Origin of the sequence: Marinobacterium sedimentorum, assembly GCF_024267675.1 — a bacterium.
Lineage (GTDB): Bacteria > Pseudomonadota > Gammaproteobacteria > Pseudomonadales > Balneatricaceae > Marinobacterium_A > Marinobacterium_A sedimentorum.
The window spans coordinates 54,826-112,496 of record NZ_JALDYX010000008.1 but is presented as its reverse complement, the minus strand read 5'-3'; the positions used below and the strand labels follow the sequence as shown (position 1 = coordinate 112,496).

Genomic DNA, 57,671 nt, shown 5'->3' with positions numbered 1-57,671 from the left:
AGTATGAGGCTGCGGCCGAACTGCTCTAGCCGCCACTCCGGCTAGCCAGGCGGCGGCTCCCTGGATGCGGCAACCGGCAGATTCGGAGCTATAGCCGGCTCAAACTGACCAAAACCTTCTTCCAGGGTCCAGAGCGTTAGTCCCTGCTCGACCCGCACCACACCGTCAAAGCGCTGGCGCAGATAAACCACCGCATCATCGAAGGCGTCGATGTCACACAGAATGACGCCGCCACGGCCATTCTCGGTACTGAACAAATAACTTTTCATTGCGCTCTCCTCGGGAGCCGAATCATCGCACAAAGCCGCACCCAGTTTAAGCCAAAGCGTGCTGGCAGGGCCTTTGAGCCTGCTGCAATGTCGCGACCCGGCGCAGAATGTAAAAAAATCACGAAAGTAATTTACATCCAGACTTAAGACTTTGGCCGCATACTGCTATTCTGAGCACCATTAAGCCACACTCGGTTGCCCCGCAAGCCCCCTGACACAGAGCGTGAAGGCTGCCCCGCGACCGGCACAGGCCAGATTTTTTAAAACTGTACGTCTGAGGTATGTCATGAAAAAGCAAGTCGTCATCATTGGCGGCGGGGCAGGCGGGCTCGAACTCGCTACCCGTCTGGGCCGCCGCTATGGCCGCAAGGGGATGTCGGTCACCCTGGTTGATTGCAACCAGACCCATCTGTGGAAGCCGCTGTTGCATGAAGTTGCCACAGGCTCGCTGGACGCAGGCATCGATGAGCTTAGCTACCGCGCCCAGGCCGCCAACAATCATTTCCGCTTTCGCATCGGCCGCCTGAATGGCCTCGATCGCAGCAACCGCACAGTGCACCTGGCCGCGGTGACCGATGAGGAGGGGCTGGAAATCCTGCCCCAGCGCTCGTTAAGCTACGACCTGCTGGTGCTGGCCATCGGCAGCATCACCAACGATTTTGGCACCCCCGGCGCCGCCGAGCACTGCGTCTTTCTCGACAGCCGAGAACAGGCCGAGCTGTTCCGGCACAACCTGCTCAATGCCTACCTGCGCACCAGCGCCGACCCCCATCCGCTGAAGATTGCCATCGTCGGCGCCGGCGCCACCGGCGTCGAACTCTCGGCCGAGCTGTTCAATACCGCGAAGGAGCTCACCAGTTACGGTTTCGAACAGGGTGACGCCCAACAGCTGGAGGTCAGTCTGGTGGAAGCAGGGCCCCGCATTTTGCCGGCGCTGCCGGAACGAATCTCCGCTGCCGCACACCAGGAGCTGGAAAAACTCGGCGTGCGTGTACGGGCATCGACGCCGGTGCGCGAAGTGACGGCAGAGGGGCTGATGACCGCCGCCGACGAACTGATCGAGGCCCACCTGATGGTGTGGGCGGCCGGCATCAAGGCGCCCCCGGTCACCCGGGATCTGGACGGGCTTGAAGTCAACGCGCGCAATCAGCTGCTGGTCAATGCCAGTCTGCAGACCACCCAGGATCCAAGCATCTTTGCGCTGGGCGACTGCGCCGCCTGTCCGATGCCGGATGGCAAGGGCCAGGTGCCGCCCCGGGCCCAGTCGGCCCACCAGATGGCCTCCCACCTGCACCGCCACATCCGCAAGATTCTGGACGGCCAGCCCATACCGCCCTATGTTTACCGCGACCACGGCTCGCTGGTCTCGCTGAGTCGCTTCAGCACCGTCGGCAACCTGATGGGCAATCTGCGCGGCAAGAGCCTGATGATTGAAGGGCGCCTGGCCAGACTGGTGTACATCTCGCTCTATCGCATGCACCAGGTGGCGCTCTACGGCGTGACCAAAACCATCCTGGTGACCCTGGTTGATCGCATCAACCGGGTGATACGCCCGCGCCTCAAACTGCACTAAGCACTTTTCACCAGACAAGCGCAGCTGACCAAGCAGGGCCGCCCGGCCCTGCTTGGTCCTTCCCATGCGCGCCTCGCCCGAGCCTGCACGGTGCTCACAATCAGTTATTAGCCCTGCAGGGGTAACTATGACGCAGGGATGCTGCAGCATTGGGCCTCCCTTGCAAACGCGGACCCAATGCGAACGCCACCTCTGTCCTCGGAAGAACCCAGCATGTCCAGGCACCTGCGCCCGCTTTTTTCCTGACGAGACAAAAGGGAGGGAACCTTTATGTTCGCCAGGTCAAATGTGACAGATTCGCCACAGAGGCCGCCGTACGGGCCTTGCGCTGCGTACCCACAATTGCGCCAGTGCGGCGCTTGTGCGAGTATCGAAGGCAAACTCACCCGTTTGCTCCCACACGGACAAGGATTTCGGAGTTCAACCTATGCTCCACTCCCTCTCGACGCTTACGTCGCTGGTACAGGACATATCCCGCGCCGAAAACGCTGTCGCCGCCATGCGTCAGATCGTCGTCAAGCTCACTGAACTGTTTTCAGTACCCGTTTGCAGCCTGTATTTAAAGTCATCGTCCGAACAGCGCCTGGTTCTGGCCGCCACCGCAGGTCTGGCCGATGTGGCCGTCGGCAAGGTCAGCCTGGCACTGAATGAAGGCCTGGTCGGCAAGATCGGTCGCACGCTGCACCCGCTGAACCTGGCCGATGCACCGACCCACGACAAGTTCGTTTTCATTCCCGAAACCCACGAAGCCCCCTACCATCAATTCATGGGGGTGCCGCTGATTCACCTGCGCGAGCTGATCGGCGTACTGGTTATTCAGGGCACAGAGCAGCAGCGCTTCAGCCAGGATGCCGAGGCCTTTATGGTCACCATCGCCAGCCAGCTGGCAGGTACCCTGCAGTCGATACAGCGCTCCGGCGCCTGGCTGCCGCAACAGCCCGTTACCCATGACATTGACCGCTACAGCGGCGTCAAGAGTGCGCCCGGCATTGGCTGCGGACGCCTGGAAGTACTGCACCTGAATCTAAGCCTGCAGGACATTACCCAGCAGCGCAGTACCGATATCGACGCCGAACTTGCCCGTTTTGAGACCGCCGTCGCACGGCTGACGGACGAGCTGAGCCTGGGGGCATCGCGCCTGGGCGACAGCCTGCCCTCCGATATCGCCAACCTCTTTTCTGTCTATCTGATGATGCTGCAGAGCCCGGAGCTGCACGAACGCACCGTGCTGCACATCCAGCAGGGCTTCAAGGCCAGCTGGGCGCTGCACGAAACCATTGATGAACTGGCCGGCGCCTTCGACCAGGCACAGGACCCCTACCTGCGCGCCCGGGGCGAGGACATTCGCAATATCGGCAACCGCCTGCTGCGCCACATGCTCAGCAAGACCCCGCTGGATACCGCCAGCGAACAGCGCGAACTGGTACTGGCCAGCGACCTGATCAGCATTGCCGACCTGTCGATCTACCGCCCCGAGCAGATCAAGGGCATCATCTGCACCGCAGGGTCCGCGCTGTCCCACACCGGCATTGTCGCCAACGCCCTGGGCATTCCGGCGGTCATGGGGGTTACCAGCCTCGATCTGAAAAAGTTCGATGGCGAAGAGGTTATTGTCGATGGCTATCGCGGCGAATGTATCCTGCATCCGCAGCCCGCGCTGCTGAAGGAATACCGTCGCCTGCAGCACGCCGATGCCCAGTTTATCGACCAGCTTGCCTGTCTGCGCGACCTTCCGGCCGAAACCCGCGACGGCGTGCGCGTGCAGCTGCTGACCAATACCGGCCTGCTGGCGGACGTAACCCCTGGCCGCAAGCACGGCGCCGAAGGCGTGGGGCTCTATCGCTCCGAAATTCCCTTTATGCTGCACGACAGCTTTCCGACAGAAGACGAGCAGTATGAAATCTACCGCCAGGTACTGAGCGCCTACTCGCCGCTACCGGTTTCCATGCGTACCCTGGATATCGGCGGCGACAAGCAGCTGCCCTACTTTGAGATTCGCGAGGACAACCCCTTCCTCGGCTGGCGCGGCATTCGCTTCACCCTGGACAACACCTCACTGCTGGTGACCCAGCTGCGCGCCATGCTGCGGGCCAATGTCGACAACGACAACCTGCGCCTGCTCATCCCCATGGTGAGTCGCCTCGACGAGCTGGAAAGCTTCGTGCGCATCGTCGATGACACCCTCGAAGAGTTGCAGTCCGAAGGCGTCGCCGTGGTACGCCCGCCCATCGGCATGATGGTGGAAGTCCCCTCCGCGGTACTGCTGTTGCCGCGCATGCTGAAATACGTGGATTACGTATCCATCGGCTCCAACGACCTGACCCAGTACCTGCTGGCGGTGGATCGCAACAACCCCAAGGTATCGGCGCTGTTCGACAACCTCAACCCGGTCATGCTGGTGGCGCTGGAGCAGATCGTCGCCCATACCCAGGCCGCCAATATCCCGCTGTCGCTGTGCGGCGAAATGGCGTCTGACCCCGCCGCGGTGCTGCTGCTGGGCATGGGACTGCGCACCCTGAGTCTGAACGCCCACAGCATTCCCAAGATCAAGTGGCTGATACGCTCGGTCAACTTTACCGATGCCCAGGCGCTGCTGCACAAGGCGCAGAACCTTGCCAGCGAGGTGGAAATACGCGCCCTGATGAGCGAGGAACTCAAGCGTCTGGGGCTCAAGAACCTCAGTGGTCCGGAGCCCGCGACCATCGTCTGACAGCGCCGATACCCACCTGCAGCACCCAGTATCGGGCCCGGCAGCTTTTTTGCTGTACATGGGCCCGAATACTGCACAGAATCTCATCGACTCAATACCCGTTCAGGTTAGGGATCGATGCAGACACTCACCGAAAATCAGATTCTCGAGCGCATTCAAAACCGCACCCCGTTCAATGCTCGTCTGCGTGACGGTTCGCTGCAGATTCGCGTGGACGAATACCTGCCCATCGTCTGCACCGCATTGCACGGCGGCAGCCGCCTGCACAGCGACAGCATTCAGCGCCTGGCGGTGGACGACAAGGCCCGCCTGCAGCTGGAGGATCGCGGCAGCGACTGGCTGATTGAGCTGATGCCCATCGCCCTGTGCGCCCAGGATTCGCGTATCGATTACGATCTGAGCCTGCCGGCCAACCGCTGCGTGCGCACTGAAATCAACGACACCGCGCTCTGGCGCAAGCCAGTGACCAAAGCCATGCGCCACCGCGGTCAGGAGCGCCACCAGCGCATTTATCGCATCCTGGACGCCCTGCTCTGGGCTATTGAAGAAGATCACAGCCACGCCGTGCTGTTTGATGTGCACAGCTGCCCATTCGAAGAAATGAAGGATGGCCACAGCAAGATTCATATCGCCACTGAAGATGTCGACAGCGAGCAGTGGAGCCCGCTGATCAAGCGCCTGCAGAACCGCCTCGGTGAAATCGAGCTGCCGAACCTGAACAACCGCGTCAGCCTGGGTGAGCGCAACCACGGTGGCGGCTACACCTCCAGCCACATTGCCGAGCATCACAGCAACACCCTCACCATACCGTTTGAAATCCAGAAGGTGTTTCTGGATCTGGACAGCGGCGCGCCCTTTCCGCTGGTCGTGGACGCGCTGCGCCACGGTCTGCATGACGCCCTGTTTGAAACCACCGCAGACGCCAGCCGTACACTGCCGGGCCCATCCCTGCACCGTAACGACCTGATGCCCACGGAGCTGCCGCCCGAAGTGCTGCTGGTCGACAGCGAGCTGAAGAAGCTCGCCCGGGGGCTGGAAACCCTGCTGTACATCAACCCGATCAACATGCCGGTTGAACAGCGCCGCTTCTTCAAGCACCAGGGACGCCAGGCACCGAACTTCCGCTACCGCCAGCTCAAGATCGACCCCTACGCTCACCGTGAAAAACTCTACCGACTGCCGGTGGACTCCATTCGCGAGCCGGCCCTGCGCCAGCTGTACCGACAGGTGATAGACGCTCTGGCCGAGCGTATCGACATGCTGGTGAGCATAGGCACCGACAGCTTTCTGTACAACTCGCTGCGCTATTACGGCGAGCCCACGGCGGGGGAGCTGGCCAACGCGCGCTTTTTGCTGCACGCCGCCGACCGTGCACAAGAGTTCAACGGCCAGCAACTGAGTTCGAAGGAGATGATTCCGCAGTTCCAGCAGCTGGCCAAGGAGTGGGGACTCAAGTGCAAGGTGGAACTGTCGGACCGCCTGATCGCCGCTGCGATGGTAAACAACGGCCGCAAGGCCCTGCTGGTACGCCGCTCGGCCAAAGTCAGCCCGGTGGAACTGCAGGCGCTGGCGCACCACGAACTGGGGGTGCACATGACCACCTCGCTCAACGCCAAGCAGCAGCCGCTGGAGGTCTTCTCCCTGGGCCTGCCCAACAACACCCACACCCAGGAGGGTTTGGCGATTTACAGCGAGTACCGCTCCGGCAACCTTACGCTAAAACGCCTGAAAAGCCTGGCGTTGCGGGTTATCGCGGTGGATCTGATGATTCGCTACGGCGACTTCTGCCGCACCTGGCGCACCATCGTCGAAGACTATGGCACAGAACCGGAAGAAGCCTTCCGCGTCTGCACCCGGGTACACCGTGGTGGCGGCTTTACCAAGGACCACCTATACCTGAGTGGCTTTCGCGATGCCTACCGGCTGCACAAGGCGCGAGACATCACCGGTCTCTTTATCGGCAAGACCAGCTTCGAATTCCTCGATCTGATCGACGACCTGCTGGCCCGCGGCCTGCTGACACCGCCAACCTATCTGCCGGTGTGCCTCAATACACCCGGTAATTCGGCCCCTGAAATCGACTATCTGGTGTCCTGCATTCGCTAGGCGGGGAAGCGAGGGGGAAGGTACCAGGGGCGAGGCAAAGAAAAACGGCGGGGCTAGCTGGTCAGTTCGGTGCCGTGCAGGAGACGCGCGGCGCCGGCCACCTGTGACTCTCAGCCTGGGCGCTGAACCCCGGGTCATTGCCTAAATGTTGCGGGCAATAAGATAGAGCACAATGCCGACAACAATCACACAAAAGATAACTTGCGATTGCAACGAACTCATTTTGCGCTTGCGACCCGACTTCGTTGCGGGGATGCCGGTGGAGTTTGCCACCTTTCTTTTCATGTTTTTCTTGTGTTTCTTCACAGTGTTCATGGCCCGTCCTTTGAATATTGTTCAGTCACACAGCTGACTCCAGAGCCTGAACGGGGCACAGCACTCGAGCACCTCGTGACCCTTTATCATCAGCACTTCGCCGGGCTCCAGCCCCTGCCAATCGGCCGTATCCAGTGCCTGGCCCGACACCCGAATCCCGCCGTCACTGCGGGCCAGAAAAAGACCGGGCCTGTCCGGATCATCGGCCTGCTGATGACCGTGTACAAACAAGAGTTCAGCGTCGGAATAAATAAAGTTGGCAAGCCCCAGTGGCCGCATGCGGGCAGCGAAATCCGACACCACCGCCAGGCGCACCTCGGGCAATGGCACATCCTCCTGCCAGAGTACCCGCAGGCGGGACATCAGCACGCAAAACGCCCGTTCGGCGGAGGTGTCACCTACAGGCGTAAAGACCCCGGTAGGAAAAGCCCGGCTATCTTCCAGCCCCTGTAGCTCGCCCTGCATGGCGAACAGGTGCACAGAGCCCATCAATTCACGGGCAAACGGCTGGCAATTCGCCAGCGCAGCGGGCGAGTCCGCAGCCCTCCCCTGGCAGGCCAGCAACAGGCCACAGGCTTGCGGGGAGCCATCGATAAAACCAGACACCAGCCCCGCCGCCGCGGGATCCCGTATCAGCTGGGCATCCGCCCCTTCATAACAAGCCAGCCCAAGGCTCGCCGCAGACGCCCTGGATCGCGCCATCAAGGCGGCAAGAGACTGATTCAACCGGGTTTCAACGCCTGAATAAGCAAACAAAAACGACAAGACACAACCTCCCTTTGAGTGATTCTACCCTAGGTAGCCTGTCGGACTTGACCGGTCGTAGCGAGGACATGGCCGTTTTGAGTCAGTTTTTGGGCTCTTTTAAGGCGAATAGTGGTTCTATTTAACGAAAAAGAGTACAGAAAATGGCCAAAATCGGATGTTCCGCAGTAGATCAGTGTTAAGTCCGACAGGCTGCTAGGCGCGGATATACAGGCCCAGAGCACAGCCGATACGGATTTAGCCGGGCAACGGCTTGCTGACCACCCGCAACTGACAGAACTGGTGAAAGCCTTCGGCCGAGCCATGAAAGCCATAACCGCTCTGGCGCGCCCCCACCCAGGGACACTCCACGGTGCCAAAGCAGCTTTTGTTGACGCCGATCATACCGGCTTCCAGATGCCGCGCCACCTGCCAGGCACGGTCTTCGTCTTCACCGAACACCACCGCGCCCAGACCATACTCGGTACTGTTGGCCAGAAGCAGCGCCTCCTCAAGATTGTCATAACCCTGAATACAGAGCACGGGCCCAAAGGTTTCCTGCTGCATGATCCACATATCGGAGCGACAATCGGTCAGTACTGTGGGGGTAATATAACGCGGCGGGTGATCCGTACCGCCATGGAGCAAACGCGCCCCCGAGGCCAGCGCCTGCTCGATTTGATCCAGTACATGCTGGCGCTGTCGGTCATGAATCATCGGGCCTAGCCTGGACTTCGCATCGTGCCAGGGGCCGGTAACATACTGTGCCGCCCCCGCCTGTACCCGCTGCTCGAAGCAGGCGAGCACCTGGCGATCAACATAGACCCGCTCGGTCGCAACACAGACCTGACCTGCATTCTCGAAGCTGTTGGCACAGGCAAACTCGGCGGCGGCATCGAGGTCGGCATCATCCAGCACCAGCAGCGGATCCTTGCCTCCCAGCTCCAGCATCAGCCGTTTGAGCCCAATGGCTGCGCGGCTCATGATGTCCTTGCCCGCGTCACGGGAACCGGTAAAGGCCACCATGTTGATATCGGCCTCCACCAGCGCCCGTCCCTGCTGATCGGGTCCCTGCACCACCTGCAGCACACCTGGTGGCAGGTGGCGATTGAGTACATCGGCATAGGCCTGACCAATCAGCGGCGTTTCCTCCGACGGCTTGAACAGCACCGTATTGCCGCACAGCAAAGCCGGCAGCAGCATCCATTGCGGCATGGACATGGGATAGTTCCAGGGGCTGATCACGGCGCATACGCCCAGTGGATCATAGTAGAGCGTCGACTCGGTATCGCCATCACTGCTGCGCCGCGACTGCAACGCCGCCACCGCCTGCTTGACCCGCGGCTCGATACTTTGGGCACAGAAGCGCACCTCGCTGATTCCCTTGCGCAGCGGCTTGCCCATTTCCTGGCTCAGCAGTTCACCGAGACGCTCAGACTCCTGTTGCAGATCCTCGGCGGCACGCAGCAGGCATTCACCCCGGGCCTCAATACTCAGATGACTCCAGTCCGACAACGCGTCCCTCGCCGCGCACACCAGCGCAGGCATGGCATCCAGCGACGTGGTCTGGATTTCACCCACAGGTTCTCCCGTGGCGGGATTCAGGGAGATCAGATAAGTCATGGCAACACCTCCTTCGGCCTGACCTTAGGATAGTTGCTGCCTGACCCAGTCGCGAGCCCGGCGCCCCTAAGACGCCTTTGCAGGGCTTCTGTGCCGCGGATTTCACACTGGACTCACAGGGGCGCTGCTAAGGTGCCCGGCAATAAATCGTACTCAGCACAGGGAACCACGCCACCGATGAACGCACTGGAAACCCTCAATCAGACACTGTTCCTGTGGATTAACGCCACTGACCCGCAGCCCTGGCAACTGATGCTGAGCCGGATAGCCGCGCGCGATCTGATCTGGCTGCTGCCAGCGGGCCTCACCCTGGGCTGGCTTTACGGCGGTCTGCGTACCCGGCTAGCGCTGCTCGGCGCCGCTCTGGCGGCGGGTATTGGGCTCGCCCTCAATCAGATCATCGCCCTGCTCTGGTACCACCCCAGGCCATTTGAAATACCCCTCGGCCAGACGCTACTGCCCCACGCCACCGAAAGCTCTTTCCCCAGCGATCATTTCACTCTGTTCATGGCGATCGCCTGCAGCCTGATACTGGGCCAACAACTGCGCACCTGGGGTCTGTGGCTGCTAAGGCTTTATCGCCTGCTGGCCGGGCCACTGATTCGCCGCGGCTGGGTGTTTGCATGAGCCGCTACGAGCCCCTTCACTCACCCCTGCAACTGCAACCGCTGCAGCCACTGCCGCGCCAGCCACTGCTGAAAACCGGTTACAGAACTCCAGCCACCAGCGCCCTGCAGGCGGGCACTGCGCCTGTGGGCTGGCGCCAGCTTGGGCTTTTGCCGCTGCTGCTGTTCATAGTCGCCGTGGCACTGCTGGAAGCCTACGGGCTGGATCTGAAACTGGGGGATCTGCTGTACCGGCTGGAAGGCCAGCAGTGGGCGCTGCGCGAACACTGGCTCACGGCCGGGGTTATCCACAACGGCGGCCGCCTGCTGAGCTTCGGGCTGCTGCTTGTCGCCCTGCTGGGCTGGACTCTGAGCTGGATTCGCCCGAGCCTGAGTCACTGGCGACCTAGCTTGAGTTATCTGATCAGCGCCGTGCTGTGCAGCCTGCTCATCGTTAATATCGCCAAGCATCTGACCGGTCTCGACTGCCCCTGGACACTGCAGCGCTATGGCGCCGATCACATCTACCACTCCCTGTTCAGCCTGGACCCGGCAACGACCAGCGGCGGCAGTTGTTTCCCCGCAGGGCACGCCAGCGCGGGTTATGCATGGGTCGCACTCTACTTCCTCGCCCTGCACCATCTCGGTGGCAGCTCGGCGCGGGCCCGCCGGTATAGACGCCTGGCGTTGCTGCCGGGGCTCGGGCTGGGGCTCATATTCGGCATTTCCCAGCAGCTGCGCGGCGCCCACTTTGTGTCCCACGACCTCTGGACCCTGGCGATTTGCTGGTTCAGCGCATTGATTCTTTACCGCTGGCGTTTGTGGCCCAGACCCGCCGGGCCCAAATTCTGCTACAGTCGCATTTACGCCGGGACCTCCGGCTCCTAATCATGCTGTGACAAAGCAGGAACCGTTGATGCTATGAACGTGCTGGTTGCCGACGATGATGCCGATATCCTGGCGGGCATTGTGGACTTCCTTCAGTGGCGCGGCATCGAAACCGACTGCGCCCGCCACGGCGCCCAGGTGCTCGAGCTGTGCCGTCGGAATCAATACGACGTACTGATACTCGATATCATGATGCCCAGGATCAGCGGGCTCTCGGCCTGCGAACAGCTGCGCGCGCTGGGGGTCACCACGCCCATCCTCTTTCTCACTGCGCTGGATACGCTGGACGACAAGGTGCGGGGCTTTCGGTCCGGCGCCGACGACTACCTGGTCAAGCCCTTTGCCATGGCAGAACTGGTGTGCCGGGTCGAGGCCCTGAGCAAGCGCGAATCCCGTCAGATGCTGCGCCGCTTGTCCTTTGGGCCCCTGACACTGGATGTCGAACAGGCCACCGCCAGCCGGGAAGGCCGCCCCCTGACCCTCACCGCCCAGTCGTTCAAGCTGCTCAAGCATCTGGTGGCCAAGGCGCCCCGGGCAGTGCCCCGGGAAGAGCTGGAACAGCTGCTCTGGGGCGACGACCTGCCCAACAGCGATGCCCTGCGTTCACTGCTGTATCAGCTGCGCATGCAGCTAGACAAACCCTTCAGCCAGCCCATGCTCACCACCGTGCGCGGCATCGGCTTTCAGCTGACACTCCCAGGGGACACCGAAGCGAATGAAACAGAGCTTTAGCCGCAAGATTCTGCTAACCGTCGGACTCTCGGCCTGCCTGATCATGAGCCTGTACTGGCTGCTGGGGTGGCAGATGATCGAGCGCATCGAATCCGAAAGCGTACAGCGTTTCAGCAACTATATAGGCGCCCAGGTCGATCGCGTACTGGCCAGCGAAGCGCCGTCCGAAACCCTCAAGTTTTTCGACATTCTGCATTTCTACGCCAGTAGGGATTTGCTGCCACAGGAGCTGCAAGCGTTCACGACAGTGGGCACCCACCCGCTGCCCAACGACAACCTGCTGGTGATTCGCCCGCACCCGATCAGTGGCGATTTCTACTACATGGTGCTGCAGCCGCTGGAAGAACTGCTCGAAAGTGAGGCTCAGGAAGCCGCCGAGGTCGGCCTGGTCATGGGCGGTATTGCCCTGATCACTTTTGGCGCCATGGGACTGACACTGCTGATTGCCTGGCATCTGACGGTACCCATCCGCCAGCTCAGCCTCCAGCTGGCCGATATAGACCCTACCAACCCGCACCTCGAGCCGCTGCAGCGCAACGACGAGATCGGCTTTATGAGCCGCCAGTTCGCATCCCTGCTCGAACGGGTGTCGGACTTCATCCAGCGCGAGCGGGACTTCACCCGATTTTCCAGCCATGAACTGCGCTCGCCGGTGATGGTCATCCGCAGCTCCGCCGACCTGCTGCGGGAAACCCTGCCCGCCGACAACCTCAGCCAGCGCGCCTTGAAACGCATCGACGATGCCACGACCCGCATGAGTCAGCTGATCGAGGCCTTTCTCTGGCTAGGCCGCGAGAACAAGACCCGCAGTACCGCACCGGTCAATCAGGCAGGACTGAAGGCCGTGATCGAAGAGCGCCTTGGCACCCATCCGGAGCTGCGAGCCCGCGTCACCTCACTGACCCTGGCGCCCTGCAGCTGGCCGGTGCCGTCTTTTATTCTGTCGGTGATTATCGACAACCTGCTGCGCAATGCCCTGGTACACGGCAGCGGCGATATCGCCATCAGCAACGACAGCGACAGCCTGCTGATACAGAACCCCATCGGCGATACTCCGCCGGACGAACGCGACAGCCATGGCTATGGTCTCATGATCGTGGAACAGCTCTGCGCCCAGGCCAACTGCCGATTCGAGCTGGAGCAGACAGCGGAACTGTTCAGCGCCAAGCTGATCTTCACGCCTGCCTGAGGCTGAACTCTGCAACAGTTATTGCCCTAAGATCGCCAAAGCCCCAGAGCACCCCGCGCCCGACAGGGCCGAGCCCCAAACGCAAGAGCCCCGGCCAGTCACCCGGCCGGGGCTCTTGCAACGCTCGTCTCTCGTAAAGCGCCTCGCATTAGCTCATGGATACAGCAGCTGTGGCCGTGATTTTCAGATCAGGCGTTGCAACTGAAACATTTCAGCTCAGGCCGGACCCTGCCCCTGGCGCGGATTCTCGAACTGGATGATGGCCGGCTGAGTCTGCTGCACGCTGCCTGTGGGCAGCGGCTGACGGCAATCGTCAAAGATATCCAGCCCAGGCTGATACACAGAGGTTGTGACTCCCATCAGCCCCAGCACCGAGTGCGCCAGGTTGTCGTGACTCAGAGCCTGCTCACGCTTTGCCCCCAGGCAACTGGAATCCAGCCCGGTGCGCAGCTGCATGCCATCGGACAGCCAGGCCATAAAGGGCACATGGGTCTGCTCTTTAGGCGCAAACATATAGGGCATGCCGTGCAGGTAGATATTGCCCTCCCCCAGAGACTCACCATGATCAGACATGTACAGCATGGCGGTGTCGTAACCCTGCTGTTCGCTTTTGAGGAAGCCGATCACGCGGCTGAGAAAGTAGTCGGTATAGAGAATGCTGTTGTCGTAGGCATTGAGAATCTCGCTCTGGCTGCATGACTGCAGCTGGGTACTGCGGCATACCGGGGTAAACGTCTCGAACTGTTGCGGATAGCGCAGATAATAGGCCGGGCCATGGCTACCCTTTTGATGCAGTACGATCACCGCATCCCCTGTCGTACTTTTCAGATATTCATCCAGCGCACTGAGCATGCCTTCGTCGTAACACTCCTCGGCCACACAGAACTCCGGCAGCTCAAACACGGCGGTTTCCTGGCTATCCACCCGATCACAGACGCCCTTGCAGCCCGAATTGTTGTCCCTCCAGAGCACCGTGACACCTGCATGCTGCAATACATCCAGCAGGTTTTCACGGTGACTTTCCGCCGCCTTGTCGTAGCCGTCACGACCGTTGAGAGAAAACATGCACGGCAGGGATTCCGCCGTACTGGTGCCGCAGGAGGCAGTCTCCCCGAAGCTCAGCACCGGCAGGGCATTGAGCTGCGGATTGGTATCACGCCCATAACCGTTGAGGCCAAAGTTCATCGCCCGAGCGGTTTCCCCTACCACCAGCACCAGCAGCTTGCGCTTGCCATCCTCGATCGGATCGGCCACTTGCCGGGCATCTTCCCCCAGGCGCTGCAACGGCACACTCACCGGATCATAGGCACCCATGAGGTAACGGATGCCGTAGTAGAGGTAATTGGAGGGCACCGCCAGATTGCGGATCTGGCGGTTATTGCGAAACAGCGATGAATAGTCCTTGTAGAAGAGCACGCCATTGGCACCGATCACCATCAGGCACAGAAACAGCACCGCCGCCCGCCCTCTGAGCTCGGCAAATACCGGCCGGTAACGAATGCGGATGCACATGACCAGCAGCACTGGCAGCACGCCGGACAGCAACAGATGCAGCATCAGGCCGGCATTGAGCAATTCGCCGGCTTCGGCGGTATCGGTTTCGAACAGGTTCTGCACCATGCTGCGATCCACCAGAATGCCGTAGCTGTGCATGAAATAGGACACCGCGCTGGCACTGAGCAGAATAAATATGGCCAGAGGCTTGAGGACCTGACGAAAGCCGACCAGGGTCAGGAAAAACTGCAGCACCGCCACCATGAAACTGAAAAAGGCCGCCATGAAGAGCCAGGCTGCAATCTCGCTTGATGCCGGTTGCGCCGATATCAGCTGCCACAGCGGACCGTTATAGAACAGTGCCAGTACGGCACAGAGCAACAGTCGAAACTGGCCACTGGACAGCGTCAACTGCAGGCCTTTCAGGCGGGATACTTGCAAAGCGGTCTTCATGGCAACACTTACTCATGGCAGCAGAACTATGCGGCCAAAGTGTAGACCCCGGTGTGTGAGTGCCATGTGAAATCCAAACGGCCGCGACTCCCTAATCCTTGCTCCTTGCGCCCTGTTTGCACCCGGCTCCCTATCAGAGCATCAGAGCGGCTGGCGTGCCTCTGCGGCCTGCCGGTAGCGCCTAAGGCAGGCGATCAGCGTCATGGCAGCGAATACCACCGGTAGCATCAGCCAGTTCATCATCACCCAGCCAAGGGATGCCTCCAGCCAGCCGGCCGCCAGGGCCGACAGCGCCACACTGCTGAACACCAGAAACTCGTTGGCCGCCTGGGTACGGGCCTTTTCGGCGGGCCTGTAGGCTCGGGTCAGGAAGGAGGTCGCGCTGATAAACATGAAACACCAGCCGGTCCCCAGCAGCACCAGTGCCAGCCAGAAGTGCCAGTGGCTCTGGCCCAGCAGGTTGACCAGGATACAGAGCAGCATCAAAGCACCACCGGCCTGCATCATGTGCGGCGCCCCAAAGCGCTCCACCAGGCGCCCGGTAAAGAAGGCCGGCACGAACATGCCCAGCACATGCCACTGAATGACGAGGGCCGAATCATCGAAGCTGAAACCGTGGCGAATCATGGCCAGGGGCGTGGCACTCATCAGCAGGTTCATCACCGCATAGCTGACCATGCCCGCCACCACCGCCATCACAAACACCGGCTGGCACAGGATCACTCCCAGCGGGCGCTGCGGCGCATCCGACGCAGCCGCCGAAGGCGCTGCCAGGCGCACCGCACGCAGCAACAGCAGCGCCAGTGCATAGAGCCCGAAAAGCCCGATAAAGGCCCCCAGAAAAGGGGTATCCGTAAACCAGCCGCGACTGTGAATGGCGAGGTTCGGTCCCAGCACCGCGGCCAGTACACCACCGGCCATGACCAGGGAAATGGCCCGACTCTGCTGCGCAGGCGGCGCCGCCTCGATGGCGGCAAAGCGGTACAGCATGCCAAAGCCGATACCGATACCCAGCAGGAAAGTGCCAAGATTAAAGCCCCAGAAGCTGGCCTGCAGCAGGGCCAAGCCGCTACAGGCCGCGCCCAGCAGACCGATAAGGTTGCCCAGGTAAAAGCCGTTCTTGCGGCCGATGCGCTGCATGATCAGCGATGCCGGAATCGTTGCCACCATCAGGCCGATAAACTGCATCGCCATGGGCAGGGTGATCAGGGCTACCGACGGCGCCAGTTCCTTGCCGATCAGCGCATTGACCGATACCAGCAGGATATTGCCGGTGTTGAGCAGCGCCTGGCACAACGACAGCAGGATAACATTGGCATTAAGGGCACTTGCCGGGCGTCCCAGCGTCATGAGAAAAATCCTTGTAGCTGTGAGGGCTGGACAGAAAAACGCTGCCGATATTCGGAGGGGCTGATACCCAGTCGCTTGATAAAAATGCACCGCATCCGGTCTGCGGAGCCGAAACCGCAGTGCTCGGCAATCGTCGACAGGGAGCCGTCAGCCTCCTCCAGCGCTCGCTGGGCGCGCTCGATACGCACGCGCTCGATGAAATCGCCAGCGCTGAGGTCCAGCTCTCGCCGGAACAGTCGAGAGAGGTGCCTTGGGCTCACCGCCGCCCGTTCAGCCAGGGACTCGAGGGTAAACCGACGGGCCGGCGCCTGCCGGATACCCTCAACCGCCCGGCGAAGTGGCGCCGACATCGGCGCCTGCTGTACCAGGCCCGTACTGAATTGGGACTGGCCGCCGGGGCGATGCATGAACATCACCAGTTCACGCGCCACGTCGGCCGCGAGGCGGTGTCCCTGGTCATCCCGCAGCAGCGCCAGCGCCAGATCGATACCGGCGGTCACCCCGGCCGAGCTGTAGATGTTATGGTCGCACAGATAGAGCGCATCGGGTTCGACCCGGATATCGGGATGCCGATCGGCCAACCGCCGGCAATGCTTCCAATGGGTCACGGCCCGCCGGCCGCGCAGCAGCCCCGCCTCGGCCAACAGGAAGGCGCCGGTGCAGACCGACCCCAGCCGCCGCACCTCGGTGGATCTTGCCACCAGCCAGTTCGTCAGCAAGCGGTCGCGACAGGCCGCCTCGACACCGTAACCACCGGCCACCAGCAGGGTGTCCAGGTCGCCGGTATCACAGAGACCGCGCTGCGCCAGCAGCACCATGCCGGAGTTGGTTACCACGGGGCCCGGATTGCGGGCGATAATCACCACCTCGTAACCCGGCGCGGGCAGCAGCTGATTGGCGGTGGCGAAGACCTGCAGCGGACCCGCCACATCGAGTAGCTGGCAGTCCGGATACGCGAGTACGGCGATAGTCTTCATCCTGTCGAGCTCCAAAGGTGAGACCTGCGTAGGAACGGCGCCCCGCCGTGAATGAATTCGGCACCGAGCGTATTCTTGCTGCCCAGTATGCTCAGCGGCGGGCATGTCCACAATGACAAGAACCCGTCAAATCCAGACATTCTAAAATTCGGCGCGCCGAACGGATCCGGGTTGCGCTTTGCGCCGTCCCCCCCATACTTGAACGTGCCATGCCAAACTCCCGAGCTTTTCCATTTCAGCGCCGCGACGGCCAGGTACGCGTACTGTCGCTGAATATCCAGGTCGGCCTGCAGACCTCAAGCTACATGCACTATGTAACCAGATCCTGGAAGCATCTGCTACCGACCCGGGGTGCACGCAACAATCTGGAGCGCATCGCGGAGCTGGCGGGCCACTTCGATGTGGTCGCACTGCAGGAGTGCGATGCTGGCAGCCTGCGCACGGCCCAGCTGAATCAGGTGGCTCACCTGGCAGAACGCGCCGGTTTCCCGTACTGGCACGCCGCCATTACCCGGGATCTGGCGCCCTTTGCCCGCCATTGCCTGGGCTGCCTGTCGCGCTGGCCGTTGCGTGAAATACAATTTCACCCCCTGCCCGGCCGTCTGCCGGGGCGTGGCGCCCTGGAAGTGGAGGTGCAGCCACCGGGCTACGCCCCCCTGCGCCTGATCATTGCTCACCTGGCCCTGGGCCGCCAGACCCGGGCCCGCCAGCTGCATTTTCTGGCCGAACTGATCGGCCGCGACAATGATACCCTGCTGCTGGGCGACCTCAATTGCGACCTGCAGGAACTCCATGCCCATCCCGGTATCCGCGATGCGGCCCTGCGCACGCTGCACGATGGCGAAACCTTCCCGAGCTGGCGCCCCAGGCGCTCACTCGATCATGTGCTGGCAACACCCAGGGTCGATGTCATCGATGCCAGGGTGCTGGATGAGCGCCTGTCGGACCACCTGCCCATTGCCACCCATATCCGCCTGCGGCTCGACCCTAGACCCGGCACTTAGCCCAGCCGCTACGCCTAAAGCCGCGCCAGCAGCACCTGGCGGATTTCGTTGTCGCTCAGCACCAATGGATTGGTTTTCATGCTGTTACCACCGCTGCCGGCTATCACCCTGGGCAGATCGGCTTCAGTCATGCCGAAGGCCGACAACCGGGGTAGCTCGCACTGTTCAACCCAGCTGTCGAGCAAACCGACCAGCGCATCACAGCCCGCCTCGATGCTTTCTTCTTCGGCGCCCAGCCAGCACGCCACCTGGGCGTATTTTTCCAGCGCAGGGCTTGCGGGCAAGCGCTGGCGCAGCGCCGCTATGTTCATCGCCGTGGCTATCGCCAGCAGAGTACCGCAGGCTACGCCATGGGGAATGGGAAAGTAGGCCCCCAGCGGCGACGCCATGCCGTGTACCGATCCCAGCCCTGCCTGAGCCAGACAGATACCGGACAGCATGGCGGCATAGGCCAGCTGGCTGTAGTCCTTTACCGGGGCAGCTGCCGCTGGATCAAAGCCCGCCACAAAAGCCTGGATACCGCTTCGTGCCAGTGCATCGGTAAATTCGCTGGCACGGGTAGATACATAGGACTCCAGCAACTGCGTGAAGGCATCCATGGCATTGGCCATCAATACCTGGGGCGGGCAGCTGTGCAGCAGGTCCGGGTCTAGCAGGGCGATACGCGGCAGCAGTTTTTCATCCCGGAAGGATTTCTTGAAGCCGCCGACGCCATGGCGCGTCAGCACCGCGTTCTTGGTCATTTCACTGCCGGTGCCGGCAGTTGTCGGCACCGCCACCAGCGGCAGGCCCGGGCCAGGATAGGGCAACTCTGGCCCGACGCCTTCCAGGTACTCCATCACCGAGTGCTGCACCGACAACAGGCCGGCGATGGCCTTGGCCGCATCCAGCGCGCTGCCGCCCCCAATCCCCAGCACCACATCGATGCCATAGTCGCCGTAGTGGCTGACCACCTCATCCACCTGTTCGGGGCTGGGTTCGCTGGCAATGGATACCTGCACCCATGCCAGGCCTGCAGCCTTTAACTGGCCCTGCAACTGCGCCCAGTGCTCGCTGCCGGTAAAGGACCGGCCACCGGTGACGATCAGCACCCGCGTACCCTGGCTCGCCAGCACAACCGCCAGCTGATCAAAGCTGCCGGCGCCAAAAATGATACGCGGCAGTGCCGCCACACCAAAGGGAGCGATACCCAAAGAGCCTGTGCCTGTCATGCTGAGCTCTGATTCCGTACTGCTCATGTTCCACTCCTCTGTCCTTACCGGCTACCCCGGCGGATTCGCTATGCACCATAGCCAAAAAAGCCGGCTGCCCCAAGGGGCAGCCGGCCGGATGCGCCAGTAATCAGTGCAAGGAATTATCCCTTGCGGCCCGCTTCCCAGCTTTTCAGCAGCTCTTCGTAGGGTACGGTTTCACCCTGGGGCTTCTCGTTGGCCAGTTTCGCCTTGGGCGCACCCGGCTGTTCCAGCCAGTAGCTGGCGTCGCGCGGCTCGTTCAGCTTGGGACCACAGTCGCCCTGAACACCGGCACGTTCAAGACGCTGCAGCACCTTGTCCTGGGCGGCGGCCAGGCCATCGAGAGATTCCTGCGGGGTCTTCTCGCCGCTGGCCGCTTCCGCAATGTACTGCCACCACAGCTGCGCCAGTTTCGGGTAATCCGGCACGTTGGTTCCGGTGGGTGTCCACTGGGTACGGGCCGGGCTGCGGTAGAACTCGACCAGGCCGCCGAGCATCGGTGCCGCTGCGGTCATGGCATCGGAGTTGATGTCAGACTCGCGGATCGGTGTCAGACCCACCAGGGTCTTTTTCAGCGACACGGTTTTGGACACCGTGAACTGCGCATACAGCCAGGCCGCCAGGCGCTGTTTTTCCGGGGTGGAGTTGAGGAAGGTCCAGGAACCGGTGTCCTGATAACCCAGCTTCATGCCCTCTTCCCAGTAAGGCCCCTTGGGAGAGGGCGCCATGCGCCACTTGGGCGTGCCATCTTCGTTCACCACCGGCAGACCCTTCTCGGTCATGCTGGAGGTAAAGGCGGTGTACCAGAAGATCTGCTGCGCCACGCCACCCTGCGCCGGCACCGGGCCGGCTTCAGAGAAGGTCATGCCCTGGGCTTCAGGCGGGGCATACTTGCGCAACCAGTCAACGTATTTGGTGGTGGCGTAAACCGCCGCCGGGCCATTGGTGGCACCGCCGCGTTCAACGCTGGACCCCACCGGGCTGCAGCCCTCGACACGGATGCCCCATTCGTCCACCGGCAGACCGTTGGGCAGACCCTTGTCGCCAGCACCGGCCATGGAGAACCAGGCATCGGTAAAGCGCCAGCCCAGGGACGGGTCCTTCTTGCCGTAATCCATGTGACCGTAGACACGCTCACCGTCGATTTCCTTGACCTTCTCGCTGAAGAACTCGGCGATATCTTCATAGGCGGACCAGTTTTTCGGCACACCCAGCTCGTAACCGTAGATGTCCTTGAACTTGGCTTTGAGGTCGTCACGGGCGAACCAGTCGGCACGGAACCAGTAGAGGTTGGCGAACTGCTGATCCGGCAGCTGATACAGCTTGCCATCGGGGCCTGTGGTGAAGTCCAGACCGATAAAGTCCGGCAGATCCAGCGTCGGCAGGGTGAAGTCCTTGCCATCGCCTGCGATCATGTCGGAAATGGGCACCACCTTGCCGTAGCGAAAGTGGGTGCCGATCAGGTCGGAGTCATTGATGTAGGCATCGTAGATATTGCGGTCGGACTGCATCTGGGTCTGCAGCTTTTCAACCACATCACCTTCCTGGATCAGGTCGTGATTGACCTTGATACCGGTAATTTCCTCAAACGCCTTGGCCAGCACCTTGGCTTCGTATTCATGGGTGGCAATGGTTTCAGATGCCACATTGATGGTCATGCCGCGGAACGGCTTGGCCGCTTCGGTAAACCACTGCATTTCGGTGATCTGCTGCTCAGGCGTCAGGGTCGAGGTGTCGAACTCCTCGGCGGCCCATTTGTTGGCAGCATCCAGATACTGATCCGCATAGGTTTGCACACTGACGCCCAGGGTCGCAGCGGCAATGGCAACACGCAGCAGCAGAGCCTGTGGCAATTTATTATTCTTGATCATCGTCAACCTCATTGGAGTTGATTGCATTTCAGGTGGCCGCAGCAACGCCGTGTCGCCTTGATCCAGCCTGTCTTTCTTATTACCGGCACGGCCTTGCGACCGTTGTCGGGGCTTGGGTTAAGCAGTCTTGCGTAAAACACCCTTGCAGGTTTGGTTTCAGCCCCAGCGCAGCACGATCGCCAGCCAGATGACCGAGATGCCCAGCGGCAGCCACAGCGACATGTCGGTCAGACCGACGTACGTCAGGTGGAAGTAGGCGCTTGCCAGCAAACCGATAAAGAGGCGGTCGCCGCGGGTGGTGGAGATCGGCAGAAAGCCCTTGCGCTCGACACAGGGCGAGTACAGTTCATAGGCCGTCATGCAGACCAGAATGATGCCAATGGTGGAAAAAAATATTGCGACCGGTAAGGTCCATGCCATCCAGCTAATCATGCGTCGTCTCCTTATACCCGGCCCAGGGCAAAGCCCTTGGCTACATGGTTGCGTACAAACCAGATCACCAGCAGACCCGGCAGGATAGTGAGCACACCGGCGGCGGCCAGCACACCCCAGTCCACCCCGGTGGCCCCGACGGTACGAGTCATGATGGCGGCGATGGGCTTGGCGTCCACCGACGTCAGGGTGCGTGCCAGCAGCAGCTCGACCCAGGAGAACATGAAGGCGAAGAAGGCCGTCACACCGATGCCCGAACGGATCATGGGCAGGAAGATGCGCACGAAGAAGCGCGGGAAGCTGTAGCCGTCGATATAGGCGGTTTCATCGATTTCCCGCGGCACACCGGACATGAAGCCTTCCAGAATCCAGACCGCCAGCGGCACGTTGAACAGGCAGTGGGCCAGGGCCACGGCGATATGGGTATCGAACAGCCCGACCGATGAGTACAGCTGAAAGAACGGCAGCAGGAAGACCGCAGGCGGTGCCATGCGATTGGTCAGCAGCCAGAAGAACAGGTGCTTGTCGCCGACAAAGCGGTAACGACTGAAGGCGTAGGCCGCAGGCAAGGCCACCAGCAGGGTAATCACTACATTCATCGAGACATAGATGATGGAATTGATATAGCCGGAGTACCAGGTCGGATCGGTGAAGATCACCATATAGTTGTCGAAGGTAACGTTGCTCGGCCACAGGCTCAGGGACCCCAGAATTTCTTCATTGGTCTTGAACGACATGTTGACGAGCCAGTAGATGGGCACCAGCAGAAACAGGATATAGAGCGTGATGCCGAAAGCTTTGCGTTTGGTCATGTTCATGATTCGAACCTCACTTCGCCTTGTCCATATAGGTGATGGTCGTGAAGAACAGCCAGGACACCAGCAACACGATCAGGAAGTAAATCAGCGAGAATGCCGCCGCCGGACCCAGGTCAAACTGGCCGATGGCCATCTTGGTCAGGGTCTGGCTGAGGAAGGTGGTCGAGTTGCCGGGACCACCACCTGTGAGTACAAAGGGCTCGGTATAGATCATGAAGCTGTCCATGAAGCGCAGCAGAATGCCGATCACCAGCACGCTCTTGAGGCGCGGCAGCTGGATATAGCGGAACACGGCCCACTTGGACGCCCGGTCAATCTCGGCCGCCTGGTAAAAGGCTTCCGGAATGGCCCGCAGACCCGAATAGCACAGCAGCGCCACCAGCGAGGTCCAGTGCCAGACATCCATCAGCAGCACCGTGGCCCAGGCATCGCCGGTGTTGGAGGCATAGTTGTAGTCAATCCCCAGGGCATTCAGCGCCCAGCCGAACAGGCCAATATCGGCTCGGCCAAAAATCTGCCAGATGGTGCCCACCACGTTCCAGGGAATCAGCAGCGGTATGGCCAGCAGAATCAGACAGAGCGAGCCCATGCGGCCCTTGGTGGGCATCATCAGCGCCACACCGATACCGAGCGGAATCTCGATGGCCAGCACCGAGAAGGAGTAGATAAACTGGCGCAATAATGAGTCATGCAGACGCGGGTCGCGCAGCACTTCGCGGTACCAGTCGGCACCTACAAAGTAGGCGTTGTTCTGATCAAAGATGTCCTGCACCGAGTAGTTCACTACGGTCATCAGCGGAATCACCGCCGAAAAGGCCACCAGCAGGAATACCGGCAGCACCAGCCACCAGGCTTTGTTATTTTCAGTCTTGATGATCATCGGGCTTGCTCCTCAACCAGGAACTCATCGACATAGAGTTTCAGCCATTGCTGCGGAAAGCTCACATAGGCGCGCCCGTTGGGCACTTCGCGGTCTTCATCCATGCGGGCCTTGAGCGTCTGTCCGCCCAGCTCGAAGGTGACGATCTTGTAGGTACCAAGATCTTCGGTATGCTTCACCTGGGCCTCAAAAGCATCATCGCTGGGGCCATCCCAGATATGCACAAACTCCGGGCGAATACCGACCTTGAGGTTGTCGCTGGGTACCAGCGCCAGGTGTTCGTTCAGCTCATCGCTCAACGCCACCTTGAAGCCATCAAAGGTGACCCCGCCCTCACAGCGACGTACTTCAATCAGGTTCATGCCGGGACTGCCAATGAAAAAGCCGACGAAGGTATGATTGGGCGACTCGAACAGTTCCCGCGGCGTGCCGAACTGCACGATCTGGCCGCCGTACATCACGGCGATCTTGTCGGCGAAGGTCGAGGCCTCCAGCTGATCGTGGGTCACATACACCATGGTGATATTGAACTGCTCGTGAATCTGCTTGAGCTTGCGGCGCAGCTTCCACTTCAGGTGCGGATCTATAACGGTGAGCGGCTCGTCAAACAGGATGGCCGAGACATCGTCGCGCACCAGGCCGCGGCCCATGGACACCTTCTGCTTTTCGTCGGCGGTCAGATTCTTGGCCTTGTTGTGCAGTACCGGATGCAGCTCCAGAATCTCGGCCACTTCATTCACCTTGGCACGCACCTTGGGCTCCGGCACCTTGGCGTTGCGCAACGGAAAGGCCAGGTTGTCGAACACCGTCATGGAGTCGTAGATTACCGGGAACTGGAACACTTGGGCGATATTGCGATCCTTGGGTGACAACTCGTTAACGCGCACATTATCGAACAGCACCTCGCCCTCGGACGGCGCCAGCAGACCGGAAATAATGTTCAGCAAAGTACTCTTGCCGCAGCCGGACGGCCCCAGCAAGGCATAGGCGCCGCCCTGGTGCCAGACATGATCCATTTCGCGGATAGCATAGTCCTCAGGGCCCGATGGATTGGCACTGTAGCTGTGTGCGAGTGATTTCAGATGTATCTCAGCCATGATGTACAACCCCCTGCAGCGCGCAGATAGCTGTGTCCGCACAGGATTTCAGATCTGTATCAAACATGGTTTGCAGCCCCCTGTACCAGACGTGTCGGTGCCTGCAACATGGCGCCGCTGCTGTCGAACACAAACAGCTTGTGGGTCGGCAGATACACCTTGATAGGCGCGTCGGTGCGGTACTCATGCACCCCCGACAGCTGCAATACCAGACTGAAATGGCGGTTCTTGACGTGCATAAAGGTTTCCGAGCCACTGATTTCAGCCAGCTCGACCTGCATCGACAGCTCCAGATCATCATCATTGCGCGGCACCAGACCTATATGACTCGGGCGCACACCAAAGCAGTAATCACCGGGTGTCAGATCACGCAGATCCTGATTCAGCGGAAAGTGGGCATATTCATCGAAGGTGACTTCCGACTCGGACACCCGTCCACCCAGCAGATTGATCGGTGGCTCACTGAACAGCGCCGCCGACGTCACGTTCACCGGCTGACGATAGACGACATTCACCGGGCCCGACTGAATAATACGCCCCTCATGCAACAGGGTGGTGGTGCCCCCCAGTGCCAGCGCTTCGTTGGGCTCGGTGGTGGCATAGATGGCGATGGAACGACGCTCCTTGAACAGCTCACGCAATTCAATGCGCAACTCTTCACGCAGCTTGTAATCCAGGTTCACCAGCGGCTCATCGAACAATATCAGGCTCGCATCCTTCACCAGCGCCCGCGCCATGGCGGTGCGCTGCTGCTGCCCGCCGGAGAGCTCCAGTGGCAGGCGATCCAAAAAGGGGTCGATGCGCAACATGGCCGCCGTTTCGTCAACGCGCTTTTTGATCTGGGATTCCGGCATTTTCGACAAACGCAGCGGCGAGGCGATATTTTCCCGTACCGTCAGGTTGGGATAGTTGATGAACTGCTGGTAGACCATGGAGACATTGCGCTGCTGTACTGGCATGCCGGTGACATCGGCACCGTCCATCAGCACTCGGCCCTGGGTCGGTTTATCGAGCCCGGCCATCAGTCGCATCAGAGAGGTTTTGCCGGCCAGGGTGTGGCCCAGCAAGACATTGAAAGATCCGGGTTCGAAGCTGATATTCGCATCGCTGATGAATGGCACGCCATCCACCACCCGCGTGATGTTTTCCAGTGTTAGCGACATAGTGTCGTCCCTTGTTCTTATTGTCATGGCCGCCTGTTCAGGCGGCCGGTGCACTGCAAACTCTGCGGCTCACAGCTTTTTCGAATACGAACAAAGGAAAGCGAACATCATGCCAAAACACAAAAAAACGCCTAAAAAAATACCAAATGTTTGTTTTGTAACGATTATTTAATAAATAACTTAAAATATCCCTGTGACATAAATGTTCGTAATCGAACATTTATGTTCAGAACACTGTTGACTGAGCAGTCAATTGAACAGATGATTGAACACTCAGCGCACTGTTCAACCCTGTAACAGGAGCAACAGTGCACAGGCAAACACGCACCTGAACAGCACTCCACACTATAAAAACAATAAAGAGCCAGCCCCATGAGCACTCCGAACAGCGACACCGAACATGACAGCCTGATCCTTGACTCCTGGGACCGCTGCCGCTCGTTCGGACTGGAACACGAAAGCCAGCCCGGGCTGCAGCAGCTGGGCAGCTCCGAGTGCAAGCTACTGCGCGAAGAACACAACTCGCTGGTGCACACCACAGGGCAGGAAGTACTGCCCTTCTATGAAAATATTCTCTCCAACAGCAAATGCATGATTCTGCTTACCGACTGCCGCGGCCAGGTACTCAATGGCTGGGGCGATCAGCGCTTTGTCGGCCAGCGTCAGAAGGCTTTTTTCCAACAGGGCACCAGCTGGCTCGAAAAGACCCACGGCACCAATGCCATAGGTACCGTCATCGCCTCCGGCCAGGCGGTGCAGGTACAGCGCGACGAACATTTCCTCAAAGCCAACCGCTTCATGATCGGCTCCGCTGCCCCCATCTTTGATGTCAATCGTGACCTGCTGGGTGTCCTGGATGTCTCCAGCGATGCCTACCTGCCCCAGGCCCATACGCTGGGCATGGTCAAACTGATGTCACAATCGGTGGAAAATCGCCTCATCATCAACACCTTCGGTGCTGAACACTTTTTGCTCACTTTCAACACCAATCTGGACAACCTCGACAGCCAATGGTCCGGCCTGCTGGTATTCAATGAGGAAGGCACCATTATTTCGGCCAACAGGCGGGCCGAGCTGCTACTCGGATACGACCTGGCACTGGCCAGCATCAGCCAGCTGTTCAGTTGCCCGCTGCGCGAGCTGAAAAACCAGCCCGAACTGCAGCCGCTGCAGCTCAGAACTCCCGGTCAGCATCATATGTACGGCGTGATCAAAAGGCCCATCGAACGGGTAATTCAGGCGGTGGATTTTCGCCAGCACAAGGCCGGCGGCGCCAGTATCGCAGCAAGCAGTGCCGCCCCGGCCACTCATCCTTCGAGCCCCGCTGCGACCAATGCAAGCACAGCGCCTGCTGCCAGTGATGGCGTTATCGGCCTGAACCGTATTGGTTACGGCGATGCCCGTGTCGATCGCTGCGTACGCCAGGCCGAGCGCATTATCGAGAAAGAGATTCCGATTCTGATCCACGGTGAGACCGGTGTCGGCAAAGAGGTCTTCGTCAAGGCGCTGCATCAGCACAGCGCGCGCCGCCGCTATTCGCTGGTGGCCGTCAACTGCGCCGCCATTCCGGGCGAGCTGGTGGAGTCGGAACTCTTCGGCTATGAAAAAGGTGCCTTTACCGGCGCCAGCAACAAGGGTGCCATAGGCCTGATCCGCAAGGCCCACAAAGGCACGCTCTTTCTCGATGAAATTGGTGAAATGCCACTCCAGGCCCAGGCCCGGCTGCTGCGCGTGCTGCAGGAACGCAAGGTCACCCCGCTGGGCTCAACCGAGTCCTATCCGGTGGATATAAAACTTGTTTCCGCCACCAACCGCTGCCTGCGCAGCCAGGTGCAGGATGGGCTCTTTCGCCAGGACCTGTACTACCGCGTGACCGGCCTGAACATCGAACTGCCGCCCTTGCGTGAACGTACCGACAGGCGTGAACTCTTCCAGCAGGTGCACCTGCTGCACCGCGAAGCCAACCAGCCCGCCCCCTTATCCGATGAAATCCTCAACCTGTTCGATCAGCACCCCTGGCCCGGCAACATTCGCCAGCTGATCAGCGTACTGCAGATCGCCCTGGCCATGGCGGACGAGGATGCTATCGAACCCTGGCATCTGCCCGATGACTTCTTTCAGGATATAGAACAACAGCGCAGCGCCCTGTCCGAGCCCAGGGACAATGCGCTGGATAACCCCGCAACAGCCGGCGGCGCCACCATGAGAGCGCCCAGACAGAAAGCCGACCCCTGGCCCGCAAGTGGTGTCGACGTCTTTCGCACAGCAGTGGCACCAGCCCAGGATACAGCCTCGACAGACGAGACCCTGGCGGCCTACAGCCTGCATGAGGGCAATATCTCCCGCACTGCCAAGGCGCTTGGCATCAGCCGCAACACCCTTTACAAGCGCCTGCGCGATCTAGGCCTGCGCCAAGGCTAAGCAGGCTGTGAACTAACCGATCACGCATAAAAAAGCCGCCGCTCCCTGGCGGCAGCGGCGGCGTTTAAGCATTCAGTATTAGTTGGTCTGTACCTTGGACACGGCCTTTTTCCAGCCATCGTAAAGGCTATCACGACGGGCCTTGTCCATCTTGGGCTCAAAGCGGCGATCGCACTGCCAGAGTTTTTCCAGCGACGCCAGCGAATCAAATACGCCGACTCTCAGACCCGCCAGATAGGCCACGCCCAGCGCCGTGGTTTCGATGATTTTGGGCCTATCGACGGTGGCGCCCAGAATATCGGCCAGATAGCTCAGCACCCAGTTGTTGACGACCATGCCGCCATCCGCCCGCAGCGCCACCGGGCGCACACCGTCGCTCTCCATGGCTTTTTGCAAATCCTTGGTCTGGTAACAGACCGACTGCAGGCCGGCGGTCACTATTTCCTTGATACCGGTATCCCGGGTCAGGCCAAAGATAGCGCCGCGGGCATTGGGGTCCCAGTGCGGTGCGCCCAGGCCCGTGAAGGCCGGCACCAGATAAACCCCGTGATCAAGGGACGTTTGCTCTGCCAGGGGTTCGGCGTCACTGGCACCGCGGATCAGCTGCAAGCCATCACGCAGCCACTGAATGGTGGCGCCGGCCACAAAGATACTGCCTTCCAGCGCATAGGTCGGCACGCCATTGAGGCGATAGGCCACGGTGGTCAACAGGCGATGCTCGGACTTGAGCGCCTTGAGGCCTGTATTGAGCATCAAAAAGCAGCCGGTGCCATAGGTGCTCTTGGCCATGCCTTCGCGAAAGCAGGTTTGCCCGAACAGCGCCGCCTGCTGGTCGCCGGCAACGCCACAGACCGGGATCGCTGCCCCCAGCAGCGCGGCATCCGCCTGCCCGAAGTCATCGGATGAGTCCATCACCTGGGGCAACATGCTGACCGGGATATCAAACAGGTCCAGCAGCTCCTTGTCCCACAGCTGCGTATGGATATTGAACAGAAGGGTGCGCGAGGCATTGGTGGCATCGGTGCGATGCTCTCGTCCGCCGGTCAGCTGCCACAGCAGATAGGTATCCACGGTGCCGAATGCCAGCTCCCCGCGCTCGGCACGTTCACGCGCGCCCGGCACCTGCTGCAGTATCCAGCGAACCTTGGTGGCGGAAAAATAGGGATCTATCAGCAGCCCGGTCTTTTCACTGATCAGGGGTTCGAGGCCCTGCTGCTTGAGCGACTCGCAGTATTTTGCCGTGCGTCTGTCCTGCCAGACGATGGCATTGTAAAGCGGCTCGCCGGTGACGCGATCCCATACCAGGGTGGTTTCACGCTGATTGGTAATCCCTATGGCGGCAATCTGCTGCGCCTCGATACCACACTTGGCTATAACATCGCGACAGGTCTGCAGCACCGTGCCCCAGATATCGCCCGGCGCATGCTCTACCCAGCCATCTTCTGGAAAGTGCTGCGCAAACTCCTGCTGGCTGGTGGCCAGAATCTGACCTTCGCCGGAAAAAATAATGGCCCTTGAGCTGGTGGTGCCCTGGTCGATGGCCAGTAGATACTTAGTCATGATTCGCCCCGCGGTTCACTAATGTTCTTTTTTGTTCGTATTCTTACCATTACGCCACTAAAAACCAAGCAGTATTTTCTTTTTCCATCACCATCACCCCGCTACAGCCCAGCCACAGGCGCCATTTTTGCGCTATAAGTCCTTAAATCTATGAGATAATCAGCGCAATTACAGGCATCCTGGCAGAATCGATGCAATCCGGTACCGCGCACGGCCTTGATTAGCGCCACCGGCATTGCCCTTGAAGGAAGACTACAAGCCATGACACAGCGGCGCAGACAGGACCTGATTCTCGAGAAGGTCCAGGCCACCGGATTTGTCACCATCGACGAGCTGGTCGAGCACTTTCAGGTGACGCCCCAAACCATCAGGCGCGACCTGAATCAGCTGGCACAGGATAACAAGCTGCGACGACACCATGGCGGCGCCGGCGTTGAATCCAGCACCGAAAACACCGCCTACCAGGCCCGCAAGATCATGGATCTGGACGCCAAGGAAAAGATTGCCCAGCAACTGGTCAAGATCATTCCGGATGGTGCCTCGCTGTTTATCAATATAGGCACGACCACCGAAACTATCGCCCGCGCCCTGCTCAACCACAACAATCTGCGCGTGGTGACCAACAACCTGCACGTCGCCTCGATTCTCTGCGCCAAGGAAGACTTTACCGTGATCGTCGCCGGCGGCGAGGTACGCAACCGTGACGGCGGCATCGTCGGCGAAGCCACGCGGGACTTTATCAACCAGTTTCAGATGGATTTTGGCATTATCGGCATCAGCGGCATCCACAGTGACGGCACCCTGCTGGACTTTGACTATCGCGAAGTACGGGTCGCCCAGACCATTATTGCCAATTCCCGCCAGGTGCTGCTGGCGGCGGACCACTCCAAGTTTGGTCGCAACGCCATGGTACGCCTGGGCAACATAGTGCAGGCTGACCATTTCTTCACCGACCAGGTCCCGCCGGCGGAGATTCGCCAGCAACTGATTGAGCATCAGGTGGAACTGCACATCGTCTGAGGGCTGCGCCCTCAGTCCCGACGATCCACCCCGCTACACGTGCCGCTTAGCCCCCCTTTCTACCGCCCTTTCTACCGCCCTTTTCTTGCGAGCAGGCGCCTGCGCCGATGCTCAGTCTCTTGTAACCACCAACTACAACTGCGCCTTTTCAACCAGGCCCTGGCTGCAATTTCTGCGCGCCAGCATTCGAATAGCCATAGTTCCAGTCACAACCCGAATATATTTCATCAAAATAATGTTCGTTTGTGATTGTTTATTTTCGTTATCGAATAGTATAGTTATATCCATCGTCTGATAACCCTGCGGGGTATCGGCTCAATTACAGGATTCAGGGAGGCCCGCGTCAGGCCGCCCTCCCGACGCGGAGACAGATACAGCATGACCTCTGAACAGACCGTCCAGGATCTCATCGTCATCGGTGGCGGCGTTAATGGTGCCGGTATCGCCATGGATGCAGCCGGTCGCGGCCTGCAGGTTTTGCTGTGTGAAATGGATGATCTGGCGTCAGCCACGTCCTCCAGCAGCAGCAAGCTGATTCACGGTGGCCTGCGCTATCTGGAGCACTACGAATTTCGCCTGGTGCGCGAAGCCCTGGCCGAACGCGAATGCCTGCTGCGCAATTCACCCCATATCATGTGGCCGTTGCGCTTTCGCCTGCCCCACCGGCCCCATCTGCGTCCGGCCTGGATGATTCGCGCCGGCCTGTTTCTGTACGACAACCTGGCCAAGCGCGAACTGCTGCCCGCCTCCAACGGCATCAAGTTTGCGCCCCAGGGCCCGCTCATCAACGAGATAACCCGCGGCTTTGAATACTCCGACGGCTGGGTCGACGATGCGCGCCTGGTGGTGCTGGTGGCCATGGCGGCACGGGAAAAAGGCGCCGACATCCGCACCCGCTCCCGCGCCATCAAGGCCGAACGCGAAGGCGAACTCTGGGCGGTTACCCTCAAGTGTCAGCGCAGCGGCAACGAAGAAGTGCATTACTGCCGCGCTCTGGTCAACGCCGCCGGCCCCTGGGTCAGCCGGCTGTTCAACGAAACCATGACCATCCCCGCGCCCAAGCAAATCCGCATGGTAAAAGGCAGCCATATCGTCGTGCCGCGCATTCACGACGAGCATCAGGCCTACATACTGCAGAACGAAGACAACCGTATCGTGTTTGTGATTCCCTACGAGGACAATTTCTCACTGGTGGGCACCACCGATGTCGACTATCAGGGTAACCCGCGGGATGTGGCCATTTCGGCGGAGGAAACCGACTACCTGATCTCGGTGGTGAACAGCCACTTCAAGCACAAGATCGCCGTCAGTGATGTGGTCTGGAGTTACTCCGGCGTACGCCCGCTGATGGACGATGAAGCCGGTTCCGCCCAGAAAGCCTCCCGCGACTATGCCTTTGAAACCGACGTCGCCCCCGGCAAGGCTCCGCTGCTGTCGGTGTTTGGCGGCAAGATCACGACCTACCGCAAGCTGGCGGAAGCCGCCACCAACAGCATTTGCGAACACTTCCCCAAGGCCCGTGGCGCCTGGACCCGCAACGCGGCTCTGCCCGGTGGTGACTTCGAAAACCAGCACAAGCTGCTGAGCCAGCTCGCGCGCCAGTACCCATGGCTGCCGGTGGCGCTGGCACGCCGCTTTGTGCGCACTTACGGCACCCTCAGCCACAGCATTCTTAAGGGGTGCACCTCAATCGAAGACCTGGGCACACACTTTGGCGCCACCCTTTATGCACGGGAAGTGCGCTATCTGGTCGAACAGGAATGGGCACTGGAGCTAGAAGACGTGCTGTGGCGACGCACCAAGCAGGGACTCTACCTGCAGGAAACCGAATGTGCTGCCGTAGCAACCTACCTGGAAGGGCTTCTGGGCGAGGCACCACTGACGCTGATCTCAAACCGCGGTTGAGATCGGCCGCCAAACCTGACCAGAGCAGGGTGCAAAGGCCCGCGCTCTGGTCAGTAGTGCCACTTTGAATCTATACCGCCAGGGTTGTAACAGCGGCCAAACCGATAGCTGGCCATCAGAGATACCCATTCCAGCGCCCTTCAACAGGCGCCCTGGCGGGCTATAATGTCTGGCCATTCCTGGCTGATACACTCCGATGAATCCTGCACGCCTCTTCCTCACCGGCGCCCGTGACACCCTGCCACTGATCCTCGCCGCCATCCCCTTTGGCATCGTCTATGGCGCGCTGGCCACCAGCAATGGCCTGTCCCAATGGGCAACCCTGGCCATTTCCCTGTTTGTCTATGCAGGCTCCGCCCAGTTTATCGCCGTGACCCTGCTGGCCAGCGCCGCCGCCCTGCCGGTGATTCTGCTCACCGTATTTGTCGTCAATCTGCGCCACATGCTCTATGCCGCCAGCCTGATGCCCTGGGTCAGTGCCCTGCCACAGCGCATCCGTGTACTGATGGCGTTCTGGCTCACCGACGAGACCTATGCCGTGGTCACCAACCGCATCGCCCGGGACCCGCAACTGCGTGGCCTGCCCTGGTATTACTGCGGCTCAGGCCTGGCCATGTACGGCAACTGGATTCTCTGTACCTGGCTTGGCATCGCCCTGGGGCAACGCATGCCGAACATCACCGGCTGGGGACTCGATGTCGCCATGGTGGTCGCCTTTATCGGCATAGTGGTGCCGGCACTGCAAAGCCGCGCCCAGTGGGCATGTGCGCTCAGTGCCAGCGTCTGCTCACTGCTGACCTGGGACTGGCCGCATCAGAGCGGCCTGCTGTTAACAGCGCTGGTGGCCATCACTGTGGGGGTGGTGCTGGAAAGACGCGATAACAGAGCATCGAAGATGCCGGCATACACAGCCGAGACGCCAACAGCAGCGCAGGGAGATGGATCAAAATGAATGAGTGGATTCTGATTGCCGGCATGGCTGCACTGACCTTCGGCCCGCGCTATCTGCCACTGGCGCTCGCCGGGCGGGTGCGCATACCACCGCTGATCGAACAGGCGCTGCGCTTCGTGCCCATCGCCGTACTCAGCGCGATCATCACCCAGACAACGCTTATTCGTGGGGGTTCGCTGGATTTCGGCCTGGGCAATGCGCATCTGCTGGCGGCGGTGGCTGCCTGTATCGTCGCCTGGCTCAGCCGCGGACTCTTCCTCACAGTCGCAGCCGGCATGCTGGCCTATGGCCTGGCGCTCTGGCTGATATGAGGCACCCCTGCAATTGAACGCAAAGGGCGCGGCTGTCAATGCAGTCGCAGCGTCAGGGTATCACCACGCTGCACCAGCTCCAGATCCTTCATGAAGCTCATGCCCAGCAAGACAACCTCCCCCGGCATGCCGGGGTTGATATTACCGGCCACATTACGCAGCACTATGGAGCCCAGGCGTACTTCGTCCAGCTGGGTGTCGTACACGGTGACCAGGCCGTTGGCGGTGGTGGCCTGGCTGGCATAGCCCTTCTTCAGACCCAGCCGAGTGGCCAGGGACAGCGGTATACTGATGCGTGTCGCGCCTGTATCCACCAGAAACTGCACCGCCTCGCCATTGATACGCCCGGGCGCTATATAGTGCCCGCTGCGGCTGCGCCGCAGCACGACCTCTACAGGCCCGTCGCCATCCACGACCATCAGGTCGGCATTGGGATTGTGCTGATCTTCCAGCCAGCTTTCAAAACCCAGCACCAGCACCGCCAGTAACGACAGCCAGGCGGCAAACCACATCAGACGACCGGCACGAGGTGCCCGGGGGTTGGAATCATTCATGCTTTTAAAGGCAGCCCGCAGCGCGTTAAGTTCATTATCGCCTCAAGGTTGAACCACCCTGACGCCGACTCGACCGAAGCATAACACGCCACACTGGCAATCAGACCGCCGTGCAGTACGCGCCTGGGCCCGGGGCCAGCATTGGGGTTTGGCGAGAAACCGGCGTAGCACCGAGGCCCATCCATCGAACCGATAAAAAGTGAATGAATTTAACAGATATGATGTTGTTACAGGGGGTACCAGAAAAATCATAATTTGCGCCAAGCACCTGTATTAAAAGCCCTTAGCTGAGGCCACGACCAGGAATCGTCCAACCGGCGATAACAAATAGGTGAATATTTATCATCATTAAGCTGAAAAAGCGTCGTTTGAGTCAATATCGCCGACTGCGTACTATGGCGCCATCAAATGATTGCAGTGCTCTACGGAGCCAATGGTTTGGGGACCGGCAATTACTTGCAACCGTGACAAAGGTAAACGCGATGAACACGACCGAACAGACTCAGCAATACACCGATATCAGCAATGTTGATGTGCAGGCCATCATGGAACAGGCTCGCATCGAGCGCGCCAGAATGATGCGCGAGCTCCTTGCCAAGCTGAGTCGCCGTCAGGTTCTGCCGGTATGGAACCAGACGTTCAAAATGCTGTTCGCGCGCTTCAGCCACTGAGTTACCGCTTTTCCTGTGTTACCTGTTTGATTTACTTGTTGTTCTTGTTTTTCGGTCGGCCCCGGTAACCCGGGTCCGGCCTTTTTTATGTTTAAGACGAACGGCAAACTATTGCTCCCTGCAGAGCCTGCATTCCCGCCGTCCCTGGCGGCCTCATGCCAAGAGCGTAGCCAGGAGCTACACCCGCAAACCACCATCCATCTCGACGATACGCCCGGTAAAGAAATCATTCTCGATAATATATTGCAACGTATGGGCCATTTCCGACACTTCGCCCAGGCGTTTTAACGGCACGGCCTGCAGCATGCGCTCGATGGCTTCAGGCTTCATCTGCGCCGTCATTTCAGTGGCAATCACACCCGGTGCTATGCCGCCCACCCGGATCTTGTAGCGCGCCAGCTCACCGGCCCAGCTGGTTACCAGGGTGGCGACACCCGCCTTGGTGGCCGAATAATTGGTCTGGCCCACGTTGCCTGCACGGGACACCGATGAAATATTCACGATAACCCCGCCCTCGCCCTGCTCCGCCATGATGCCCGCCGCCTCGCGACCACAGAGAAAGCTGCCGGTCAGGTTTACATTCACCACCGAAGACCACTGCTCAAAGCTCATCTTGCCGACCAGCTTGCCCTCCTTGAGCTTGATCAGCAGGCCATCGCGCATCAGGCCGGCATTGTTCACCAGGCCATGAATCGAACCAAAATCACCCTTGATGGCGCCAAAAACAGCTTCCACCTGGTCTTCGCGGCTAATGTCACAGACATAACCGCGCGCGTGCGCACCGGTCTGTTCAAGGCCCTGTACAGCCGCATCCAGGCTGGCCTGATCCAGATCGATCAGTGCCAGCTGGCCGCCACGTGCCGCCAGATGCTGCGCCATGCCCAACCCAAGGCCGCGAGCGCCACCGGTAATTACAAATACTTTGCCGTCAATCTGCATGGGAGGCTCCTGTCTCTTGATTCTTGTCTTTTGCTTCTTGAAGAACACGGTTGAACTTAAAGTTTACGTTAACGTAAAGACTACCGCGACCCTGTACCTAAGGCGAGAGAAAATAGGTAATTACCCCTAATTTATTGGTCACCAGCTCAAAAGCTGCCAATCAAAAAAAACGGCGGACTTTTGTCCGCCGTTTTTTATGCTTACAAGGCGTAAAAGCACGCAATAATGCAGGCGCGCTATACCAGCCCGGCCTGCTTCATGACGCTGCTGATTTCCGGCAGTATGCTTTCATCATCAATGGTCGAGGGGGTCTTGTAGCTCTCGCCCACGGCAATCTTGCGCAAAATGGCACGCAGGATCTTGCCCGAACGGGTTTTGGGCAACCGCTGCACCACCAGCACGCGGCGAAAACAGGCCAGCGCACCGACCTGGTCACGCACACGCTCTACCAGTTCGGCCTCCAGTGCGGCCGCAACAATATCTTCGCCGGACTTGAGCACCACCAGCCCCACAGGCAGCTGCCCCTTGAGTGCATCCTGCACGCCGATGACCGCACACTCGGCCACCGCCGGGTGCCCGGAAACGACCTCCTCCATTTCGCCGGTGGACAGCCGATGCCCCGACACATTGATCACGTCGTCGGTGCGCCCAGTGATAAAGACATAGCCATCGTCATCCACGTAGCCACCATCGCCGGTATGGTAGTAGCCCGGGAACAGGCTGAGATAAGCCTCGGCAAAACGCTGGGGCTGATTCCAGATGCTCCAGGTCACCCCCGGCGGCATTGGCAGCTTGACGCATATATTGCCGGACTCGCCCGCCGGCAGTTCATTGCCATCACCATCCAGTACGCGAATATCGTAGCCGGGAATGGGTTTGTTGGTGGAGCCCAGACGCGACTCCGAGGGGTTGTCCCAGCCCATCATGGCGGATGTCATGGGCCAGCCGGTTTCGGTCTGCCACCAGTGATCCATGACCGGCACCCTGAGCAGGCCCGCAAGCCAGTCGTGAGTGGAGGAATCCAGCTTTTCACCGGCAACGAACAGGCGCTTGAGGCTGGACAGGTCATAGTGGCGGGACAGCGCACCTTCCGGGTCTTCCTTGCGCACCGCACGAAACGCCGTGGGGGCACAGAACATGGCATTGACGCCATATTCGGCAATGACCCGCCAGTAGGCGCCGGCATCCGGTGTGCGAATGGGTTTGCCTTCGTAGAACACTGCACTGCAGCCACCCATCAGGGGGCCATAGACGATAAAGGAATGCCCCACCACCCAGCCGATATCGGACGCCCCCCACCAGACATCCCCCGGCCGCATGCCATAGACATTGCGCAGTGCATACAGCAGTGCCACCGCGTGACCGCCGTTGTCACGCACGATGCCCTTGGGCTGGCCGGTGGTGCCCGAGGTATAGAGAATATAGAGCGGGTCGGCTCCACGAACCGGCACACAGCCGGCAGGCTCGACCCCGGCCTGGGCCTCATGCCAGTCCAGATCCTGGCCCGGTGTCATGCTGGCCTGCAGCATGGGCCGCTGCAGCACCAGGGTATGGGCCGGCTTGTGCGTCGCGAGCCCAATGGCCTTGTCCACCAGCGGCTTGTAGGCAATGGTCTTGTCCATTTCAATGCCGCAGGAGGCGGTGAGTATCAGCGTTGGCTTGGCATCGTCGATGCGCACCGCCAGCTCGTTGGCCGCGAAACCGCCAAATACCACCGAGTGCACCGCCCCGAGCCTTGCGCAGGCCAGCATGGCCACCGCCGCCTCGGGCACCATCGGCATATAGATCACCACCCGGTCACCCTTGTCGACGCCGAGTTTACGCAGCGCCCCGGCAAAGCGGGCCACCTTGATCAATAGCTCCCTATAACTGATGGCCTGCTTGACGCCGCTGACCGGGGAGTCGTAATAGAGCGCGACCTGATCACCCCGCCCCTGCTCAATCTGCCAGTCCAGCGCCAGATAGCAGCTGTTGAGCTCGCCATCTGCAAACCAGCAATGGCTGCCCTGGGGTCTCTGTTGCAGTATGGTTTCCGGCTTTTTGAACCAGGCGATCAGTTCGGCCTGCTGCGCCCAGTAGGCCTGCGGATCTGCCAGAGACTGACGATAGACATTGCTGTAGTCCATTGCGCTACCTCGTATTATTGTTGTTCTGAAGAATCGGGCGGGTGAACCGTAGGAGCCTCACTCGCTGTCGCGATAGAGGTTCAGCACGCTGGAAAAATCCAGTGTGCCTTGGCCCTTGGCCTTGTGCAGGCTGAACAGCGAACGGGCGGCGGAGCCCATGGGGATTGGCGAGGCACTCTGCTGGCTCAGCTCCATGGCCAGCCCCAGGTCCTTGAACATCAGGTTGGTCTGAAAGCCCCCCTGGTAACCCTTGGAGGCCGGCGCCGTCTCCATCACGCCGGGCCAGGGGTTGTAGACGTTGAGCGCCCAGTTGCCGCCGGAGCTCTGCTTCATGATCTCGGACAGAACGGCCGGATCCAGACCGTTCTTGACCCCCATGTTGAGCGCCTCACAGGTGCCGGCCATCAGGATCGCCAGCATCATGTTGTTGCAGGCCTTGGCGATCTGGCCGGCACCATGATCACCGGCATGGAAGATGTTCTTGCCCATCACATCCAGCACCGGTTTGGCCCGTGCGAACTGGCTGTCGGAGGCGCCGACCATGAAACTCAGGGTACCGGCCTGGGCACCACCGACACCGCCGGAGACCGGCGCATCGATAAAGTCGCGCCCGCGTTCAGCCGCGATAGCGGACACCCGCTTGGCCACGTCGGCCTCGATGGTGGAGCAGTCGATGATCAGGCTGCTGGCGTTGATATGATCCAGCAGCGGCTCGGGCCCGGTGACATAGAGCCCTTCGACATGACGTCCGGCCGGCAGCATGGAGATAACGATCTCGGCATCCCGCACGGCGTCCACTGCGCTGGCTGCCTGCAGGCAGCCCTCGGCCACGGCATGGGCCAGCGCCTCGGCGGACAGATCAAACGCCTGTACCCGATGGCCGGCCGCCGCCAGATTATGGGCCATGGGACCACCCATGTTACCCAGCCCGATAAATGCGATCGTTGCCATGATTCTTATCCTTTTTGTTGGGGCGAACGGCCAGAGTGGCAGGCCGGTCGCCAATTGCTCGGTATCGGCTGGCGGTGCTCAGAGATCCGCCAGCGGGTGTTGCGCCCAGGGACTTTCGAACAGTTCGGCCAGAAAGCTCGCATTGACCTCGCCGACTGACTTGAACAGCCAGTCCGGCTGGTTGTCCTTGTCGATCAGCAGTGCCCGCACGCCTTCCGGCAGTTCGCGGTGGCGACAGCACTGCACCGACAGCACCAGTTCCTGCTGAAACACCTCGCGCAGCGACAGATGCCGGCTGCGCTTTAACTGCTCGGCAATCAGCCGCAGCGACAGCGGGCTGCCGTTGCGCACGGCTTTCTGCGCCCGCCGCACCCATTTGTCATCGGTTTCAAGGCCCAGCAGCGCCCCCACGATAGCCTCGACGCTGTCGTGATCGGTCAGGCTGCGGATCAGGTCGACATGTTCTCGGATCGGCGCCGGCATCTCGCTGAACGCCGGGCGGGATTCGCTTTCCAGTTCGCGCAGCACCCGACTGACGGTGCCGCCGGCATCGCCACCCCAGGCTTCGCTGGCCAGCCGGCTCAGCAGACCCTCGCGCAGACCCGCATCAATCGCGCGGTCCGCCAGACCCAGGAAGATGGCATCGCGGGCGTTGATCGGATTGCCGGTGAGCCCCAGAAACAAACCGGTGCCGCCCGGCATGCGGTTCAGGAACCAGCTGCCGCCCACATCCGGATACAGGCCAATGCTGACCTCGGGCATGGCCAGGTGCGAGGTCTGGGTAACCACGCGGTGACTGCAGCCGTTCATCAGGCCCATGCCGCCGCCCATGACGATGCCGCTGCCCCAGCAGATGATCGGCTTGGAGCTGGTATGAATGGCGTAGTCCAGACGATATTCACGGGTGAAGAACGCCTGCGGGAAATCCGCATCGGCCGCGCCGGTCATGGCCTTGTACAGATTGACAATATCGCCGCCGGCACAGAAGGCCTTGTCGCCGGTGCTGTCCAGCAGTATCGCCACAACACGCTCGTCGGCCTGCCAGCGATTGAGTTGCGGCTGGATCAGGTCGATCATCTCCAGCGTCAGGGCATTGAGCGTGCGTTCGGCATTGAGGCGGATTTCGCCGATCAGGTGACCGTCGGCGGTGGCATGTTCGGTAAAGAGTACGGCGCTCATCGGGGGCTCCTCAGCGGTTTTTCCATTCGGGTTTACGCTTCTCGAGGAAGGCATTAACGCCCTCGCGCTGATCTTCGCTGTGGAACAGATCCACAAACAGCTCGCGCTCCAGGATATAGCCCTGATCGAGTGGCCGGCTGCGGCTGGACTGCACCAGCGTCTTGCAGGCACTGACTGCCACCGGGCTTTGCTGCGCCACCTGCTCGGCGAGTTCAAGCGCGCGCTCCAGCGCCTGCCCCCTGGCCACGACCTCCTCGACCAGGCCGATTTTCTCGGCACGTGCGGCATCAATGCGCTCGCCGCAGAGGATCATGCGCTTGGCCCAGCCTTCACCCACCAGCAACGCCAGGTTCTGGGTACCGCCGGCGCAGGGCAGCAAGCCCACTTTGGCCTCCGGCAGCGCCATCTGCGCCTGTTCTTCGGCAATGCGGATATCGCAGGCCAGCGCCACTTCGAGGCCGCCGCCCATGGCAAAGCCGTTGATGGCGGCAATCGACACGCCGCGAAAACGGCTCAACGTCTCGAAGGCCTCGCCGAAGTCGCGGGCCATGTCGCGGGCCACCGAGCGGTCTCCGTCGGCGAACAGTTTGAGGTCGGCGCCGGCAGAGAAAAACTTCTCGCCCTGGCCGGTCAGCACCAGGGCATAGATATCCCGATCCTGATTGAGCTCTTCCACCAGTACCTTGAGGCCCTTGAGGCTGTCGGCGGTCCAGGTATTGGCCGGCGGGTTGTTCATGGTGACCAGTGCCACATGGCCACGGCGTTCACAAATAAGACTGTCGTTCATCCTGTGCTCCCTGTTAGGCGCGCCTTGTCACTACTGAAAAAATCAAAGCAGGTCGGCGGCGTTTTCACTTAGCAGCCGGCGCGAAATAATCAGCCGCATGACTTCGTTTGTCCCTTCCAGAATGCGGTGCACCCGGCTGTCACGCAGGTACCGCTCCAGCGGATACTCCTTGATATAGCCATTGCCACCGTGCAGCTGCAGTGCCTCGTCACAGACGCGGTAACCGGCATCGGTGGCAAAACGCTTGGCCATGGCGCAGTAAGCCGAAGCATCGACATGGCCCTGATCCAGCTTGCTGGCGGCAAGACGCACCAGCTGACGCGCAGCGACCAGTTCGGTCGCCATGTCGGCCAGCTTGAACTGCAGCGCCTGGAAATCCGCCAGCCGCTTGCCGAACTGGCGCCGCTCCAGCATATAGGCCCGGGCCTCGTTCAGCGCCTGCTGGGCCGTGCCCAGCGAACAGGTGGCAATGTTGATGCGCCCGCCATCCAGCCCCTTCATGGCCAGCTTGAAGCCCTCACCTTCGGCGGCCAGCAGGTTGGCCTGTGGTACTTTCACATCGTCGAAGGTGATCATGCGGGTGGGCTGGCTGTTCCAGCCCAGCTTGTCTTCCTTGCGGCCATAGCTGACGCCATCACTGTTGGCATCGATCACCAGGGCCGATATCCCGGAGGCGCCGGCACCACCGGTTCGAGCCATGACCACCAGCACATCGGTACTGCCTGCGCCGGAGATAAAGCATTTGCTGCCGTTGACGATGTAGTGGTCGCCCTCAAGGCGCGCCGTGGTTTTCAGCGAGGCGGCATCGGAGCCTGCGTTGGCTTCGGTCAGGCAGTAGGAGCCAAGCTTCACGCCGCTGATCAGGTCATCGGCGTAGGTTTCCCGGGCGCTCGCGCTGCCAAAGCTCGCCACCATCCAGGTCACCATGTTGTGAATGGTGAGGTAGGCCGTGGTGGATGTGCAGCCCATGGACAGCTGCTCGAAAATAATATGCGAGTCCAGCCGGCTCAGCCCCATGCCACCCTGTTCCTCGGCGGTATAGAGGCCACAGAAGCCAAGCTCACCGGCCTTTCTGAGCACATCCACCGGGAAGTGTGCTTTCTCGTCCCACTCGGCAGCATGGGGCGCGAGTTCATTTTCGGCAAAGGCGCGGGCCATATCGGCAAACGCCTGCTGCTCTTCGTTCAATTCAAAATCCATGCATGTGCCTCCGCAAAGGTCCCGGGGCCCTGCAGCGCCCCGGGTGTCGCCTGTTACTGCTGCTGTTATTTCAACTGAATGGTCATGTTGGGGCCGCCGGCAATGTCATCCTCGAACCAGCGTGCCGTTACGGTCTTGGTTTCAGTGTAGAAACGCACCGCCTGTTTGCCGTAGGCATGCTGATCACCGTAGAAGGATTTTCTCCAGCCGGTGAAGGAGAAGAACGGCAAGGGCACCGGCACCGGGACGTTGATGCCGACCTGGCCGACCTGGATCTCGTGCTGGTACTTGCGTGCCGCCGCGCCTGAAGCCGTGAACAGCGAGGTGCCGTTGCCGTAGGGGTTGGCATTGATCAGGCTGATGGCCTCATCCAGCGAATCCACTTCCATGACCACCAGCACGGGGCCAAATATTTCTTCACGGTAGATCGACATCCCGGGGGTGACACCGGTGAACAGCGTAGGTCCTACCCAGTTGCCATCCGGTGCGCCTTCCACCACGCAGTCGCTGCCATCGAGCACACAGTTGGCGCCCGCATCCTTGCCTTCCTGAATAAAGCGCAGCACGCGTTCCTTGGCCTGGGGATTGATCAGCGGGCCGTAACCGGCCTTGGGATCATCCCAGCGCCCCGGGCGCACCTGGGCCAGGGCTTCACGCAGTTCCGGAATCCAGTTGCGGGATTCACCGACAAACACCGCCACCGAAATCGCCATGCAACGCTGACCACCGGCACCGACCGAGGCGCCGACCAGGTTGTTGATGACATGCTGCTTCTGCGCATCCGGCATGATCACCATATGGTTCTTGGCGCCGGCAAAAGCCTGCACACGTTTCATGTTGGCGGTACCGGTACGGTAAATATGCTCGCCCACGGCCACGGAGCCGACAAAGGAAATGGCCGGCACATCGGGGTGGTTCAGAAGCTGGTCAACCTGGTCCTTGCCACCGTGAATCACCTGCAGCAGACCATCCGGCGCACCGGCTTGCTGAAACAGCTCGGCCAGGCGCATGGGCGTCAGCGGGTCCTGCTCTGAAGGTTTCAGCACAAAGGTGTTACCGCAGGCGATGGCCATGGGGAACATCCACAACGGAATCATGGCCGGAAAATTGAACGGTGTAATGCCGGCGCACACACCCAGCGGCTGGGTATAGCTGTAGCAGTCAATCTTGCGGGCCACATTTTCCACGGTTTCCCCCATGGACAGGGACGCGATGTTGCAAGCGTGCTCGACCACCTCGATACCGCGCCAGACATCCCCCTTGGCATCGTCGAAAGTCTTGCCGGTTTCCTTGGCCAGAATGGTGGCGATCTCGTCGTGATGCTGCTTGAGCAGATCCTGATAACGCAGCATCAGGCGGGCGCGCTCGGACACCGGTGTTTCCTTCCAGGTTTCAAATGCCTTTTTGGCCGTTGCCACAGCCAGATCCACTTCCTCCACCGTGGCACAGGGCACCTGCGCTATCACTTCCTGGGTGGCGGGGTCCGTCACCGGAATCCACTGCTGTGTCGCACTGCGGAGCATTTCACCGCCAATTAGAAGAGGAACCTGCTGAGTCATAGCTATCACCTGTTTATGGTTACTGTTATCGGGTGTCACCGGACTGACGACCTGGGCCTTCAGTGCACAATAGACTCTTTGTACCATGCGTCTGCATATTGCCGGATTGATAATCTTGCGCACTTGATGGACTATATTGTCATTCTATACATAGATTCCCCAGGTCAGGGTTACCGCCATGAGCACCCCCTCCAGCTGGCCACTGTCGACCGACAGCATTCGCTTCGTGATCCCCAGGCGAACTGTCGCCGCCCTGGCGGAGCATCCACTCAGTTGCCAGCTGTATCCGCTGGGCATCGGCTATTACCAGCACGCCCGGGGTCATCACATGCAGCGGCCGCGGCACGACGACAACCTGCTGATTTACTGCCTCGAAGGGCGCGGGCGGCTGACCATCGACGCCAGGTCGCGCACCGTCAAACCCGGAGATCTGCTGATCCTGCCCCGTGGCCTCAGTCACAGCTATGAGACCCGCGACCGGGACCCCTGGAGCATTCTGTGGGTCCATTTCGATGGCACACTCGCACAGGACTTTATCGACCAGCTGGATAGGGACGGCACGGCACTGCTGCCACTGGGCATTCACTCTCGCCTGGTGGCCGATTTTGAAGCCCTGCTCGATGCCCGCCAGGCCAGCCACAACCTGTCCGCCTTTGTTCACTGCGCCAACCAGCTGCGACAGCTGCTGACACATATTGCGCTGCTAAAACCCCTGGCGACCCGCCTGGCCAGCGACAGCATGGACCTGGAAACGGTGCACAGCCTGATGCAGGCCCGCCTGCACGAACAGCTGGATATCGATACCCTGGCCCAGGCCGTGAGCCTGTCCCGGTTTCATTTCATCAAGAAATACAAGGCACTGACCGGCACCACGCCGATCAATCACTTTATCCATCTGAAGATCGAGCGGGCCTGTCATTTGCTGGACGTCACCAGCAAGGGCGTGAACGAGGTGGCCTGGGCCCTGGGGTACGAGGATGCCTACTACTTTTCCCGGATATTCAAGAAAACCATGGGCATATCACCCAGCCAGTACCGCCGTATCCGGGTCGGAGATTTCGGCTACAAAAGCTGAGCGCACTGTCCCTGGGCTCAGGCCTGAAGAACCGGTGGCGGCACCGGATTGCAGAGGCTGCCTGCCATCCGACTGCCCGATGCACCGGACTGTGCGTCCAGCCAACGGGCAGATCCCGAAGGCCCTCAGATCAGCTCGATTGCCACCGCCGTGGCTTCGCCCCCCCCGATGCACAAAGACGCGACACCCTTCTTCAGGCCGCGCTGCTGCAGGGCGTGCAGCAGCGTTACCAGTATGCGCGAACCGCTGGAGCCAATCGGATGACCCAGGGCACAGGCGCCGCCGTGCACATTGACCCTGGCAGGATCCAGCCCCAGTTCGCGTACCGCCAGCATGGTCACGACAGCGAAGGCTTCATTGATCTCGAACAGATCCACCTCGTCCGCCTTCCAGCCCGCCTTTTGCAGCACTTTTTCAATGGCGCCGATGGGCGCAATGGTGAACTCTTCCGGCAACTGGGCGTGGGTCGAATGGGCCACTATGCGCGCCATGGGTTCCAGGCCACGCTGCTGCGCCTCGGAAGCCGCCATTAGCACCAGCGCGGAGGCGCCGTCGGAGATTGAGCTGGAGTTGGCCGCCGTGACCGAGCCATCCTTCGCAAAGGCAGGCTTCAGGCCCCGGATCTTGTCGGGCCTGGCATTGCCGGGCTGCTCGTCGGTATCAACCAGAACATCGGCGCCGCGCCCCGCCACGGCAACGGCGGCAATTTCGTCCCTGAAAGCGCCGGATTCGATGGCCGCCAGCGCCTTTTCCAGCGAGGCGATAGCAAAGTCATCCATGGCTTCACGACCGACATCAAAACAATCCGCCGCCTGCTGGGCAAAGGCACCCATGAGTCCCCCCTTGTAGGCATCCTCAAGACCGTCACAGAACATGTGATCGATTACCTGACCGTGCCCCATGCGCAAGCCCTGACGGGCCTTGGGCAACAGGTACGGCGCCAGACTCATGTTCTCCATGCCACCGGCGACCATGGTTACGGCAGAGCCCGCCAGTATCTGGTCATGGGCCTGCATCACGGCCTTCATGCCGGAGCCGCACATCTTGTTTATCGTGGTGCAGCCCGTTGCTACCGGAATTCCAGCCGCCAGGGATGCCTGACGTGCCGGCGCCTGACCCAGGCCCGCCGGCAGCACACAGCCCATGAGCACTTCGTCGATATCCTCGGGAGCGAGACCCGCTCGAGCTACCGCCGCCGCGATGGCGGTCCCGCCGAGCTTGGGTGCCGGCACCGTCGACAACCCGCCCATCATGCCGCCCATCGGGGTACGGGCCGCACCCAGAATAACCACTGATTCCCGCTTCATAGACACCTCGCAGTTTACGTAAACGTCAATATAAATAGGTACCGAAGGTTGCCAAATAGTCGCTGCAAACCCTCAGATCCGCCGCTGCCGTTCGGGCTGCAGGCGTGATAGATAGCTGTACTGTCGCCTGTTTGGGGCGCCTGGGTCAATCTCCAAAACCCAAAGATAAGGGTTATCTCGTACTACTTTAGTCTAGTATTTAATTTTATAACTGCATCGACCAGGCAATTACTTCCCTTAAAATTCAGGCAGTTATCAATACACCACAGACTGCGCTAAGCTTTGAACCATCGCAAAAGAATGTTTACGTTAACGTAAACTTGATTTACTCTCGAACCCAACTCAAGAGTCAGACATGAACACACAGACCCGTTATTCCATCAGTGATCTTGCCCGGGAGTTCGACATTACGACCCGCAGCATCCGCTTCTATGAGGATCAGGGACTGCTGTCACCCGAGCGCCGCGGCCAGACCCGCATTTACAGTCGCCAGGACCGGGTACGCCTGAAACTGATTCTGCGCGGCAAGCGCCTGGGGTTTTCGCTCACCGAGTGCGGCGAGCTGTTCGAACTCTGGGATCACAGCAACAGCGGCAGCGAACTGCAGCTGCGCCTGATGCTGACGCGGATTACGGAGAAAAGACAGGCGCTGGAGCAGCAGCTGCGCGATATCGCCATGATGCAACAGGAACTCGACGGCGCCGAAGCCCGCTGCAGCGAAGCGCTGAACGCCCTGGTACCTACGGACACTGCCGCCAAGCCAGCACAGGAGTAAGCGCCGCTCTCCGCTCTTCAGACGACGGACAGCAAATGGCGGGCGGCACCCACATTAACCAGGCCGGCACCAGAGCGCCGGCCCCAACAATGCCGGAGCTTATGCCTGGCAGGGAAAGACGCCTCCATGCCGCAGAACAAGACAAACAGCCAGGCACAGACGCGACAACCGGCACAGCAGAACCCGGTAACCGCGCTGGACCTGCCCATACCCGCGCACAAAGACCTGCCGGAGCCTGTCGCACAATACTTTTCCAAGTGCCAGGAAAAGCTCGGCCTGGTGCCCAATGTCCTCAGCGCCTACAGCCACAACCTCGAACAGCTCGATGCCTTCAGCCGCCTCTACAACGAACTGATGTTTGGCGATAGTGGCCTCAGCACACTGGAGCGGGAAATGATCGCCGTGGTGGTCTCGGCCCACAACCGCTGCTTTTACTGCCTCAGCGCCCACGGTGCCGCTGTGCGGCAATACTCCGGCAATCCGCTGCTAGGGGAACAGCTGGTGATGAACTACCGGGTGGCCGATATTTCTGCGCGCCAGCGGGCCATGCTGGATTTCGCCCAGCGCCTGACCGCACAGCCGGAAACCATTGAAGAGACGGATCGCCAGCTATTGCGCGCGCAGGGCTTTAGCGATACCGAAATCTGGGATATTGCCAGCCTTACAGGCTTCTACAATATGACCAACCGCCTCGCCGGCGCCGTCGAGATGCAGCCCAACCCCGAATATCACGCCAGCTACCGCAGCGCTGACGAGCCAGCCTGAATATCGGGTCTGAGCAGCCAACGGCCATGCTCAGGCCCACCCGTTTCGATTGAATGAGCCAAAACAACAAGAGGTTCACACCCCATGAGCAACGCGCTCCCCAGCTACAGCAGCGGCACCTCCGATCAGCCCCTGATCGGCATGACCATCGGTGACAAATTCGACCAGACTGTCGCCACCTTCCCGGACAACGACGCACTGATCGTGCGCCATCAGGCCATACGCTGGAGCTATCGCGAGCTGCAGCAGCAGGTCAACCGCTGCGCCCGCGCCCTGCTGGCCATTGGCCTCAGCAAGGGTGATCGCGTCGCGATCTGGTCTCCCAACAATGCCCAGTGGACCACGCTGCAGTTTGCCACGGCCAAGATCGGCGCCATCCTGGTGAACATCAACCCGGCCTACCGACTGCATGAGCTGGACTACGCGCTGAATCACTCCAGCCCCCGCCTGCTGGTAATTGCCGAAAACTTCAAAAGCTCGGACTACACCCAGATGCTGTATGAGCTGGCGCCCGAACTGAAAGACTGCGCCGCCGGCAAGCTGCAGGCCGCCCGTGTACCGCAGCTGGAGATGGTGGTCAACCTGGCCGAGCAGTCACATGCCGGCATGTGGAGCTGGGGCGAGCTGATCGCGAACGCCGATGGCATCGACGAGGCCACCCTGGCCCAGGCCCAGTCCGAACTGCAGTTCGATGATGCAATCAATATCCAGTACACCTCGGGCACCACCGGCTTTCCCAAGGGCGCCACCCTGTCGCACCACAACATTCTGAACAACGGTTTCTCCGTTGCCCGCAGCATGGGCTTTACCGACAAGGACCGACTGGTTATTCCGGTGCCGCTGTACCACTGTTTCGGTATGGTGATGGGTAACCTGGGCTGCATTACCCACGGCGCCACCATGATCTATCCGGGCGAGGGCTTCGACCCCAAGACCGTGCTCGATACCGTGGCCGAAGAACGGGCCACCGCCCTGTACGGTGTACCTACCATGTTTATCGCCGAGCTGGAGCACCCCGACTTCGCAGGCTACGACCTCAGCTCGCTGCGTACCGGGATAATGGCGGGCTCCATCTGCCCGGCCGAAGTGATGAAAGCGGTGAATTCCAAAATGCACATGGAGGAGGTGCAGATCGCCTACGGCATGACCGAAACCAGCCCGGTATCCACCCAGACCGCCGCCAATGACCCCTTCGACAAGCGCGTGACCACCGTGGGCCGCACCCAGCCGCACCTGGAATCCAAGATCGTTGATCCTGCGACCGGCCAGATAGTCCCGCGCGGCACCATAGGTGAGCTTTGCACCCGCGGCTACAGCGTTATGCTGAAGTACTGGAATAATGAAGAAGCCACTAAAAGCGCCATAGATGCCAACGGCTGGATGCACACCGAGGACCTTGCCACCATGGATGACGAGGGCTATATCCAGATCGTGGGCCGTATCAAGGACATGGTGATTCGTGGCGGCGAGAACGTCTATCCCAAGGAAGTGGAAGAGTTTCTCTATACTCACCCGTCCATTTCCGATGTCCAGGTCACAGGCGTGCCGGACAAGAAGTTTGGCGAAGAGCTGATCGCCTGGGTCAAGCTGCAACCCGGTGCCACCAGCGTGAGTGCCGATGAGCTGCGGGCCTTCTGCAAGGGCCAGATTACGCACTTCAAGATCCCGCGCTACTTCAAGTTTGTCGATGAATTCCCGATGACAGTGACCGGCAAGATTCAGAAGTTCAAGATGCGCGAAATCTCAATCGATGAACTGGGACTGGGTCAGGACTGAGCCGGGCGGACAAGGACCAAAAAGGACTGACAATGTCCATCGACAGCCACTACGGCGATAACCTGCAACAGCAGCAGGCGCTGCTGTCGCAGCTGCGCAGTGCCTGCCCCGATGGCGCTGATGCCTGGCAGCTCGCGCCTATTGATCAGCTACATAGCGGTGGCCTGCAGGCCTCCTTGCACCTGCGCGATACATTGGCGGCCTGCCTGGCGCCACAGCCAGCACCGCGTATTCTGGATGCAGGCTCGGGCGCCGGCGGCCTGCTGCGCCTGCTGGCACAGCTGCCAGGGGCTGATGTCACCGGGCTGGACCTGTGTCACAACCTCAACCGGCTGAGCCTGGCACTGTGCCAGCTGTATCAGCCACCCTGCTGTCTGACACAGGTCTCGGGCGACGCCCAATGCATGCCCTTTGCCAGCGATCATTTCGATGCCATAGTGCTGCAACACAGCCTGCTGAACATGCCCAAGCCAGACCAGGCGCTGGATGAATGCCTGCGTGTGCTGAAACCTGGCGGCCACCTGGTGCTGCACGAACTGGTTCAGGGGCCTGCCCCCTCGCAGATGCAGTTTCCGGTTCCCTGGGCGCGCGGACAGGAGCAATCCCACCTGCACAGCCACGCCACGCTGAGCGCACTGCTGCAGGCCCGCGGCTTTCAGATTTGCACGGCCACCGACCTGACGGCCGCCACCCTGGCCTGGCGCCAGCGACAGGACAGCCGTACCGAAGCCCAGACTCTCAGACTAACACCGGCACTGATTCTGGGGCCGGACTTCCCCCTCATGTTTGCCAACCTGCTGCACAACCTTCGCCATGGCGCTATAGGCGTGATGCAATACCTGGCCAAGCCTGCATAAGAGCTGCGTTTTCAATAGCAGTCTCCAGCGCCCTTTCCCGCCAGTTACAGCTTTGCGTCCAGCCAATCCGGCACCGGTAATCCAAACAAACGCAGGATAATTAAGGTGCCTTCGTTTAAGATGATGTTCGGAACAGTCTGTTGTGCTGGCGACAGGCGTGAAAGTGCCATTGCGCCTGGAGCAGGTGGAAAGGTATCCGCCGCCCGCCGCCAGGCATGCGCTTGCGTCAGGCGCGAGGCCTGACCTACAGTGGACGTTGTGAACCCTGTCAGCCGTGCTACGACAATGGGCTCATTCTAATGGAATAGGTAGATTGCCATGTTTTTAGCCAGGATAACCCGTCTTTTGTCACCAGGCCCGAACCAGGGATACGGTCTGGCACTGCTTGTGTTGCTGCTATTACCGCAGCTGGCCTTCAGCATTGAAGACTACACTCCACTGGATGACTACCTGCAGCAACACCCCGAGCAGGTCGAACGCATGGCAACCTTTGCCGGCATCGTCAGCGGCCCTGCCGTTGCACTGACTGCACCCCAGAGTCGCCCCGTGCGCATCGCCATTATTTACCCGGCCCTTCAGACATCAGATTACTGGCGCCTCAGCATTCTGGCATTCGAGGCTCGCCTGAAGGAACTGAACATCCGCTACGAGCTGCAGACACACCTTTCCGGGCTCGACGACGATCCCTCGGTTCTGGCGACTCAGCTGCAAAGGTCGCTGGAGTGGAAGCCGGACTATCTCGTCTTCACTCTTGGTGCGCTGATCCATCGCCAGCTGATCGAAAAAATTCTGGCACAGAAAACACCCAGGCTCATCCTGCAGAATGTCACCACGCCACTGCACGGCTGGTCTACACGCCCGCCGTTCCTGTATGTCGGATTCGATCATCAGGCCGGCACCCGCTTGCTGGCGCAGACCTTGCTGGCCGACAGCAGCACCCCGAAGCAATACGCCATGCTGTACTCCTCCCACGGCTACATCAGCCGCCTGCGCGGAGACACCTTTATTCGCATTGCCAACGAAAACCCGGTAACCCGCCAACTCGGCAGCTACTACACCAACAATGAACCCGACCTGGCGCGGGATGCAACGCTACAGGAGCTGGATCGCCACCCTGACCTGAACATGCTGTTTGCCTGCACCACCGATACCGCTCTGGGTGCCATCGAAGCACTGCGCATGCGTGGCAAGCTGGAGCAGGTTACGGTGAATGGCTGGGGCGGCGGCAAGGCGGAGCTTGAGGCGCTTCGGCGCGGCGAACTGGATCTTACCGTCATGCGCATCAACGACGACAACGGCGTCGCCATGGCAGAAGCCATAAAGGCAGAGCTGGAGCAGCACTCCGATCGGGTGCCACAGGTTTTTTCCGGCGAAATGGTCCTGGTTACGCGGGATATACCGGCAAGTGAACTGAAGACTCTCACAGACAAGGCATTTCGTTACAGTGCAGCGCAATGATACTGAAAGCAAATTCAGCAGGGAGGCGGCACTTGCGTAAGCTGAGCTTTACCAACACCGTACTTGCCATCGTTATTGCTGCGACACTTACACTGTCACTGCTGATACTGATACCCGCCTACCAGAGTTCGATGCAGGTACTCGAGCAGGAGCAGGCATTGTCCCATCGTCGTCATGCGGCGCTCATCGACCAGCTGTTCGAGAGCCATCTGCAGGGCATTGCACGCTCGTCCGCCACCCTGGCCCAAAGCCCGCAACTCATTCAGGAAGCCAGCAGCGCCAACCTCGCCGGCATCAGGACACTGCTGCAAAAAACCATTAACAGTCGCGGCGGCGAACATATTCAGGCCTTTGCTGTCCAGCTGAAAGACGGCCCTCTCACCCTGGTACCGGGTGCTGCACTCTTTAATGTCTACCTTCCGCTGGCAGAGCTTGTATCGCGCCGCATTGTACCTGATACCTGGGCCACCCTGACGACCCGGCAAAAACAGCAGGACTACCAGCTGCTGCGCCTAAGCTTGCCGATTATTGCCGCCCCCTTCGGTGAAGTTGTCGGTTACCTGCATTCTTTTGTCATTCTCAATGACAACTTCTGGATTCTCAACCAGATACAGTCGATTTCCGAAGCCCGCGCTATCGCACTTTATACCGACAACAAACGTATTGGCGCCCTGAGCGAGACACCGGATCAGCTGCAGATACTGGATGCCAGCTATGCGGCCGGCGAAACCGGCACAAGCGCCGATGCCGGTACGGATGCCCGCGCCAGCCAGGCAGCGATCCCCGATGACAGCATTGTGCAACGACACAGCCTGTTTATTGAGCCTGATAACCGCTTCGAAGTTCGCCTGCTGCTGCCTGATCACGCCGGCATCCTTATGCGCCAGGCTTTTGCCGGCAAGATCGGCTACGGCCTGCTCGGCGCCCTGGTGATCGGTGCATTACTGGTGCTGGTGCTTTGCCGACTGGCGCAGCGGCCGATACGCCAGCTCAGCCACTATCTCGACGCGGTGCCCGGGAAAAAACCTGAATTCAGGGCCCCTTCACCCGAAATGAAGCCGCTGGCCAATGCCGTACAAGGCATGCTGCAGCGCCTGCAAGAGAATGAACATCGGGTCACATCCATTCTATCCCATACATCCAGTCTCATCTTTCTCAAGGACAGCAATCTGCGCTATCGCATGATCAACCCGGCCTGCGCCCGCGCCATTGGCCTGAGCGCAGATCAGATCATAGGCCTGCGCGATGCCGACCTGCACCCCGATGCCCTGGCGCAGCAGCTCAATCAGGCCGACCAGCAGGTTCTGTGCAAGCGCTGCGACCTACGCATCGAATACAGCATAGAGACGGCGGATCGCGGCAGGCGTGAATTTCTTGGCACCCTGTTCCCGATCCTGAACAGCGAGGATCAAGTCGAGGGCATTGGCGGCGTCATTCTGGATGTTACCGAATACAGGCTCGATGCCGATCACCTGAAACTCACCGACCAGGTATTCAACAGCACCCACGAAGCCATTCTGGTGCTCGATCGACGCGGCAATATCATCACCGCCAATGCAGCCTACCTGCACCTTAGCGGCTTTAGCCTGCTGCAGGTCTGCGGTCAGCCTTTCAGCCCGCTCGTGCAACAACCGCAACAGTTTGAGCAGCTTGAGCACCTAGGCCAGCTGCAAAGCGAAGCCGTGCTGCAACAGGCCAACGGCGCATTGATGCCCATCTGGCTGTCTGTCTCATGCCTGCAGGGCGATGCCACAAACAGCCACGACGAAGATCGCTACGTCGCCCTATTCTCCGATATCAGCCGGGCTCCCGGCACCGAGCAGCAGCTTGAGCTGACCTCGCGCTACGACAGCCTCACCGGCCTGCCTAATCGGCAGCAGTTCTGTGTGCGGCTGGACCAGATACTGCACAAGGCCGCGAAAAACCAGGACACAGTGGCGGTACTCTTCGTCGATATCGATGGTTTCAAGAGTATTAACGAAAGCCTGGGCCCGACTGTGGGTGACCAGCTGCTGCGCGAAACAGCCAGACGCATCGAAGGATGCCTGGAGTCGGGCGAAACCCTGGCGCGCCTGGGCGGCGACGAGTTCAGCATTATTCTGGACGACATTCCCGATGCCAGCAGCAGCCATACTGTTGCGCGTTCCATTCAGCAGGCCTTTCAGCGGCCATTTGTTCTCGCCGACTCGGAGACCCTGGTGACCTGCAGCATCGGCATTTCGCTGTTCCCTGATGACGCCAGTGACGCCCATTCCCTGCTGGCCAAGGCCGATACCACGGCACATCACGTCAAGCAGCAGGGCCGCAACGCCATCCTCTTTTTCGACAGCGGCGTGAATCAGCAGGCTCAGCAGCACCAGCAACTGAACGACGGCCTCAGACGCGCCCAGTCCAACGGTGAACTCTTTCTGCAGTATCAACCACGCTTTGATATAGACGGCCAACGCATCCTCGGCGCCGAAGCCCTGCTGCGCTGGCGGCACCCCGAACAGGGCCTGATATCCCCGTTCACCTTTATCACCCTGGCCGAGGAGTCGGGCATGATACTGGAGCTCGGTCCCTGGGCGCTGCAACAGGCCTGCGCCGAAGCCGTGGAATGGAATAGCAAGAGCCCGTACCCGATCCCCGTATCGGTGAACCTGTCGCCCCGTCAGCTGCGCGACCCGGAACTGATTCCCGACATCTGCGATGCGCTTCGAATCAGCGGCCTGGCGCCCGAACTGCTGGAGCTGGAAATCACCGAGAGCGTCGTGATTGACGATATCAACCGCATTCTCGGCACCCTCTATGAACTGCGCGACATGGGCATATCGCTGTCCATCGACGACTTCGGCACCGGCTACTCCTCCCTGGCGTACCTTAAGAAGCTGCCGGTCAACACCGTCAAGATCGACCGCTCCTTTGTGATCGATATCCCTGGCAACGCCGATGACGAAAACCTGATCGAGGCCATCATCACCATGGCCCACAGCCTGCGTTTCAAGGTCGTGGCCGAAGGTATCGAGACCGCCGCGCAACAGGCTGTCCTGAAGAAGCTGGGCTGTGACGAGCTGCAGGGTTTCCTGCTGGCACGCCCCGGCAGCTGCGCCGAGTTGATCGAGCTTGCCAGGAACTCCCATAGCAACAGCGACGCCCTGTCGGAAATTCTTCTGCCCCGCTAAAGCGCCACCCTTAAGCCCCCTGCAGCCCCCATGGCAGGGCCATTGCCTTGGCCCTGCTATGGGGGCAGAATGAACCGAACTGCCTCGCCACCGTTCGATTCTGCAACGGGCCCACAGCTGTGCCACAGGCAGAAAACCCAAGGGAGAGCCCATGCGCAAACTGATCCCCACCTGGCCCCTGGCGTGCCTGCTGAGCAGCGCAGCCCTGCTCTTCAGCACAGCCGGCCAGGCCCAGACACCCGTTGCCGCCGACAACCTTCAGCCCGGACTGCAAGTCTGCTATATCGACGGAATGATTCGTCACATCGACGAAATGGTGCGCCTCGAATCGAGCAAGCCCTGCGAACCTGGCCCCGACCTTCGACTGCTGAATTCCAGTGTTGGCGACGCGACGGTACTGACCAGCAATCTAAACGATGGCGTTATGGCGCGGATCACCGGATTAATCCACCTCGAGACCGTCGGCACCTACCTGTTTACGTTTGAATCCAACGATGGTGTCCGGCTGGAAATCGACGGCCAGATGATCCTTGAAGACCCGGACGTACACTCCGACCGCTACGCCGAATACGGCAGCATGGACGTCACCGAACCCGGCTGGTACCCGCTCACCGTGCGCTACTTCGAGCGTAAAAACACCTCCACGCTGCGGTTCTTCTGGCAGCCACCGGGAACAGAAGGCACCATGCCCAAGGTTCCAGCCGCAGCCCTGGCACACAAGGGCGCCTGATGACCATCACCACCGGCGCTGCTGTTACTCGGAGCCACTAGCAGGCATTAATCAATAGAGAAAACGGTACTGTCGGGCGCCTCGAAAAACCGTAACGAGCGGTTCAGAGGCAAGGCGCACGGCGCGCAGGAACCGCAGTGTATGGGGTATACATGAGGATTCCGAGCACCGCGCAACGCAGCATATGAGTCGCGCAGTAGGTTTTTAGAGATGCCCTGTCGAGAAAGCAGCACAGCAAAGGTGCTGCTATAGTAATGAAGCAAATGATAAACGCCCTGTACGGACACAGGGCACAGCAAAAGGAATTGCCATCATGCGTACCTCAGCCTTCCTGCATACCACTGCGGGCCAGTTGCGAAACATGCTGCTCGCCAACGCTACCGCCAGGCCCAACTACCGGGTACTGGAAGACATCCAAAACACGGCCAAAGACCTTAAAGGGCTCTGCCCCTACTCTGCCGACAAGGCGCTGCGCATCAACCAGTGCGCGCGGGAGTTTTACAGTGACACCCAGGACAACAGCAACGACAAAGCCGCGCAACACCAGCGCATGCTCGAGCTTGCCGCCCAGATAGATCGCGCCGCCGCAGTACACCAGCACAAGGGGAACTAAGCAGGTTCGAGATCACGCAAGAATTGAAAAAACAGCAGTGCAGAAACAAAAACAGCCACTGGACTATAAGTCGCAAGTGGCTGTTTTTGGTACTAAATTTGGTAGGACTAAGCGGACTCGAACCGCTGACCCCCACCATGTCAAAACCCTGCATTACCACCCCTATCCCTTTGATTTAAAAAGCGTAACAGCTTAAAAACCCCTGTCCGTTATACGCCGAAATCAATCATTAAAATCAAATACTTAGACGTCCCAAAACCACTGTATATCTCCAAGGGAAATCGTTGATCACTCCCCCCCCTCTTCTCACCACGGGACCCTAGGCAAGACCAAGGAGAATTGCGGGTGGTTGCCGCCGCAGAGAATGCCTGAGCTCGAATCTTTCCTGTAGGCCAAAGCGCATGCGCATACGCCTTCAGGTTGCTGAGCAGAATTTTTCAGGTTGGCGTCGGAAAAAGGTGATATTGGTTAGAACCTGTTATGAATACGCATAAGCTGTTGAATTTAATGAAGTAATGGAAGTACCCGAAAGGTTAGAAAATGGTGATACATCGGTTAGATATTACCTTTTAAAAAGGTTACCTGATAAATAACAAAACCCCTTTAAATACAAACACTTAAAATTTCATTACCTTTTCCATCACCTCATATCACCTTTTGAAGGTTAGATTTATTCCCAATAAAATCAGTCACTTAAATAGCCATTTCCAGCTACCTAACCGATATCACCTTTTCCCGAGCCTATCCTGAGAAAACATCCCTGAGCCAACCAAGGCCGACCCCTTCTGTGAGCGACTCAGACGCCCTCTAGCCCGCATGATTCCGCACGACTACTGCAACCTCAAAACCCGGAGAACAGCGCCACACGGCCTGCCCTGGAGCCATGACGGCCGGTGCAAGAGAACAGGCCTCCCAAACACACCGCAGGCGTGGAGGGACGAGCGCGTTTGTCCGCCTGGGGCGGGGGACGAGTGTCTGGCTGGCGGGAATCCGTTGACTGCAGTGGCATTTGGGGGCTGGTAGGCACAGTTTGTCGCATCGTCGTGCTCAGTTCCCACTGGCATGGAGACGTGAAATGGTCCAGTATCAAGGCATTACGGATTGAGGCTGACGGATACAGCGCACCGCCTCGCACAAAAACACGGAAGCTCGTTTTCAACGGAGGAGAATGGCTGTGTTATCTCAAATATCTATTCTATTCAGTCGATTAGACGTTTTACACGTTGCCCGTGTATGCGCATAAACGCGCATACGCAATATTAAAATGTTGGGCATCGCAGAGAAGGTGAGCAGTAGATGAAGACGCAAAAGCAGTTACCTCCAGAAAATGCACTGGTTCGATCAACAGTTCGCTTGCTGACAGGCGAGCAGGCAGCACCGCCGACTGGAGTTGGAACCGGCTTTTTCTACAAAGTTACAAACCCCTCTACCAATGTAGTAAAAATATTCATTGTTACGAATAAGCACGTTGTACGCGGAGCGGAGGTTGTTCAT

At 59.9% G+C, this 57,671-nt stretch carries 49 protein-coding genes (2 of these 49 only partly in view); 25 read left to right on the top strand and 24 right to left on the bottom strand.

The window, feature by feature from the left end; all coding sequences use genetic code 11:
* Positions 1-29 carry the 3' end of a hypothetical protein gene (locus MRS74_RS09635; protein WP_254580070.1) on the top strand. Its footprint begins 154 nt before the window's first position, so the window shows 29 of its 183 coding nt (coding positions 155-183); its start codon lies beyond the left edge, outside the window; its stop codon occupies positions 27-29.
* Positions 30-41: 12 nt separating this feature from the next.
* Here MRS74_RS09635 and MRS74_RS09630 read toward each other — a convergent pair whose 3' ends face one another.
* Positions 42-269, bottom strand: a complete 228-nt coding sequence (locus MRS74_RS09630; RefSeq protein ID WP_254580069.1) for a hypothetical protein — start codon at positions 267-269, stop codon at positions 42-44.
* 286 nt (positions 270-555) lie between these two features.
* Here MRS74_RS09630 and MRS74_RS09625 point away from each other — a divergent pair, with 286 nt between their 5' ends.
* From MRS74_RS09625 to MRS74_RS09615, 3 genes are all read left to right on the top strand, one after another.
* Positions 556-1,842: an NAD(P)/FAD-dependent oxidoreductase gene (locus MRS74_RS09625; RefSeq protein ID WP_254580068.1), complete on the top strand. Its 1,287-nt coding sequence runs from the start codon at positions 556-558 to the stop codon at positions 1,840-1,842.
* 427 nt (positions 1,843-2,269) lie between these two features.
* Positions 2,270-4,552 (top strand): phosphoenolpyruvate--protein phosphotransferase, encoded by a 2,283-nt coding sequence (gene ptsP / locus MRS74_RS09620; protein ID WP_254580067.1) that lies wholly within the window; start codon positions 2,270-2,272, stop codon positions 4,550-4,552.
* A gap of 117 nt (positions 4,553-4,669) precedes the next feature.
* Positions 4,670-6,658 carry a flavohemoglobin expression-modulating QEGLA motif protein gene (locus MRS74_RS09615; protein ID WP_254580066.1) on the top strand — a complete coding sequence of 663 codons (1,989 nt, stop codon included), beginning with the start codon at positions 4,670-4,672 and terminating at the stop codon, positions 6,656-6,658.
* A gap of 141 nt (positions 6,659-6,799) precedes the next feature.
* Here MRS74_RS09615 and MRS74_RS09610 read toward each other — a convergent pair whose 3' ends face one another.
* The 3 genes from MRS74_RS09610 to MRS74_RS09600 all read right to left on the bottom strand — a co-directional run bounded on the left by MRS74_RS09610 (position 6,800) and on the right by MRS74_RS09600 (position 9,340).
* The gene (locus MRS74_RS09610; protein ID WP_254580065.1) at positions 6,800-6,973 is read right to left on the bottom strand and encodes a hypothetical protein; all 174 of its coding nucleotides are present in this window, start codon (positions 6,971-6,973) and stop codon (positions 6,800-6,802) included.
* 21 nt (positions 6,974-6,994) lie between these two features.
* The gene (locus tag MRS74_RS09605) at positions 6,995-7,738 is read right to left on the bottom strand and encodes a class II glutamine amidotransferase (protein WP_254580064.1); all 744 of its coding nucleotides are present in this window, start codon (positions 7,736-7,738) and stop codon (positions 6,995-6,997) included.
* Positions 7,739-7,975: 237 nt separating this feature from the next.
* Positions 7,976-9,340: an aldehyde dehydrogenase family protein gene (locus MRS74_RS09600; protein ID WP_254580063.1), complete on the bottom strand. Its 1,365-nt coding sequence runs from the start codon at positions 9,338-9,340 to the stop codon at positions 7,976-7,978.
* 177 nt (positions 9,341-9,517) lie between these two features.
* On the opposite strand from MRS74_RS09600, the gene MRS74_RS09595 reads away from it, so the two are divergent.
* From MRS74_RS09595 to MRS74_RS09580, 4 genes are read left to right on the top strand one after another with little or no spacing between them, the layout of a single operon-like run.
* Positions 9,518-9,967: a phosphatase PAP2 family protein gene (locus MRS74_RS09595; protein WP_254580062.1), complete on the top strand. Its 450-nt coding sequence runs from the start codon at positions 9,518-9,520 to the stop codon at positions 9,965-9,967.
* Positions 9,964-10,833, top strand: a complete 870-nt coding sequence (locus tag MRS74_RS09590) for a phosphatase PAP2 family protein (protein ID WP_254580061.1) — start codon at positions 9,964-9,966, stop codon at positions 10,831-10,833. Before MRS74_RS09595 ends, MRS74_RS09590 begins: the two co-directional genes overlap by 4 nt.
* A 33-nt stretch (positions 10,834-10,866) precedes the next feature.
* Positions 10,867-11,565, top strand: coding sequence for a response regulator transcription factor (locus MRS74_RS09585; RefSeq protein ID WP_254580060.1), 699 nt, complete (start codon positions 10,867-10,869; stop codon positions 11,563-11,565).
* On the top strand, positions 11,549-12,754 hold the full coding sequence (locus MRS74_RS09580) for a sensor histidine kinase (protein ID WP_254580059.1): 1,206 nt from the start codon (positions 11,549-11,551) through the stop codon (positions 12,752-12,754). The genes MRS74_RS09585 and MRS74_RS09580 overlap by 17 nt, the downstream gene beginning before the upstream one ends.
* Before the next feature lie 216 nt (positions 12,755-12,970).
* Here the strand turns inward: MRS74_RS09580 and MRS74_RS09575 are convergent, their stop codons facing one another.
* From MRS74_RS09575 to MRS74_RS09565, 3 genes are all read right to left on the bottom strand, one after another.
* A complete protein-coding gene (locus tag MRS74_RS09575; protein WP_254580058.1) occupies positions 12,971-14,701 on the bottom strand; it encodes a phosphoethanolamine transferase in 1,731 nt (576 codons plus the stop codon).
* Between the two features lie 141 nt (positions 14,702-14,842).
* Positions 14,843-16,051 (bottom strand): MFS transporter, encoded by a 1,209-nt coding sequence (locus MRS74_RS09570; protein WP_254580057.1) that lies wholly within the window; start codon positions 16,049-16,051, stop codon positions 14,843-14,845.
* The gene (locus MRS74_RS09565; RefSeq protein ID WP_254580056.1) at positions 16,048-17,028 is read right to left on the bottom strand and encodes a GlxA family transcriptional regulator; all 981 of its coding nucleotides are present in this window, start codon (positions 17,026-17,028) and stop codon (positions 16,048-16,050) included. Before MRS74_RS09565 ends, MRS74_RS09570 begins: the two co-directional genes overlap by 4 nt.
* 209 nt (positions 17,029-17,237) lie before the next feature.
* Here MRS74_RS09565 and MRS74_RS09560 point away from each other — a divergent pair, with 209 nt between their 5' ends.
* Positions 17,238-18,032 carry an endonuclease/exonuclease/phosphatase family protein gene (locus MRS74_RS09560; protein ID WP_254580055.1) on the top strand — a complete coding sequence of 265 codons (795 nt, stop codon included), beginning with the start codon at positions 17,238-17,240 and terminating at the stop codon, positions 18,030-18,032.
* Between the two features lie 14 nt (positions 18,033-18,046).
* Here the strand turns inward: MRS74_RS09560 and MRS74_RS09555 are convergent, their stop codons facing one another.
* From MRS74_RS09555 to MRS74_RS09525, 7 genes are all read right to left on the bottom strand, one after another.
* On the bottom strand, positions 18,047-19,270 hold the full coding sequence (locus MRS74_RS09555) for an iron-containing alcohol dehydrogenase (protein ID WP_254580054.1): 1,224 nt from the start codon (positions 19,268-19,270) through the stop codon (positions 18,047-18,049).
* A 116-nt stretch (positions 19,271-19,386) separates the two neighbouring features.
* Positions 19,387-21,135, bottom strand: coding sequence for an ABC transporter substrate-binding protein (locus MRS74_RS09550; RefSeq protein WP_254580053.1), 1,749 nt, complete (start codon positions 21,133-21,135; stop codon positions 19,387-19,389).
* Positions 21,136-21,291: 156 nt separating this feature from the next.
* A complete protein-coding gene (locus MRS74_RS09545) occupies positions 21,292-21,564 on the bottom strand; it encodes a DUF2160 domain-containing protein (RefSeq protein WP_254580117.1) in 273 nt (90 codons plus the stop codon).
* A 14-nt stretch (positions 21,565-21,578) separates the two neighbouring features.
* Positions 21,579-22,385, bottom strand: a complete 807-nt coding sequence (locus MRS74_RS09540; protein WP_438362325.1) for a carbohydrate ABC transporter permease — start codon at positions 22,383-22,385, stop codon at positions 21,579-21,581.
* 10 nt (positions 22,386-22,395) lie between these two features.
* A complete protein-coding gene (locus tag MRS74_RS09535; RefSeq protein WP_254580115.1) occupies positions 22,396-23,262 on the bottom strand; it encodes a carbohydrate ABC transporter permease in 867 nt (288 codons plus the stop codon).
* Positions 23,262-24,362: an ABC transporter ATP-binding protein gene (locus tag MRS74_RS09530; RefSeq protein WP_254580052.1), complete on the bottom strand. Its 1,101-nt coding sequence runs from the start codon at positions 24,360-24,362 to the stop codon at positions 23,262-23,264. The genes MRS74_RS09535 and MRS74_RS09530 overlap by 1 nt, the downstream gene beginning before the upstream one ends.
* 59 nt (positions 24,363-24,421) lie before the next feature.
* On the bottom strand, positions 24,422-25,525 hold the full coding sequence (locus MRS74_RS09525; protein WP_254580051.1) for an ABC transporter ATP-binding protein: 1,104 nt from the start codon (positions 25,523-25,525) through the stop codon (positions 24,422-24,424).
* A 372-nt stretch (positions 25,526-25,897) separates the two neighbouring features.
* On the opposite strand from MRS74_RS09525, the gene MRS74_RS09520 reads away from it, so the two are divergent.
* Entirely contained in the window at positions 25,898-27,946 is a 2,049-nt protein-coding gene (locus MRS74_RS09520) for a sigma-54-dependent Fis family transcriptional regulator (RefSeq protein ID WP_254580050.1), read from the top strand.
* Positions 27,947-28,024: 78 nt separating this feature from the next.
* Here MRS74_RS09520 and glpK read toward each other — a convergent pair whose 3' ends face one another.
* Positions 28,025-29,506 (bottom strand): glycerol kinase GlpK, encoded by a 1,482-nt coding sequence (glpK, locus tag MRS74_RS09515; protein ID WP_254580049.1) that lies wholly within the window; start codon positions 29,504-29,506, stop codon positions 28,025-28,027.
* 261 nt (positions 29,507-29,767) lie between these two features.
* On the opposite strand from glpK, the gene MRS74_RS09510 reads away from it, so the two are divergent.
* From MRS74_RS09510 to MRS74_RS09495, 4 genes are all read left to right on the top strand, one after another.
* Positions 29,768-30,526 (top strand): DeoR/GlpR family transcriptional regulator, encoded by a 759-nt coding sequence (locus MRS74_RS09510; RefSeq protein ID WP_254580048.1) that lies wholly within the window; start codon positions 29,768-29,770, stop codon positions 30,524-30,526.
* Positions 30,527-30,904: 378 nt separating this feature from the next.
* Complete coding sequence (glpD, locus tag MRS74_RS09505) at positions 30,905-32,431, top strand: glycerol-3-phosphate dehydrogenase (protein ID WP_254580047.1); 1,527 nt, start codon at positions 30,905-30,907, stop codon at positions 32,429-32,431.
* A 196-nt stretch (positions 32,432-32,627) separates the two neighbouring features.
* The gene (locus MRS74_RS09500; protein WP_254580046.1) at positions 32,628-33,383 is read left to right on the top strand and encodes an AzlC family ABC transporter permease; all 756 of its coding nucleotides are present in this window, start codon (positions 32,628-32,630) and stop codon (positions 33,381-33,383) included.
* Positions 33,380-33,694, top strand: coding sequence for an AzlD domain-containing protein (locus tag MRS74_RS09495; RefSeq protein WP_254580045.1), 315 nt, complete (start codon positions 33,380-33,382; stop codon positions 33,692-33,694). The genes MRS74_RS09500 and MRS74_RS09495 overlap by 4 nt, the downstream gene beginning before the upstream one ends.
* Before the next feature lie 35 nt (positions 33,695-33,729).
* Here MRS74_RS09495 and MRS74_RS09490 read toward each other — a convergent pair whose 3' ends face one another.
* A complete protein-coding gene (locus MRS74_RS09490; protein ID WP_254580044.1) occupies positions 33,730-34,248 on the bottom strand; it encodes a retropepsin-like aspartic protease family protein in 519 nt (172 codons plus the stop codon).
* Between the two features lie 482 nt (positions 34,249-34,730).
* On the opposite strand from MRS74_RS09490, the gene MRS74_RS09485 reads away from it, so the two are divergent.
* Entirely contained in the window at positions 34,731-34,919 is a 189-nt protein-coding gene (locus MRS74_RS09485; protein ID WP_254580043.1) for an RSP_7527 family protein, read from the top strand.
* 177 nt (positions 34,920-35,096) lie between these two features.
* On the opposite strand, the gene MRS74_RS09480 is transcribed toward MRS74_RS09485, so the two are convergent.
* The 7 genes from MRS74_RS09480 to MRS74_RS09450 form a co-directional block, all read right to left on the bottom strand.
* Positions 35,097-35,858, bottom strand: a complete 762-nt coding sequence (locus tag MRS74_RS09480) for an SDR family oxidoreductase (protein WP_254580042.1) — start codon at positions 35,856-35,858, stop codon at positions 35,097-35,099.
* A 236-nt stretch (positions 35,859-36,094) separates the two neighbouring features.
* Positions 36,095-37,984, bottom strand: coding sequence for an AMP-binding protein (locus tag MRS74_RS09475; RefSeq protein WP_254580041.1), 1,890 nt, complete (start codon positions 37,982-37,984; stop codon positions 36,095-36,097).
* 57 nt (positions 37,985-38,041) lie between these two features.
* On the bottom strand, positions 38,042-38,935 hold the full coding sequence (gene mmsB / locus MRS74_RS09470; protein ID WP_254580040.1) for a 3-hydroxyisobutyrate dehydrogenase: 894 nt from the start codon (positions 38,933-38,935) through the stop codon (positions 38,042-38,044).
* A gap of 78 nt (positions 38,936-39,013) precedes the next feature.
* On the bottom strand, positions 39,014-40,114 hold the full coding sequence (locus tag MRS74_RS09465) for an enoyl-CoA hydratase/isomerase family protein (RefSeq protein WP_254580039.1): 1,101 nt from the start codon (positions 40,112-40,114) through the stop codon (positions 39,014-39,016).
* 10 nt (positions 40,115-40,124) lie between these two features.
* The gene (locus MRS74_RS09460; RefSeq protein WP_254580038.1) at positions 40,125-40,901 is read right to left on the bottom strand and encodes an enoyl-CoA hydratase; all 777 of its coding nucleotides are present in this window, start codon (positions 40,899-40,901) and stop codon (positions 40,125-40,127) included.
* Positions 40,902-40,943: 42 nt separating this feature from the next.
* Positions 40,944-42,101, bottom strand: coding sequence for an acyl-CoA dehydrogenase family protein (locus tag MRS74_RS09455; protein ID WP_254580037.1), 1,158 nt, complete (start codon positions 42,099-42,101; stop codon positions 40,944-40,946).
* A 65-nt stretch (positions 42,102-42,166) separates the two neighbouring features.
* Positions 42,167-43,660, bottom strand: a complete 1,494-nt coding sequence (locus MRS74_RS09450) for a CoA-acylating methylmalonate-semialdehyde dehydrogenase (protein WP_254580036.1) — start codon at positions 43,658-43,660, stop codon at positions 42,167-42,169.
* Between the two features lie 178 nt (positions 43,661-43,838).
* On the opposite strand from MRS74_RS09450, the gene MRS74_RS09445 reads away from it, so the two are divergent.
* The gene (locus MRS74_RS09445) at positions 43,839-44,735 is read left to right on the top strand and encodes an AraC family transcriptional regulator (RefSeq protein WP_254580035.1); all 897 of its coding nucleotides are present in this window, start codon (positions 43,839-43,841) and stop codon (positions 44,733-44,735) included.
* A gap of 125 nt (positions 44,736-44,860) precedes the next feature.
* Here the strand turns inward: MRS74_RS09445 and MRS74_RS09440 are convergent, their stop codons facing one another.
* Positions 44,861-46,042, bottom strand: a complete 1,182-nt coding sequence (locus MRS74_RS09440; protein WP_254580034.1) for an acetyl-CoA C-acyltransferase — start codon at positions 46,040-46,042, stop codon at positions 44,861-44,863.
* 355 nt (positions 46,043-46,397) lie between these two features.
* Between MRS74_RS09440 and MRS74_RS09435 the strand changes: the two genes are divergently transcribed.
* The 9 genes from MRS74_RS09435 to MRS74_RS09395 form a co-directional block, all read left to right on the top strand.
* Positions 46,398-46,817, top strand: a complete 420-nt coding sequence (locus MRS74_RS09435) for a MerR family transcriptional regulator (RefSeq protein WP_254580033.1) — start codon at positions 46,398-46,400, stop codon at positions 46,815-46,817.
* Positions 46,818-46,943: 126 nt separating this feature from the next.
* A complete protein-coding gene (locus MRS74_RS09430) occupies positions 46,944-47,582 on the top strand; it encodes a peroxidase-related enzyme (protein ID WP_254580032.1) in 639 nt (212 codons plus the stop codon).
* Between the two features lie 84 nt (positions 47,583-47,666).
* Positions 47,667-49,358 (top strand): AMP-binding protein, encoded by a 1,692-nt coding sequence (locus tag MRS74_RS09425; RefSeq protein ID WP_254580031.1) that lies wholly within the window; start codon positions 47,667-47,669, stop codon positions 49,356-49,358.
* A gap of 32 nt (positions 49,359-49,390) precedes the next feature.
* Positions 49,391-50,215 carry a class I SAM-dependent methyltransferase gene (locus MRS74_RS09420; protein ID WP_254580030.1) on the top strand — a complete coding sequence of 275 codons (825 nt, stop codon included), beginning with the start codon at positions 49,391-49,393 and terminating at the stop codon, positions 50,213-50,215.
* 345 nt (positions 50,216-50,560) lie between these two features.
* The gene (locus MRS74_RS09415; protein ID WP_254580029.1) at positions 50,561-51,673 is read left to right on the top strand and encodes a substrate-binding domain-containing protein; all 1,113 of its coding nucleotides are present in this window, start codon (positions 50,561-50,563) and stop codon (positions 51,671-51,673) included.
* A 32-nt stretch (positions 51,674-51,705) separates the two neighbouring features.
* Positions 51,706-54,834 (top strand): EAL domain-containing protein, encoded by a 3,129-nt coding sequence (locus MRS74_RS09410; protein ID WP_254580028.1) that lies wholly within the window; start codon positions 51,706-51,708, stop codon positions 54,832-54,834.
* Between the two features lie 151 nt (positions 54,835-54,985).
* Entirely contained in the window at positions 54,986-55,564 is a 579-nt protein-coding gene (locus MRS74_RS09405; RefSeq protein ID WP_254580027.1) for a PA14 domain-containing protein, read from the top strand.
* A gap of 313 nt (positions 55,565-55,877) precedes the next feature.
* The gene (locus tag MRS74_RS09400; RefSeq protein WP_254580026.1) at positions 55,878-56,177 is read left to right on the top strand and encodes a hypothetical protein; all 300 of its coding nucleotides are present in this window, start codon (positions 55,878-55,880) and stop codon (positions 56,175-56,177) included.
* A gap of 1,296 nt (positions 56,178-57,473) precedes the next feature.
* Positions 57,474-57,671: the start of a trypsin-like peptidase domain-containing protein gene (locus MRS74_RS09395; RefSeq protein WP_254580025.1), read on the top strand. It continues 669 nt past the right edge of the window; 198 of the gene's 867 nt are visible here — the first part of the coding sequence; its start codon is at positions 57,474-57,476; its stop codon lies off the right edge, out of view.

Excerpts from the sequence above, each read along its gene's own strand:
- MRS74_RS09630 (WP_254580069.1), bottom strand. The coding sequence starts at position 269 with ATGAAAAGTTATTTGTTCAGTACCGAGAATGGCCGTGGCGGCGTCATT.
- MRS74_RS09625 (WP_254580068.1), top strand. The coding sequence starts at position 556 with ATGAAAAAGCAAGTCGTCATCATTGGCGGCGGGGCAGGCGGGCTCGAA.
- ptsP (WP_254580067.1), top strand. The coding sequence starts at position 2,270 with ATGCTCCACTCCCTCTCGACGCTTACGTCGCTGGTACAGGACATATCC.
- MRS74_RS09615 (WP_254580066.1), top strand. The coding sequence starts at position 4,670 with ATGCAGACACTCACCGAAAATCAGATTCTCGAGCGCATTCAAAACCGC.
- MRS74_RS09610 (WP_254580065.1), bottom strand. The coding sequence starts at position 6,973 with ATGAACACTGTGAAGAAACACAAGAAAAACATGAAAAGAAAGGTGGCA.
- MRS74_RS09600 (WP_254580063.1), bottom strand. The coding sequence starts at position 9,340 with ATGACTTATCTGATCTCCCTGAATCCCGCCACGGGAGAACCTGTGGGT.
- MRS74_RS09595 (WP_254580062.1), top strand. The coding sequence starts at position 9,518 with ATGAACGCACTGGAAACCCTCAATCAGACACTGTTCCTGTGGATTAAC.
- MRS74_RS09590 (WP_254580061.1), top strand. The coding sequence starts at position 9,964 with ATGAGCCGCTACGAGCCCCTTCACTCACCCCTGCAACTGCAACCGCTG.
- MRS74_RS09585 (WP_254580060.1), top strand. The coding sequence starts at position 10,867 with ATGAACGTGCTGGTTGCCGACGATGATGCCGATATCCTGGCGGGCATT.
- MRS74_RS09580 (WP_254580059.1), top strand. The coding sequence starts at position 11,549 with ATGAAACAGAGCTTTAGCCGCAAGATTCTGCTAACCGTCGGACTCTCG.
- MRS74_RS09575 (WP_254580058.1), bottom strand. The coding sequence starts at position 14,701 with ATGAAGACCGCTTTGCAAGTATCCCGCCTGAAAGGCCTGCAGTTGACG.
- MRS74_RS09570 (WP_254580057.1), bottom strand. The coding sequence starts at position 16,051 with ATGACGCTGGGACGCCCGGCAAGTGCCCTTAATGCCAATGTTATCCTG.
- MRS74_RS09565 (WP_254580056.1), bottom strand. The coding sequence starts at position 17,028 with ATGAAGACTATCGCCGTACTCGCGTATCCGGACTGCCAGCTACTCGAT.
- MRS74_RS09560 (WP_254580055.1), top strand. The coding sequence starts at position 17,238 with ATGCCAAACTCCCGAGCTTTTCCATTTCAGCGCCGCGACGGCCAGGTA.
- MRS74_RS09555 (WP_254580054.1), bottom strand. The coding sequence starts at position 19,270 with ATGAGCAGTACGGAATCAGAGCTCAGCATGACAGGCACAGGCTCTTTG.
- MRS74_RS09550 (WP_254580053.1), bottom strand. The coding sequence starts at position 21,135 with ATGATCAAGAATAATAAATTGCCACAGGCTCTGCTGCTGCGTGTTGCC.
- MRS74_RS09540 (WP_438362325.1), bottom strand. The coding sequence starts at position 22,385 with ATGAACATGACCAAACGCAAAGCTTTCGGCATCACGCTCTATATCCTG.
- MRS74_RS09530 (WP_254580052.1), bottom strand. The coding sequence starts at position 24,362 with ATGGCTGAGATACATCTGAAATCACTCGCACACAGCTACAGTGCCAAT.
- MRS74_RS09525 (WP_254580051.1), bottom strand. The coding sequence starts at position 25,525 with ATGTCGCTAACACTGGAAAACATCACGCGGGTGGTGGATGGCGTGCCA.
- MRS74_RS09520 (WP_254580050.1), top strand. The coding sequence starts at position 25,898 with ATGAGCACTCCGAACAGCGACACCGAACATGACAGCCTGATCCTTGAC.
- glpK (WP_254580049.1), bottom strand. The coding sequence starts at position 29,506 with ATGACTAAGTATCTACTGGCCATCGACCAGGGCACCACCAGCTCAAGG.
- MRS74_RS09510 (WP_254580048.1), top strand. The coding sequence starts at position 29,768 with ATGACACAGCGGCGCAGACAGGACCTGATTCTCGAGAAGGTCCAGGCC.
- glpD (WP_254580047.1), top strand. The coding sequence starts at position 30,905 with ATGACCTCTGAACAGACCGTCCAGGATCTCATCGTCATCGGTGGCGGC.
- MRS74_RS09500 (WP_254580046.1), top strand. The coding sequence starts at position 32,628 with ATGAATCCTGCACGCCTCTTCCTCACCGGCGCCCGTGACACCCTGCCA.
- MRS74_RS09495 (WP_254580045.1), top strand. The coding sequence starts at position 33,380 with ATGAATGAGTGGATTCTGATTGCCGGCATGGCTGCACTGACCTTCGGC.
- MRS74_RS09490 (WP_254580044.1), bottom strand. The coding sequence starts at position 34,248 with ATGAATGATTCCAACCCCCGGGCACCTCGTGCCGGTCGTCTGATGTGG.
- MRS74_RS09485 (WP_254580043.1), top strand. The coding sequence starts at position 34,731 with ATGAACACGACCGAACAGACTCAGCAATACACCGATATCAGCAATGTT.
- MRS74_RS09480 (WP_254580042.1), bottom strand. The coding sequence starts at position 35,858 with ATGCAGATTGACGGCAAAGTATTTGTAATTACCGGTGGCGCTCGCGGC.
- MRS74_RS09475 (WP_254580041.1), bottom strand. The coding sequence starts at position 37,984 with ATGGACTACAGCAATGTCTATCGTCAGTCTCTGGCAGATCCGCAGGCC.
- mmsB (WP_254580040.1), bottom strand. The coding sequence starts at position 38,935 with ATGGCAACGATCGCATTTATCGGGCTGGGTAACATGGGTGGTCCCATG.
- MRS74_RS09465 (WP_254580039.1), bottom strand. The coding sequence starts at position 40,114 with ATGAGCGCCGTACTCTTTACCGAACATGCCACCGCCGACGGTCACCTG.
- MRS74_RS09460 (WP_254580038.1), bottom strand. The coding sequence starts at position 40,901 with ATGAACGACAGTCTTATTTGTGAACGCCGTGGCCATGTGGCACTGGTC.
- MRS74_RS09455 (WP_254580037.1), bottom strand. The coding sequence starts at position 42,101 with ATGGATTTTGAATTGAACGAAGAGCAGCAGGCGTTTGCCGATATGGCC.
- MRS74_RS09450 (WP_254580036.1), bottom strand. The coding sequence starts at position 43,660 with ATGACTCAGCAGGTTCCTCTTCTAATTGGCGGTGAAATGCTCCGCAGT.
- MRS74_RS09445 (WP_254580035.1), top strand. The coding sequence starts at position 43,839 with ATGAGCACCCCCTCCAGCTGGCCACTGTCGACCGACAGCATTCGCTTC.
- MRS74_RS09440 (WP_254580034.1), bottom strand. The coding sequence starts at position 46,042 with ATGAAGCGGGAATCAGTGGTTATTCTGGGTGCGGCCCGTACCCCGATG.
- MRS74_RS09435 (WP_254580033.1), top strand. The coding sequence starts at position 46,398 with ATGAACACACAGACCCGTTATTCCATCAGTGATCTTGCCCGGGAGTTC.
- MRS74_RS09430 (WP_254580032.1), top strand. The coding sequence starts at position 46,944 with ATGCCGCAGAACAAGACAAACAGCCAGGCACAGACGCGACAACCGGCA.
- MRS74_RS09425 (WP_254580031.1), top strand. The coding sequence starts at position 47,667 with ATGAGCAACGCGCTCCCCAGCTACAGCAGCGGCACCTCCGATCAGCCC.
- MRS74_RS09420 (WP_254580030.1), top strand. The coding sequence starts at position 49,391 with ATGTCCATCGACAGCCACTACGGCGATAACCTGCAACAGCAGCAGGCG.
- MRS74_RS09405 (WP_254580027.1), top strand. The coding sequence starts at position 54,986 with ATGCGCAAACTGATCCCCACCTGGCCCCTGGCGTGCCTGCTGAGCAGC.
- MRS74_RS09400 (WP_254580026.1), top strand. The coding sequence starts at position 55,878 with ATGCGTACCTCAGCCTTCCTGCATACCACTGCGGGCCAGTTGCGAAAC.